A 57,671-nucleotide genomic window follows, 5' to 3' on the forward strand; every position below is an offset into this window, starting at 1 on the left:
ACCCCGCTCCGGGCTGCCCTCCGCGCCGGAACTGCGAGACTTGCCACCATGAGCTTCGGTACATCCCGCCCCACGCGCCCTCTGATCCTCGACGACATCCGTGGCGCGCAGAAGATGCTCTCCGGAGTGGCGCGGATGACCGCGATGGAGGGGAGCAGATACCTGACCGGGCTCGTCGGCTCCCCCGTCCACCTCAAGTGCGAGAACCTCCAGCGGACGGGCAGCTTCAAGCTGCGCGGCGCGTACGTGCGGATCGCGGGGCTCTCTCCCGAGGAGCGCGCCGCCGGGGTCGTGGCCGCCAGTGCCGGGAACCACGCACAGGGTGTCGCCCTCGCGTCGACCCTGCTCGGCGTGCGGTCCACGGTCTTCATGCCGGTCGGCGCGCCCCTGCCCAAGGTCGCCGCCACGCGCGACTACGGCGCCGACGTCCGGCTGCACGGCCAGGTCGTGGACGAGACCCTCGCCGCCGCGCAGGAGTACGCGCACGACACCGGCGCCGTCTTCATCCACCCCTTCGACCACCCGGACATCATCGCCGGACAGGGCACGGTCGGCCTGGAGATCCTGGAGCAGTGCCCGGAGGTGCGGACCGTGGTCGTCGGGGTCGGCGGCGGCGGGCTGATCGCGGGCCTCGCGCTGGCCGTCAAGGCCGTACGGCCCGACGTGCGGGTGGTCGGGGTGCAGGCGGAGGGCGCCGCCGCGTATCCGCCCTCACTGGCGGCGGGCCGGCCCCTCGTGGTCGCCGAGCCGCAGACCATGGCCGACGGGATCAAGGTGGGCCGCCCCGGGGACGTACCGTTCCAGCTGGTCCAGGAGCTGGTGGACGAGGTGCGCACGGTCACCGAGGACGAACTGTCCAGCGCCCTGCTGCTCTGCCTGGAACGGGCGAAACTGGTCGTGGAGCCGGCCGGGGCCAGCCCGGTGGCCGCGCTGCTGAGCGACCCCGGTGCCTTCAAGGGACCGGTGGTCGCGGTGCTGTCGGGCGGCAATGTGGACCCGGTGCTCATGCAGCGCATCCTGCGGCACGGTATGGCGGCGGGCGGGCGCTATCTGAGCCTGCGGCTGCGCCTGACCGACCGTCCCGGGGCGCTCGCGACGCTGCTCCAGGCGCTCTCGGCGGCCGACGCCAACGTCCTCGACATCAGTCACGTACGGACCGATCCGCGCCTCGGACTGACGGAGGCGGATGTCGAACTGCACCTGGAGACGAAGGGCCCCGCCCACTGCGCCCAGGTCGCGGCGGCGCTGCGCGAGGCGGGCTACACGATCCTGGGCTGACGCGGTGACGGCTCGCCGGAATCACTCCGGCGAGCATGACGAGAGGCCGGTCCGTGCGGCGGCGGACCGGCCTGTTCGATCGGGCGTTCGATGCTGGAGTGGTTCAGCCTTGGTACGGCTTGGCGTCGAGGATCTTCACGGTGGCCGTCCTGCCGTTCGGCAGTTCGTACTCCGCGTCCTCGCCGATCTTCTTGCCGTTCACCCCGTCGCCCAGCGGGGACTGAGGTGAGTACGTCTCGATGTCCGAGCTGGCGTACTCGCGCGAGGCGAGCAGGAATTCCAGGGTGTCGTCCTCGTCGCCGTCGAACGCGATCGTGACGACCATCCCGGGAGCCACCACGCCGTTCGCGCTGGGGGCCTCGCCGACCTTCGCGTTCTCCAGGAGCTGGGTGAGCTGGCGCACTCGGAGCTCTTGCTTGCCCTGCTCTTCCTTGGCCGCGTGGTATCCGCCGTTCTCGCGCAGGTCGCCCTCTTCGCGAGCGGCCGCGATCTTCAGAGAGATCTCCTGTCGCGCGGGACCAGACAGATACTCCAGCTCGGCCTTGAGCTGGTTGTACGCCTCCTGGGTGAGCCAGGTGACGTTGTCGCTGGTCTGGGTCACAGGTGCTCCTCGTAGGTACCGGGAATACAAAGCAACGCCCTACCCAGAAGGATGTTCCTTCTCGGGTGGGCGAAACCACGAGCCTAACAATTGTGCGGCGGAAGAGGGAGAACAAAACCGATCGACGGCGCGTCGCCGCAGGTCAGAAGCGTACGGGCCGAGGATTCCGCAGGTGTCGGCCGGGCGTCAGCCGGACGTGCAGCCCATCAGCTCGGTGCTGGTGGCGCTCTCCGTCGTCCGTACGGTCACGATCTGGTCGATTCGCGTCTCTCCCGGACCGAATCGGAAGTCCTTGCGGCCCACCTCCGCGCCGTTCTCGGCGAGGGAGCGCAGCGTGCAGCTGCCGCTCGCGTCCTGGTCCTTGCGGACCTCCAGATGGGCCTCGACCTCGGTCGCGGAAATCCGCTTGAACTTGATGAGCTCGCCGGAGACGCTCTGGGCGACCACGTAGTGATAGCCGAACCAGGCGATCAGGGCGATCAGCGCGGCACCGAGCACCGCTCCCAGGGCCTTCAGCTTCCGGTCCGCGTCCCGGTCCGCCGTGCGGCCGTAGCGGCCCGGGGGGAGCTGCTCGCGCATCACGGCCATGATCGTTCCCTTCGTCGGGCGGCCCTGTCGCCGGGCGGGACCCCTTCGAGCCGGGCCGGAACCGTGCGGCCTGTTTCGGGCGCCCGGAATTTCCGTCCCTCGGTATCCGTCACTATAGAAGCCGTTCGATGCGACACATCACTGAGGATCGAGTCTTGACTGAGCAGCTTCGACTCATGGCCGTGCACGCCCACCCCGACGACGAGTCGAGCAAGGGCGCGGCCACGATGGCCAAGTACGTGTCCGAGGGGGTGGACGTGCTGGTCGTGACCTGCACGGGGGGCGAGCGCGGCTCCATCCTCAACCCCAAGCTCCAGGGTGACCCCTATATCGAGGAGCACATCCACGAGGTCCGCAAGAAGGAGATGGACGAGGCCCGGGAGATCCTCGGCGTCAAGCAGGAGTGGCTGGGCTACGTCGACTCCGGGCTGCCCGAGGGCGATCCGCTGCCGCCGCTGCCGCAGGGCTGCTTCGCCCTGGAGGACATCGACGAGGCGGCGGGCCGGCTGGTCCGCTCCATTCGCTCGTTCCGGCCGCAGGTCATCACGACGTACGACGAGAACGGCGGCTACCCGCACCCCGACCACATCATGACCCACAAGATCTCGATGGTGGCGTTCGAGGGGGCGGGCGACAAGGAGAAGTACCCGGAGGACGAGTTCGGTCCGGTCTGGCAGCCGCAGAAGCTCTACTACAACCAGGGCTTCAACCGGCCCCGCACGGTCGCGCTCCACGAGGCCCTGCTCGCGCGCGGGCTGGAGTCCCCGTACGGGGAGTGGCTGGAGCGCTGGAAGGAGTTCGAGCGGGCGGAGCGGACGCTGACCACGCACGTGCCGTGCGCCGACTTCTACGAGATCCGTGACAAGGCGCTGATCGCGCACGCGACGCAGATCGACCCGGACGGCGGCTGGTTCCGGGTGCCGATGGAGATCCAGCAGGAGGTCTGGCCCACGGAGGAGTACGAGCTGGCGAAGTCGCTCGTCGATACCTCCCTCCCCGAGGACGACCTCTTCGCGGGCATCCGGGACAATGCCTGATATGTATGCGACTCAGGCCATGGCCCACGCACTGCCGCTCGCCCAGGAGCTGGACCCCGACAAGGTGACCCCGGGAGCTCTCGGGTTCGTCGTGTTCGCGGTGATGGCGGGAGGTGTGTGGCTGCTGATGAAGTCGATGAACCGCCACATGGGCAAGGTCGACTTCGAGGAGGCCCCGGCCCCGGCCGCCGCCCGGTCCTCGGCCTCGGCGGCCCCCTCGGCCAAGGCCGCCGGTCCCGCCCCGGGGCAGAGCGACACGGAGTGACGCCGCCCCCTCCTCCGCCGGAACCGGGACCGGAACCGGGACCGGAATCGGCAGATGAGGGCGGCAGGTGAGGCCGGCCGGCACGCCCGCGCCGTCACGCCACGGCGCGGGTGCGACCGGGTCGGTACGCGCTCACGCCCGTACCGGCGTCAGCCTCCGCGTGCCCGCGTACGCACGCGCCGCGCTCAGGCTCGCGCCGCGCTCGTACCATGCTCAGCCCGCGCCGCGCCCGCCTCGCGCTCACGCCCGCGCAGCCTCCACCGGCACGCCCAGCACGTCCCGGGCCTGTCGGTCGGGGACCATGCCCAGCTGCCACGCCTGCCAGCCGTCCTCCAGGCTGACCCCGCGCGCCAGCATCACCGACAGTGCCGCCGCGCTCTCGGACAGCTTGGGGTCGCGGGCCGCGTGCGCGGGGTCGCCGGTCTCCCGCCGGTCCACGGCCGGCGTGGCGAGCAGTTCAAGGAGTTCCTGCTCCGCCACCACCGTGCCCACCTCCGTACCGCCCGCCGACGCGTACGGCAGCAGCGTGCAGCGCAGGAAACGGGACCAGTCGGCGCCCCGGTCGTCCCCGTACGAGGTGAAGAGCGCCGTCGCCTCGTCGCAGAGCTGGAGCGCCTGGGCCGGGCGGTTGTTGCCCGCGTCGATGACGGCGAGCTCCAGGCAGGTCCACGCCTCGCCGTGCGCGACGCCGATGCGGCGGAAGTCCGCGCGCGCGTCCATCAGCAACTGGCGGGCGAAGCCCGAGTTGCGCAGGTTGCCGGTCCGTTCCGCGCGCTGGTCGCGGGTGACGCGGCCCGAGTGGTGCCGGGCGCAGGCCAGGCCGTACACGTCCCGCATCCGGGAGAACATGGTGCGCGCCCGCTCCAGCTCCCGTACCGCCTGGTCCAGGTCGCCGGTCTCCTCCAGCGACTGGCCCAGGTAGTACAGCGTCCACGCCTCGCCGCGCGCGTCCTCGTTGTCGCGGTGCCGCGCCAGCGCCTCACGCAGCTGCTCCGCCGCCTCGGCCGGCTCGCCGTCCATCAGCCGGGCCCGGGCCAGCTGGGTCGTCGCCCATGCCTCGCCCCGGCCGTCGCGCGTCCTGCCGTACAGCTCCAGCGCCGCGCTCAGCTCGCCCTCCGCCCGCGCCGCGTCCCCCGCCCGCAGGTACAGCTGGCCCAACTGGAAGTGCGTCCACGCCTCGCCGTGCACGGATTCGCTCTCCCGGTGCAGCTCCAGCGCCGACGACAGCAGCGACCGCGCCTCGGCGAGGGAGCCCCTGTCCCGTTCCACCGCCGCCAGCGCGTGCATCGTCCAGCCCCGGTCGCCCGCCAGCTCCTCCGGCGCCTGGAGCGCCAGCGCCTCGCGCAGCTTCGCCGACGCCTCGGTCAGGTTGCCCTGGTGGTGCAGGGTGATGCCCAGCGAACACAGCGCGCGGGCGGCGCCGGCGTTCTGCTGCGCCTCCCGGTAGAGGTCGACCACCGAGGTCAGCGTCGTACGGGCCTTGTCCAGCTCGCCGAGCTGGCGCGCCGCGATGCCCGTACGCCACTGCACCGAGCGCACCAGCAGGCCCTGGTCGACCGCCTGCGTCAACTCGCTGATCTCGCCCAGCCGGTACAGGTCGCCGCGCAGCAGGCAGTAGTCGCACAGCGCGCCCAGCAGGTTCAGGACGGTCTGCTGGTCGACGCCCTCCGCGTGCCGCAGCGCGGCCGTGATGAAGCTCGACTCCTCGTCCAGCCAGCGCAGTGCCGAGTCGAGCGAGGTGAAGCCGTGCGCGCCCGCCGCGCTCTTGAACAGGTCGGCGCGGGTGGAGGTCTTGCCGTCGACGAGCCGGATCACGGAGTCGGCCAGTTCGCCGTAGTTGCGGATCAGCCGTTCCTGCGCGGCCGTCCGCTCCGCCGCCTCCTCCTCGTCCCGCAACCGGGCCTGCGCGAAGGTCCGCACGACGTCGTGCAGCCGGTAGCGGCTGGCCCGTACGTGGTCGATCAGGCCCGCCCGCGAAAGCTCCGCGAGCAGCCGCCCGGCCGTCCGCTCGTCGGTCTCCAGCAGCGCCGCCGCCGCGGCCGCGCCGAGCGAGGCGCGGCCGGCGAGCGCCAGGCGGCGCAGCAGGCGGCGGGCCTGATCGCCCTGGTCGGTGTAGCGCAGCCACAGAGCGCGCTCGACGGGCTGGACCGGGCCGTACGCCGAGAGGTCCGTGGCGAGCTGGTGCGTGCTGCGCGCCCCGGGGGACGTGCCGAGCGACGATCCCGCGATGCGGAGCGCGAGCGGCAGGCCGCCGCACAGGTCCCGTACGAGGTCGGTGGACTGGGCGTCGTAGGGAACCTGGTCGGGCGACGGCCCGGGCTCCGGGGCCGTGGTGCCCGCCGGCCCCATCGGCGCGTCCGGCTCCGTCGCCGCGTCCGGCCTCGCCTCCGCGGGAGCCCCCTGAGCCGCGCCTGTCACCGCCCTGTCCGTCACCGCCCGCAGCAGTTCCTCCGCGCCCGCGCCGTCCAGTGCCTCCACGGGCAGCCGGTGCACCCACGCCGGCAGGTCCTCGGGCAGGTCGAGCGGCTCCCGCGCGGTCACCAGCACCAGGCTGTCCGACCGCTCCGGGAGCAGCGTCCGTACCTGCTCGGGGTCGGCGGCGTCGTCCAGGACGACCGTCACCGGAAGCCCCGTCAGGTGCTGGTGGTACAGCTCGCTCAGCCGCCGCACCTGCTGCTCGGGCGACGCGCCCTCGCGGAACAGCAGCTGCTCGCGCGGCGCGCCGAGGCGGTTCAGCAGGTGCAGCAGCGCCTCCCGTGTCGACAGCGGCACCTCGGCGGCGCCGCCCCCGCGCAGATCGACGACGCACGCGCCCCGGAACTGGTCCTTGAGCTGGTGCGCCGCCCGTACGGCCAGGGTCGTACGGCCCGAACCCGGGTCCCCGTGCAGCACCACGACCGTCGGCTTCGTCTCCGTCGACGCGCGGGCCGCGTGCACCCACTGGGCGATCCGGGCCAGTTCGGCGCGGCGGCCCGCGAACGGCCCGTGAGGTTCGGGGAGATGGCCGAACGACTGCTCCAGCACGGTACGCCGCCGGGCCGCCGCGCTGCGGTCGGCGCCCCGGAGCGGACGCACGGCCGACGGCTTCTTGGCCGGGCGCCGGGTCGCGGACGTCAGGAGCCGCTGCTGGTCGAGGAACGGTCGGATGCCCCGTACCTCCAGGGCCGTCAGCCACTGGAGCTTGAGCTGTTCCGTCCCGCCGGGCTGGCCTGCGGCGGCCGCCCGCTGGTGGGCGGCCGGCCAGTGGGACGCGGTCACCTTGGCGACGGTGGCCGCCGCTCCGGCGGCGGCGACCACCGCGCCCGCGCCGAACGCCACGCCGGTCGCCGTCCCGAGCGCCACATCGGCGCCGACGGCCGCCGCGGCGGCAACGGCCGTGACAACGGCCGGAGTTCCGAGCGACTGCCTGGTGAAGCGCTCGGACAGCGGACGGTCCTCGGCCTCGGCCGCGTCCACGGCCCGTACGTAGACGGCGTACTCCTCGCTCGCCCCGGCCGCCATCGAGTCCAGCGCGGCCCGCGCCCGCGTCAACAGCACGCTCCCGTCGGTCCGTCCGCCGGAGCGCCGTACCTCCTCGTCCACGGCGCGCGCCAACAGCCGCTCGGCCTCGGCCCGGTGGCTCTCCCGCATACGTCGCCCCTCCACGGTCGGTTCCGGGTGAGAGGACATTGTCCCGGTCCGGGCGCCTCCGCGCGAGGGGAGCGCGAGGGAAGCGGAAGGCGCGCTTCGCGCGCGGACGTGCGCCGTGCGCCGTGCGCCGTGCGGCGTCCGGCGGTTGCCTCCGGGATCCGGCCGGGCCGGGGCGTACGGCGTCCGCTGTGCCCCCGGGGGGCGGGACCACGCACTGGCCGGACCGCTCTCAGATGCTCGCCGTCGAACCAGACCGGGGACCGCCCGTGCTGAAGCGATCAGGGGTTCCGGATCCCGTACGGGGATCACGCGGGCCAGGCGGAGACCACATCGCGCGGCCCCCAGACGAGGTCGACCGCGTCGTCGCCGGTGAGGTCCTTCGTGCCGCTGAGCGTGGCGACGGCCAAGCCGCAGGTGGTCGCGTCGAAGCCCGGCACCTGCGGGGCGCCCTGCCGCAAAGAGGCCAGGTCATGACCGTCGAAGGGGGTGTTCAGCCATTTGACGGAGCCGACGAAGAAGAGGATGCGCGCCACCGGCGCGCGGTCGGCGCCGACGAGATCGACCTCCGGGCTGAACGCACGGTTCCACCAGCCTCCCACCGTCTCGGTCCCGGGCCACGGGAAATCATCGTCCATCGCGGCGAGTTCGAGCGATTCGCGGACCAGCGGTTCGACGGCCCGGCCGCGCCATGCCGGCCAGCGTCGTGCCACCAGACCGAACGCCGCGTCCGGCCGGCCACGCAGGGTCAGCTGCTGAGCCGAGCGCAGCGCGGCCAGGTACAGCCGCATATTGCTGTCGGCCACCCGGTGGAGGGCGGGTTTCCCCGCCCTCGTGGACAGCGGGCTGTCCACGGCGACCATCCGCTTCTCCTCGGAGAGCCGCCGGAGGAGCGGGGAGAGCACACCGGACGGCAGAGCCCCGTCCCGGCTGCCGGCGGTGGCGGCGATGTTGGCGTGGGTGCGGTCCCCGCTTCCGATCGCCTCCAGCACACGGCGGGACTGGTCGGGTGCCGGGAATTCGGCCATGAGGGCGGTTTCCGGCACACCGAAGAGAGGAGAGGCCGGGTCGGCGCACTCCGCGCGGATGAAGTCGAGAGGCGGGGTGGCGTGCGGCCAGGCTCGCAAAATGCCCGGCAGCCCCCCCGACACCAGGTGGGCGTCGATGGCGTCCGGGGCGTCCAGCCCCAGCGCGGCGCCGGTTTCCGCGGGGTTGAGCGGTCCGAGGACCAAACTGTCGGCGCGGCCGTAGAAGGGACGGTCGTACGCGGTGAGCCGTTCCATCATGTGCAGATCGCTGCCGAGCAGCAGGAGCAGCACGGGACGCCGGGACAGCAGCCGGTCCCACGCCGTCTGGAGTGCGCCGTCGAACACCGGGTCCTGCTCCGCGAGCCACGGCAGTTCGTCCAGTACGACGATGCTGGGGGTTTCCGGAAGCACCGTCGCGAGCAGCCGCAGGGCGTCGTGCCAACTGGTGGGGGCGCTCAGCGGGAGCAGCGACTCGTCGCGGGGGAGTCCCGACTCCCTCAGTTCGGTGTGGAACATGGCGAGCGCTTCGAGCGACGACGCGCCTTTCGTCGCGGTGAAGAAGAGGTAGGGAATCCGGACACGGTCGCAGAACTCCTGGACCAGACGTGACTTGCCCACCTGCCGTCGTCCTCTGATGGCGACGGCCCCGCCGGAGCCGGTGGCGTTGATCCGGTCCAGACGCTTGCGCAGCAGACCGAGCTCGACGCTGCGGCCCACGAAGGCTTCGACTGCCACGGCCGACTCCAGTTATGTAGTTCCCATCTACGTAGATACATTCTACACAGGGGGCGTGATCCTCGCTCCAGATCTCATGGGCGAGACGGGCCGAAGGCCGGTGTCCGCGAGGGGACCGGTCGACGGCGGGCGGTCCCCGATACGGATCGGGGACCGCGCGTCGTCAGGTCAGACGTTGTTTCCATCGCGTCCCGTGGCGAGCAACTGCGTCTCCCAGCTGAAGGCGACGCCGCTTGCGCCCCCGTGCTCCAGCAGTACGTCGGTGAGGCCCGGGAGGGTCTTCTCGCGGGCGTAGTCGCGCTGCCACTCACTGAGCACGGCCAGCCAGGTGATCGGTGTCACGCCCGCCTGGAGCATGCGCCGCACAGCCATGTCGTGGGTTTCCTTCGAGGCACCGCCCGAAGCGTCGGTGACGACGAAGACGTCGAAGCCCTCACCCGCCGCGTGTATCGCCGGCATCGCGACACAGACCTCCGTCCAAAGACCGGCGATGATCAGCTTCTTGCGGCCGGTCGCCTTGACGGCGTCGACGACGACCTGGTCCTCCCAGGTGTTGATGATCGTGCGGTTGATGGGCTTCTGCTCCGGAAACACGTCCTGCAGTTGCTTGATGAGGTAGCCGCCGCGCTCCTCCAGGACGGTCGTCAGGATGGTCGGTACATCGAACGCCTTGGCGGCCTTGGCGAGGCCGACGGAGTTGTTCACGATCATCGTGGGCTCGTGGCTGTGCAGGTTGGCGAACTGGAACGGCTGGTGGTCGATCAGGACGACGACGCTCTCCTCGGGCGTCAGCAGTGCCTGCAGTCCGGACTTCGCTTCCTTGCTCATGGGATCTCTTTCCTGGTGTCTGTGTCTGTGTCCGCGTGCTCGGGCGGGTCATCGTCGATACGGCCGTACACCGCTCCTCGGGCCGAGCCGGCAAGCCATCACGCTGAATGCTCCGCGAACCGGTTCGGTTCGGTCCCGTGCGGAGTGACGGCCCCGGCGTCAGTGGCAACCGGATCGGCCAAGTAGATGACGTGTCACCTATATTAGCGTTGGAAGTTGATACGTCAAGTAGTTGCGGGAGGGCGGGAGTTGGTGACGCCGGCCTGGGGGCGAAACCGGAGGTCGGCCGCGTACGCCGTTGTGTGGCCGGTGGCGGTCGCCGTCTCGGCGAGGGGAGCGCGCGGGGCGCCGTGTTCGGCCGTCGCGAGGCTGTACGACGCTCATCGGAACGTCTTCACAGCCAACGAGCTCGAGGTGATCGCCGAACTCGTGGCGGAGACGGGTGCGTTGTGCAAGAGCAACATCAGGCCGCGCTCGCCCCCCGTCACCTGCTCAGCCGAGCCGCGCCTCCAGCCGCCGCAGGGTGTCGGGCGTGACCGGGTCGGTGATGTCCGCGAACTCGTCGAGGCCTTCGTCGGCCAGGGACTGGGCGCGCAGTTGGTCCGCCGGGCACTCGTCGTTCCGGACCGGGGAGGTCCGGTCGACGAGCGGCACGAGTCATGTAAATGCCACCGCGGCGACGCTCACGCCGGCCACATGAGGCGCCCCGGGCCGCCCGTTCCGGTCAGGATGATTTCTCGTCCAGCTTCTCCACCACGCGCTCGGAGATCCGGGTCAGCAACCGCAGCTCCGACGGCGTGACGTTGTCGAGGAAGAGCTCACGCACCGCCTCCACATGGCGCGGGGCGGCGGCTTCGATCATCGCTCGCCCCTCATCCGTGATCACCACGAACGCGCCACGGCCGTCCTCGGCGCACTCGTCCCGCACCACCAGCCCACGCTTCACCATCCGGGAGATGTGATGGGACATCCGGCTCTTCTCCCACTCCAGCGCCCTGGCGATGTCCAGAATCCGCCGCCGCCCGTCCGGTACGTCCGTCAGCTCGACCAGTACGGCGTAGTCCGCGCGCGACACGTTGGACTCCGTCTGCAACAAGCGGGACAACCGGCCCATGAGCCTCTCGTGCATGCTGACGAAGCTTCGCCACGCAAGCTGCTCCTCCGCGGTCAGCCAACGCACTCCCTGTTCCATGAAGTGAGTTTAAACATGGTTGACAGTTCACTAAATAGGCGCGGGATGATGCCGATTTCGGTCATGGATTTCCTTGAGGGTGCGGATGGTTGTGCCGTCCTGAACGAGACTTCAGGACGTGTGAGGGAGGTGGGGTTTGCTTGGCATGTCAACTAATAAGGGCGTCCGGACCTCGGGAGGACGGCGGCCGTCTCACGGGCGGGGGATGTTCCGCAGGTTGGCGCGGGCCAGGTCGAGCATCTTGCCGACGCCCCCGTCGAGCACTGTCCGGCCCGCGGCGAAGGCGAATCCCCTGACCTGGGAGGCCGAGACGCGCGGTGGGATCGACAGCGCGTTGGGGTCGGTCACCAGGTCGACCAGGAACGGTCCGTCGTGGGCGAATGCCCGCTTGAGTCCCTCGGCGACATCTCCGGGGCGCTCGATGCGGATCGCCTCGACACCCGCGCCGCGGGCGATCGCCGCGTAGTCCACCGGCTCGTGATCGGTCTCGTGCTCGGGCAACCCCTCGACCAGCATCTCCAACTTCACCATGCCCAGTGAGGAGTTGTTGAAGACGATCGTCTTCACCGGAAGATCGTGCAGCTTCACTGTGAGCAGCTCGCCCATCAGCATGCCCAGTCCACCGTCGCCCGACATGGAGATCACCTGGCGGCCGGGGTAGGCGAACTGCGCGCCGATGGCGTGCGGCAGTGCGTTGGCCATCGTGCCGTGCACGAACGAACCGATCACCCGGCGCCGCCCGTTGGGGGTCAGATAACGCGCCGCCCACACGTTGGACATGCCGGTGTCCACGGTGAACACCGCGTCGTCGGCGGCGAGTTCATCCAGTACCGAGGCCGCGTACTCAGGGTGGATCGGGGTGTGCCGGTCGACGTCGTGGGTGTAGGCGGAGACCACCGTCTCCAGTGACTTGGCATGCTTGTGCAGCATCCGGTCCAGATAGGTACGGTCCCGCTTCGCCTCGACCAACGGCAGCACCGCCCGCAGTGTCTCCCGGACGTCACCGTGGACCCCGAGTTCCAGCACACTGCGACGGCCGAGGCGGCCCGCGTCGTGGTCGATCTGCACGGTCCGCGCCTGCGGCAGGAAGTCGTCGTACGGGAAGTCGGTGCCGAGCAGAACGACCAGGTCGGACTCGTGCATCGCGTCGAAGCAGGCGCCGTAGCCCAGCAGACCGCTCATACCGACGTCGTACGGGTTGTCGAACTGGATCCACTCCTTGCCCCGCAGGGTGTGCCCGACGGGGGCGGCGGCCTTCTCGGCGAGCGCCATGACTTCGGCGTGCGCGTCCCGTACCCCCGCACCACAGAACAGCATCACCTTCCGTGCCGCGTTCAGTTTCCCGGCCAGCGCCCGAACCTGTCTGTCCGGCGCGACGACCCGGCCGTGCTCGGTGACCAGGTCGCTGGTTCCCGTCGGGTGAGTCGCCCCGTCGTGCGCGACATCGCCGGGTATGACCAGGACCGACACCGCGCTGTTGCCGAGAGCGCGCTGCATGGCGATCCGCAGGACCCGGGGCATCTGCTCGGGGGTGCTGACCATCTCGCAGTAGTCGCTGCACTCGGTGAACAGCCGTTCCGGGTGGGTCTCCTGGAAGAAACCGGTGCCGATCTGATGGGACGGGATGTGCGAGGCGAGTGCCAGCACGGGCGCACCGGAGCGGTGCGCGTCGTACAGTCCCTGGATCAGATGCGTGTTTCCGGGGCCACAGCTTCCGGCGCACACCGCGAGCCTGCCGGTCAGCTGTGCCTCCGCTGCCGCGGCGAAGGCGGCGGCCTCCTCGTTCCGTACATGCACCCACTCGATGCCGTCGGTACGGCGCACCGCGTCGACCACCGAGTTCAGGCTGTCTCCCACCACGCCGTAGATCCGCTCCACGCCCGCCTGGCGCAGGATGTCCACCAGTTGCTGGGCCACGGTCAGATTCCGCATCGTCGTACTTCTCCCCTCGGGCTGCACACCTGTCTCGGGTGACTCTCGACAGCCTCAATATAGTTGATACGTCCACCATGAGTGTGTGGGTGTCACGATTGGCCGCGGGGTCGGGACGTGCGGCGGCGGGGGTCAACGGGATGACGCCGGACGCCGCCGCATACGTACTGCTTCAGGAGGTTCCGGCGCGGTCGTCATGGGTCCTGCGGCGGGCCGGGAGCCGTCTTCGGCGGGGTGAACCGCTGCTGCTCCGTCGAGGACCACCGCCGGGCCACGCGAAGCCGGGCCCGTGGGACCGGATCATGCGACGATGCACGTATGAACCGACTTGCCGATGAGCAGTCGCCGTACCTGCTGCAGCACGCCTCCAATCCGGTGGACTGGTGGCCGTGGGGGGAAGCGGCGTTCGCGGAGGCGGCCCAGCGTGACGTGCCCGTACTGTTGTCCGTCGGGTACTCCTCGTGCCACTGGTGCCAGTGAACTCGCGAACCCAGTAGTCGGCCGTGTTAGACGTCCCTGATGACCACGCGCTTCCCGCAGAGCTTCGACCAGTCGTCCCGGTCGGAGGTCAGAACGATCACGGGACCCGGGACGCGGAGCGCGAGTGCGGCGACGAGGGCGTCGATCGCGTACTTGTGCCCGTGCAGCCCGCCCGCGTCCTGAAGCAGTTCCACCGCGGTCAGGGAGTCCTCCTGGCTGACTGGTTCCACGCGCAGCCGGGAGAGCACCCGCTTCAGGCGCGCCAGGTCGGTTTTCCCGTGTACGGCTTCGACGATGGTCAGCGCAGACACGAGAACAGGTACCCCGGCCTGTCGGGATGCCTCGATGCGAGCCGCCATGGCGCGGTCATTGCGCAGGAGCAGAGAGAGCGCCTCGGAGTCGAGCACCAGCGAGCGGGCCGGCTGCTCCTTCATGCGGCGCCCCGTTCGACGCCGTCGGCATTTGCTTCTCCGAACAGCTCGCGACGAGCGGCCTCGACCTCCTGCTCCGTGAGTGCGCCGTGCTCTGCTTCATGGGCCGCGACGATCTCGGCGAGCCCGTCCATGGCGAGCTGATGTCTGACAGCCTCGGTGATGTAGCTGGACAGACCTCGGCGGCCAGTTCGAGAGCGGAGCTCGCTGACCAGCTCGGTGGGCATGGACACGGAAATGTTCTCGGTGGTCCCGGCTCGTGTCGTCTTCATGCTCAGAGTGTAGGACAATCTCTATTACATGGAGAGGGTTTTGCTGCTTCCCGTTGAACTGGTCGAGGGCCAGGGCCGCGCGCCGCCTGGAAGGGGCTACCCGGGCTTGAGTAGACACCCACCGAGGGGCGAGAAGTGATGGCCCCGATGGTCGCGGTCCATCCCCGGGCCCTATAAAGCGTTGAAAATTTAAATGACGCGACTGTGAAAGTGTCAGGTGCGGTCTGTGAGCTTGGTTCCCAGTGCTTCTCTATGTGGTCGTGATGGGGCTCTTCAGTGAGTCAGGAGCGTCCAGTGGACGTGAGAGGTCCGGGAGCGCTGGGCCCTCCGGTGGGTCTGGCTGGGGCAGCGGCGGGCCTGGATCGAGGAGCTCCCTGTCTCTCTGCCGACGCTTCCGGTGTTGCGATCAGCCGCTCTGGGCCCGATGGCCCAGAGCGTGCGACGATGCCGGTATGAATCGACTGGCAAACTCCCAGTCGCCCTATCTCCTCCAGCACGCCTCCAATCCTGTGGACTGGTGGCCATGGGGAGAGGAGGCGATGCAAGAGGCCAAGCGGCGCGACGTTCCCATCCTTCTCTCGGTGGGCTATTCGTCGTGCCACTTAGCCTGATGATCATTGGTGCCACGTCATGGCGCACGAGTCCTTCGAGGACGACGAGACCGCCGCGTTCATGAACGAGCACTTCGTCAACATCAAGGTCGACCGCGAGGAGCGGCCCGATGTCGACGCCGTCTACATGGAGGCCGTGCAGGCCGCCACCGGGCAGGGCGGCTGGCCCATGACCGTGTTCCTGACGCCGGACGCGAAGCCCTTCTACTTCGGCACCTATTTCCCTCCCGAACCCCGGCACGGCATGGCCTCCTTCCCGCAGGTACTGGAGGGCGTGAGCACCGCCTGGGCCGGGCGGCGCACGGAGGTGACCGAGGTCGCGGGGCGGATCGTACGGGACCTGGCCGGGCGGTCGCTCGCCCTGGCGGGGGACGGGGTGCCCGGCGAGGAGGAACTGGCGGAGGCGCTGCTCGGGCTGACGCGGGAGTACGACGACCGGCGCGGCGGGTTCGGGGGAGCGCCCAAGTTCCCGCCGTCGATGGTCCTGGAGTTCCTGCTGCGCCACCATGCCCGCACGGGCTCCGAGGGCGCGCTCCAGATGGCCGCCGACACCTGCGAGGCGATGGCCAGGGGCGGGATCTACGACCAGCTCGGCGGCGGATTCGCACGGTACTCGGTCGACCGCGAGTGGGTCGTGCCCCACTTCGAGAAGATGCTGTACGACAACGCGCTGCTGTGCCGTGTGTACGCGCACCTGTGGCGGGCGACCGGTTCCGGCCTGGCCCGCCGGGTCGCGCTGGAGACCGCCGACTTCATGGTCCGCGAACTGCGCACCGCCGAGGGCGGCTTCGCCTCCGCCCTGGACGCGGACAGCGACGACGGCACCGGCCGCCATGTCGAGGGCGCCTACTACGTCTGGACCCCGGAGCGGCTGCGCGAGGTGCTGGGCGAGGCGGACGGCGAGTTCGCCGAGCACTACTTCGGTGTGACGCGGGAGGGGACGTTCGAAGAGGGCGCCTCCGTGCTCCAACTGCCGCAGGGCAACGGGGTCGTGGACGCCGAGCGGGTCGCCTCCGTACGCCGGCGCCTGCTCGCCGCGCGCGAGGAACGGCCCCGGCCCGGCCGGGACGACAAGGTCGTGGCCGCCTGGAACGGACTGGCGATCGCCGCGCTGGCCGAGACGGGCGCGTACTTCGACCGGCCCGACCTGGTCGAGCGCGCCACCGAGGCCGCCGACCAGCTCGTGCGGCTGCACATGGACGAGGCGGCACGCCTGGCCCGTACCTCGAAGGACGGACGCGCGGGCGCGCACGCCGGAGTGCTGGAGGACTACGGCGATGTCGCCGAGGGGTTCCTCGCGCTCGCGGCCGTCACCGGCGAGGGCGCCTGGCTGGAGTTCGCCGGCTTCCTGCTGGACATCGTGCTGGACCGGTTCGTCGGGGAGGGCGGTGAGCTGTTCGACACCGCTCATGACGCCGAACGGCTGATCCGCCGCCCGCAGGACCCGACGGACAACGCCACGCCGTCGGGCTGGACGGCGGCGGCCGGGGCGCTGCTCTCGTACGCCGCGCACACCGGGTCCGAGGCCCACCGGGTCGCCGCGGAGGGGGCGCTGGGCGTGGTCAAGGCGCTGGGGCCGCGGGCGCCACGCTTCGTGGGGTGGGGGCTCGCGGTGGCCGAGGCGCTGCTGGACGGGCCGCGCGAGATCGCGGTCGTCGGTCCGGCCTGCGCGGGCGGGGGCGGCGCGGCGACCCCGCACCGTACCGCCCTGCACCGCGCGGCCCTCCTCGCCACCGCACCCGGAGCCGTGGTCGCCACCGGGGAGGCGGGTGGCGAGGAGTTCCCGCTGCTGGCCGACCGTCCGCTGGTGGACGGCCGGGCCGCCGCCTATGTGTGCCGGCGGTTCGTGTGCGCGGCGCCGACCACCGACCCGGCCGTGCTGAAGGCCGAGGTGGGCGTGCGCGCCGAGTGAGGCGTGCACGCGACGTGGGGTGCGCACGCCTGCCGCCGGCAGTGTGCGCACCCCACGTCGCGTGGTCCCTCTTCGGTTCTCGTGCCGCGCGGGGCACACCAGGATCCGTCACGCATGTCACCCCGCGCCGGTGGCCTCAGATCGTGGCGGTGTCGATCACGAACCGGTAGCGGACGTCACTCGACAGCACCCGCTCGTACGCCTCGTTGATCTGGTCGGCGCGGATCAGCTCGATCTCGGCCCCGAACCCGTGCTCCGCGCAGAAGTCCAGCATCTCCTGGGTCTCCGCGATACCGCCGATCATCGATCCGGCGAGGGTCTTGCGGCCCCCGAGCAGGGCGAAGAGGTTCAGCGACACCGGCTCCTCGGGCGCGCCGACGTTCACCAGCGCGCCGTCCGTCTTCAGCAGCGACAGGTACGCGGCGAAGTCCAGCGGGGCGGAGACGGTGGACAGGATGATGTCGAACGTGCCGGCCAGTTCCTCGAAGGTCTTCGGGTCGCTGGTGGCGTAGTAGTGGTCGGCGCCGAGCTTGAGCCCGTCCTCGCGCTTGCGCAGCGACTGGCTGAGGACGGTCACCTCCGCGCCCATCGCGTGCGCGATCTTCACGCCCATGTGGCCCAGGCCGCCCATGCCGACGACGGCGACCTTCTTGCCCGGCCCGGCGTTCCAGTGCCGCAGCGGGGAGTACGTGGTGATACCCGCGCACAGCAGCGGCGCGGCCACGTCCAGCGACAGGCTGTCGGGGATGCGGACGGCGTAGTTCTCGTCGACGACGACGTGCGTGGAGTAGCCGCCGTAGGTGGGCTCGCCGTTCTTGTCGAGGGCGTTGTACGTCGCGGTGTTGCCCTTGGCGCAGTACTGCTCAAGGCCCTGCCGGCAGTACTCGCACTCGCGGCAGGAGTCGACGAAACAGCCCACGCCCACCCGGTCACCGACCGTGTACTTGGTGACACCCGCGCCGACCTCGGTGACGACGCCGGCGATCTCGTGGCCCGGCACCATGGGGAAGATCGCCTCTCCCCAGCCCTCACGGGCCTGGTGGATGTCCGAGTGGCAGATCCCGGCGAACTTGATGTCGATCAGGATGTCGGACTCGCCGACCGGGCGGCGTTCGATCGTGGTGCGCTCCAGCGGAGCCTTGGCGGCGGGAGCGGCGTATGCGGCAACGGTACTCATCGGGAAAAGTGCTCCTCAGACGTGGTTTCCGTGTGCGGCCGACTGCTTTTCCGCCCGCACACTGTCCCCCAGCGTGCCTCCGTCGTACGCGGCCAGCCAGGGCCCCGTTCTGCGTACGCCTGCGGGTCCTACCACTGACCGGGTCAGGCTCGGGTGCCCACCGCGCGGAATACTGGACACCATGAGCGACCAGTCTGATGCCGGGAACGCGGTGAATCATCCTGCGAGTGCCGCGGCGGCGGAGGGGACCACGGAGCAGGGGACCACGGGGCAGGGGGCCGCGGCGCAGGCGGCCACGGGGCAGGGTGCCTCGGAGCAGGGGCTCGACAGTCGGGTCGAACTCAGCGAGTACCTGCGCAGCCGGCGGGCCCGGCTCAAGCCGGAGGACGTCGGCCTGTCCGGGGCCGGGCGGCGCCGACGGGTGCCGGGGCTGCGCCGCGAGGAGCTGGCCCAGCTCGCCGGGGTGTCGGTCGCGTACTACACGCGCCTGGAACAGGGCAACGGACGCGGTGTGTCGGCGGAGGTGCTGGACGCGGTCGCGCGCGCCCTGCGGCTGACGGACACCGAACACGCCCACCTGGTGCACCTCGCCAGGCCGAAACGCCACGCGAGAAAGCCGGCGGCCAGGCAGCAGAAGGTGCGGGTGGCCCTGCGGCAGCTCCTCGACACCCTGGACGGCGTCCCCGCCTACATCGTGGGGCGGCGTTCGGACATCCTCGTCTGGAACCGGATGGCCGCGGCCGTCTTCGGCGACTGGGGCCGGCTGCCGCCCCAGGAGCGCAACTGGGCCCGGCTGGTCTTCCTGGAGTCCGACTCCAGGAAGCTGTTCGTGGAGTGGGAGACCAAGGCCGCCGACATCGTCAGTTACTTGCGGATGGACGCCGGGCGCCACCCCGAGGATCCGCAACTGTCCGCGTTGGTCGGCGAGCTCTCCGTGAAGAGCGAGGAGTTCCGTCAGCTGTGGGCCACGCACGACGTCAAGGAGAAGGGGCACGGCGTCAAGCGGCTGCGGAACCCGCTGGTGGGGGAGCTGAGCCTCTCCTTCGAGACGTTCACGCTCCCCGACGACCCGGAGCAGTCCCTGATCGTGTACCACGCGGAGCCCGGCTCGGCGTCGCAGGAGAGCCTGCGCCTGCTGGCGAGCTGGGGCGCGGACGCGACCCACGCGGGGGCCGGCCGCCGCGCCGGGAACTGACCCGGACGGGGGCCGGCCGGCGCGGGACGGGGGCGGACCCGGGCGGCGGCCGGCCCGACCTTCCGCCCGGTCAGCCGACCGCCTGGCGGGTCTTCCACCAGGTGGCCGCCCCGACGACCTCCGTGCCGTTGCCGGAGAGCGCGGTCCGGCTTCCGGCGTGGAAGCGTACGGAGCCGCCCGCCTGGACGGCCCACAGGTCGGGGACGGAGTCGCCGTTGGCGTCGGGAGTGCCCAGGATGAACGGGACGGCGCCGCTGGACCAGCCGGACGCCCCGTACTGGGTGTCGCCCCCGTCCGCCGAGCCCCCGGCGGTGGCGAGGGACGCGAAGTCGACTCCGCCGGACGCCGCCTTGATCCCGCCGCGCAACAGCAGGCGTCCCGTCTCGTCGGTCCGGTAGAGCAGGTCGGTGACACCGTCGCCGGTGATGTCCTGGACGGTCACGACGTCGCGGTTCGCCCATGAGGCGGCCGACAGCCGCGTGGCCCGGTCGACCGTCGCGCCGTTGTAGCCGGTGAGAACCCACAGCGCGTCGCCGACGGTGACGAAGAAGTCGGCCTGCCCGTCCCCCGTGGCGTCGCCGGCGGAGACGATCTGGGTGAACGTACCGGGGTCGGGTGCCCCGTCCGGGAGCAGGATCTCGCGGCGCCGGTCGATGTTCACGGCGCCGTAGCCGTCGCCCGGGTAGACCCACAGCTTCCCGCCGACGCGGGCGACCAGGTCCTGGAGGCCGTCGCCGCCGTAGATGTCCCCGTTGTGGGTGATCAGGGCGCCGTCGAAGTGCCCCGGGGGCGAGGCGGCGAAGCTCGGGAGATCATCCCCGTTGGGATCCTTGTCCGGGTTGTCGCGGTAGGCGCCGGACATGGAGTAGTCCAGGTCACCGCTGCCCTTGGCGAGGTCGTTGGTCGCCTGCGAGGGATAGACGGCGAGCCCGCCGCCCTCGGTGACGGTCAGGAGGTCGGGCAGCCTGTCGCCGGTGAAGTCGCCGGGACTGTCCGCCTGGTCGCGTGGTGTGACGTAGAAGAAGTACTTGGTCGGGTCGGAGACGTTGCCGGCGCCGTCGACGGTCCGTACGTACAGCACGTTGGGGCCCGCCGTCGGGGGTTTGGCGTTCGGGATCGTCGCGCCGGCCGTGGTGGGCGTGCCGGCGGTACGGGACAGGGAGAACGGGTAGTTCGCGGAGTTGAAGCCGTACTCGTACCGCACCACGTCGGCGTTCAGCGCGCGCACGGTGAAGGAGCCGGGCGTGCCGAACTTCTTGACGCTCCAGACCGCGTCCTCGGGCTGGGTGCTGAAGCCGTTCTCGCTGCCGTCGGCGTTGGGGAAGTCGGTGGAGGAGACCTTGGGCGGCTTGGGCGCGGCGGTGTCCAGGACGAACCGGCAGGGTGTGTTCTTGGGGGAGTAGGGGGAGGTGGCACCGGCGTCGTCGACGGCTCGCACGCGCCAGGAGTAGACCGTGTTGTTGGTCAGTTTGCCGGTGGAGAAGCCGGGAGTGGTGCGGCGGGCGCTGTCGGTGTCACCGCCCACGGAGACCTTCCCGGTGGCCTTGAGCAGGTCGCCGGTCGTCTCCCACTTTCCGGTCGGCCAGAGGTCGAAGTCCAGGTGGTCGAGGTTCTTGTCCTTGTCGGTGGCCGAGGCGGTGAAGGTGACCTCGCCGGCCCCCATCCGGACGTACGGCTGTGTGGTGGTGCACTTGGCGTCGGGCCCGAGGTCGAGGGAGGTCGGGGCGCCGGGGCGGCGGTTGTAGACGAGGGTGAGAACGGGCGCGTTCTCACCGTTGGCGGCGAACTTCTTCCAGGCGTACTGGGAGCTTTCGGTCGCCGCGCGCATGCCGAAGGTGATGGAGTCCCAGCCCTTGTCCGCGGCCTTCTGCGCGGACTTGCGGACGTCGAAGGTCTCGTACGCGTCCCGGCAGCCGGACTTGTAGCCGTGCGCGAAGCTCTTCGTCGCGATCTTGTTGCCGTTGTTGAGCTTGGGGGCGTTGTTCCAGTTGGTCTTGGAGTTGATGTCTCCGGTGAGGTGCACACTCATGGCGCGTTCGCTGCACGACCAGGAGTACGTCTCCAGGACGCGCAGCGTGGCCTTGGTGATGACCGTGCCCTTGAGGGACTTGTCGAAGTCGATGTTGAAGAAGGAACGTGAGGTGCCCCAGGTGTCGGATTCGAAGCCGACCCGAGCCTCGTGGGTGCCACCCTTGTTGAAGCCCTTGCCGTTGTAGAAGGTTGCCTTCGGGTAGCGGTTGTAGACGGTCGTCCAGTTCTGGGTGTGTTTCTTGACCGAAGGGTCGATGAACACCGGGAAGACCGTGGAGGGATCGGACAGGAGATCGGGGTCCGGAGTGATGACCCAGTTCGTCCCGGAGAGGTCGGCCTCCACCAGCGCGCCGTGGGAGTCGGGCGACGGGCCGTCGAGCCCCGGCAGCGAAAGAGTGGCGGCGTCCCCGGGCTGTGAGGGCGCGGGGGTCGGCTCCGCGGGGGCCGGGGGTGGGGGCGATTCCGGTTCGGCCGGGACGGCCTCGTCGCTCGCGGACGGCAGGGCCTCGTCGTACGGATCGTCCTGCTCGTCCGCCTCGGGCGCGTCCTCCACGTCGGCGGGCGCGGAGGGCGTCTCGCCTGGGGGCGCGGGGTCGGAGGGGACGGCCTCGGGGGCGGTCGGCTGCGCGGTCGCTCCCACTCCGCCGTCGGTGACGGCCGGGGCGCCGGCGTTGTCCCACATCACCGGGGACGGCGACATCGCGACCTCGTCGCCGTAGGGATCCTCCGCGCTGACGATGTCGGACACCGGGTCGAGCCGGAAGGTGAGGGTGGGCGAGGTCAGTCCGTACGAGAGCCGGGCGACACGGGGGTCGGCGGCCGCGGCACGGTTCTTCACCACGAGGAGCTGGGCGAATCCTTCGTCGTCCGCGGTGAGCACCAGATCGGCGCCGGGGAGAATCTCGGGGTACAGCGCCCGGTTGGCGTCGATGATCGGCGCCGGGACGGGGCCGGGCCAGGTGAGCTGGATCGCGTGACCGTCGGAGTACAGGGTCACCAGCGGGTTCGAGACGTCGTCGGCCGTTTTCGTTGCCGCGGTTGCCGTTGCCGTCCCTGTTTTCGTGGTCGCTTTCGTCGCCTCGGCTTCCAGCCGCGATGCCGCGCCCCCGAGTAACGAGACCCGGCGCGGCGCCGTGCGCGATGCGCGCTCCTCCTCGTTTTCGGCCTCGCCGCCCTGTCGGTCGTCCGCCGAACCGGGGGAGAACACGACACGGGTGTTGGTCGCTTTCGGCTCCCAGCCCCGGCTCGTACGGTGCAGCGACCTGTCTATGGGCTTCCAGGCGCCGCCGACCTTCGCGCGGACCGGCGTGGAGTGGATCTCCCGGGACATCAGGCCGTCGGGACGGGCCCAGGTGGTGGAGTCGGACGTACGCAGCGCGGCCACCTCCACCGGCTCGCCGGTCTTCGCGGCCCGGCTGATCGCCTCGCTCTCGCTCACCGCCGAGGTACTGGACCGAGGGGCCGGCGCTGCGCCCGGTTCCGGCTCGGCGAGCCGGAACCCCACGAAGGTCAGTCCCGTCGCGGCGACGGCGGTGGCACACGCCACGGCGACGGCACGCCGGCCCGGCAGGCGGTATCGGCCTTGCGACATGAGTGAGACCTCTCCCCCTCGGCCCCGGCGCACGGCGGACCGCCGACCGGAGATACGAAGCCGTCCGCACACCTGAGCGCGCCGGACGAGCGAGCAGATCATGACCCATGAGTGAGCGGTCGTCACCCTCCGAGAGTTCCGAAGATCCCCGGCGCGTACTGCGGCCCGCGTGTCCCTGGCGGCCTCCTGCCTCGTTCATGTGACTTCATCACTTTGCGCGAAGCGGTGGAAAGGTGGACCAACTCGACTGGGTGGAAGGTGATTCGGTGGGGGAGTGTGCGTGATCAAGCGATAGATGTGATTACTCGCGAAGGCGGGAGTGTGAGCTCTTCCGTGCGACTGGGTGGCAATTCTCCGAATCGAACTGTGATTGATCCGATACGCGGTGTGATCATTATCACTTGGTCACAGTCTCTCTAGTATTCGGTCACAACTCCCCCACAGAATCGGCGCGTTCTGCACGACGTCGTCCTGTGTGGCCCCATCCCGGTGCCGCGCCGAGTGGTCCGGGGGGATCCTGGCGTGTCTCGTCTGTCCGAAACTCGCCGTCGCCGACGCCGTGTGCGCCGTGTCGTGGTGCCCACGCTGAGCCTCGCGCTGCTGGTGACCCTGCTGCCTTCGCAGGCATTCGCCATCCCGCCCGACCCCGGCAAGTCCGGGCGCGAGGAACTGGCCCTGGAGGAACTGGCGCAGGACGAGCCGGTGCCGGGCAAGGTCGCCAACAGGAGTCTCGACAGCCTCAAGACCGAGACACCGGAAGACCTGGAGCAGGCCCCGCCGGGCACGACCACCACCCCGCCCGCCGACACCGGCACGATCACCTTCGGTTCCGCCGCGGCGGCCGGAGCCGTCCGCGACGGGTCCGCCCGCGCCGGTTCCGCCGTGGCCACGGCGGCGACTCCCGTGGAAGATCTGCCCGTCAGCCTGGGCCAGGCACAGGGGCAGCCGGCACCCACCGGAACCTGGCAGGTCTCCGTCGCGGGCCGTACGGAGACGGCGGCGCGCGGCCTGGACGGCGCGATGGTCACCGTGCGGGCCCCGGCCGCCGGAGCCGTGCCGGTGTCGGTGCGGTTCGACTACGAGACGTTCAAGAACCTCTACGGCGCCGACTGGACCTCCCGCTTACGCTTCGTCCAGTTCCCCGCCTGCTCCCTGACCACGCCCGATGCCGAGGAGTGCCAGGAGTACGAGGAACTGGAGACGGTCAACGACACCGACCGCGGGACCGTCACCGCCACGGTGGACACGGCCGCGAGCGACACGGACACGGCCACAGCGCGAGCGACGACGAACAGCACACCGACAGCGAAGAACACACCGACGACGAACAGCACACCGACGGCGAAGGACCCGGAATCAGCGAAGGGCCCGGCATCGGCGAAGGCGACGGCCGGGACCGCTGCCGCCGGCGGCACCGCCGTCCTGGGCCTCACCGACTCGGGCGCCGGAGCCGGTGGTTCGTTCAAGGCGACGCCCCTGGCGTCCAGCGGGACCTGGGCGGCCGGTGGCTCGTCCGGTTCCTTCTCCTGGTCGTATCCGCTGACCGTCCCCCCGGCACCGGCCGGCCCGTCCCCCAACGTCTCGTTCGAGTACGACTCGCAGGAGGTGGACGGCAGGACCGCCGTCTCCTCTCCGCAGGCGTCCTGGATCGGCGAGGGATGGCGCTACGAGCCCGGCCACATCGAGCGCCGCTACCGCGCGTGCAAGGACGACACCAAGACCCTCGACGCCGGTACGCCCAACAACACCGCGAAGAAGAACAAGACGTCCGACCTGTGCTGGGTCTCGTACAACGCGGTGATGTCCCTCAACGGCCGGACCGCCGAGCTGGTCCGCGTGGGCGACACCAACACCTACCGTCCGCAGAACGACGACGGCACCCGCGTCGAGCTGAAGACCGGCGCCGACAACGCCGACAACGACGGCGAACACTGGGTGGTCACCACCCCCGACGGCACGCGCTACTTCTACGGCCTGAACGCCGTCGGCGGCGGCCACGCCGACACCGCGTCGGTCTCGACCGTGCCCGTGTACGGCAACCACCCGGGCGAGCCCTGCCACGCCACCTCCTTCGCCGACTCCCGCTGCGGCGCCGGCAAGCAGCAGGCGTGGCGATGGGGCATGGACAAGGTCGTCGACGTCCACGGCAACGCGATGGTCGTCAACTGGAAGCAGGAGACCAACCACTACGCCGTCAACAAGAAGTTCAAGTCGCCGGAGCGCTACGACCGGGCCGCCCACCCCGTCTCCATCGAGTACGGGATGCGCACTTCCGACCTGACCACTCCGTCGGCCACCGTCGAGTTCGGTGTCGCGCAGCGCTGCCTCAAGCAGGGCACGGCCTGCGACCCGGCGAACTTCGCCAAGACCGACGACCCGGGCGCGTACCGGCCCTGGTGGGACACCCCCGGCAATCTCAACTGCAAGTCCACCTCCAAGCTGTGCCCGCCCTTCCCGTCCTTCTGGACCCAACTGCGCCTGGACACGGTGACGACGAAGGCCGCCCGCGCCGGCCGGACCGGGCTGGGCAAGGTCGACACCTACACCCTCCACCAGTCCTTCCCCGCCGACTGGTACGACACCTCACCCGGCCTCTGGCTCAACTCCATCACCCGCAGGGGCTTCGCCCCCGGCGACACCACGGGCACCCTCCAGTCGAAGGACGGTGTCAGCTTCGCCCAGTACACCGTGGGCTCCTCGTCCCCGCTGCGAGCGCGGCTGCGGGACCGGCAGCTCCCCAACCTCGTCCCGTCCGGCCCCGCCGACCAGCGCCCCGGCTTCACCCGCCCGCGCATCGGCACCGTCGCCACCGAGAACGGCGGCGACATCGAGGTCGAGTACACCGGCGGCTGCGCCACCGAGCCCGCCTCCGACAAGGGGAAGTCCAACGGCACCTGCTACCCGGTGCGCTGGTCCCCGGACGGAGAGGAGAGGACCCCGGCCAAGGCGTGGTTCAACAAGTACGTCGTCGCCTCGGTCGTCGAGACCGACAAGGTCACCGCTCACAGCAAGCCGGTCGTGACCGCGTACACCTACTCCTCCCCCGCCTGGGCCAAGTCCGACGACGAGTTCGCGCGTCCCTCGCTGCGCACCCACAGCGTGTGGCGCGGCTACCGGCAGGTCGCCATCACCAAGGGCAGCAAGACCTCCTCCCAGCAGGGCGATCCGGAAGCGCAGTCGTACACCGTCACCCGCTTCTTCCAGGGCACGGGCGGCGCGGTCAAGGACTCCAAGAACGCGGTGGAGCTCCTGGCCGACGACGCACCGCAGTTCGCGGGCATGGCGGCCGAGACCCTCACGTACGAGCACTCCGAGGGCAAGCTCCTCAAGCGGGCCCTGACCTTCCCCACGTCGAAGCAGACCGCCTCCCGCGCCCGCCAGGCCGAGGACGGCACCGCCCTCGACCCGCTGCTCGCCCACCGCACCTGGGTGGCGCGCGCCGACGCGATCCAGACCGTCGACACCGGCTGGCAGGCGATCCGCACCGAGACGACGGTGGACGACACCTACGGCCTGCCCACGCAGCTCCAGATGTCGGTGGTCAAACCCAACGGCACCGGCGAAACCCTCAGCGACCAGGTCTGCATGCGGACCGCGTACGTGCACAACACCGCCGACTGGATCATCGGCAGGGCGAAGGAGACGCGTTCCACCGCGACGCCCTGCTCCGGCTTCGACACCGCCGACGCGAAGACCCAGCTGCTGACCTCGACGCGTACGTCGTACGACAACCAGGACTGGGGCGCAGCCCCGACCAAGGGCCTGGAGACCTCGGTCGCGGAGATCAACGGCGCGGGCACCGCCCACTCGGTGGTGACCACCACGACGTACGACCCGCTGGGCCGGGTCCGGAAGGTCACCGCGCCGCTGACCGGCACCACCGAGACCGTCTACACCCCCGGTGACGGCGGCGGCCCGGTCACGTCCGTCAAGACCGTCAACCCCAAGGGCCACACCGCCACCACCACGTACGACCCCGGCCGGGCCCTGCCGCTGACCTCGACCGACACCAACGGCCGGGTCACCCGCACCGAGTACGACGCGCTCGGACGCCTGGTCAAGGGCTGGTCGCCGTCCCGTTCGTCCGGCGGGAAGTCCCCCGACACCGAGATCTCCTACCAGCCGGCCGCCGCCACGGGCGACGAGACCAGACCCGCCGCCGTCACCGTCAGGACGCTCCAGGACGACGGCGGTTACGACCGGGCGGTCACCCTCTACGACGGCCTGGCGCGCCAGGTGCAGACGCAGAGCGAGGCCCATGGCGCGGGCCGGATCATCACCGACACCAAATACGACGACCACGGCCTGGTGTGGGAGCAGACCAGCGGCTATCTCGCCAAGGGCGAGCCGGAGACCACACTCTTCGCCCGCAGGTCGGAATCGCTGGTGCCGAGCAAGACGAAGACGCGGTACGACGGCCTGGAGCGCGTGGTCCGCTCATCGGTCTACCACGGCGCCGACTACCAGTACGCCACGTACACCTGGTACACCGACACCTCCGTCTACGTCGACCCGCCCGGCACGACCGCCCCGTCCACCAAGAGCTTCACCGACGCGCTGGGCCGGGTCACCTCGATCCGGCACTACACCGAGGCCGGGGGCACCACGTCCTTCCGGACGACGAACTACCGCTACGACGCGCGGGGCAACCGCACCGAGGTCACCGACCCGGCCGGCAACACCTGGACCTATGCCTACGACGTCCGCGGCCGGCTGACGAGCTCCACCGATCCCGACACGGGCGAGTCCTCCTCGGCGTACGACGACGCCGACCGCAGGACGCGGACCACCGACGGGCGCGGCAAGAGCCTGTACACCGACTACGACCAACTGGACCGCCCCACCGCGGTCCGGGAGGGCTCGGCCACCGCGGCGCCGGTCAAGGAGTTCACGTACGACAGCCTGCCCGGAGCGGTCGGGCAGCCCGTCGCGTCGATCCGCCACGACGCGTCCGGCGACTACATCAACCGGATCACCGGCTACGACACCGATTACCGGGTCACCGGCCGCGAGACCGTCGTCCCCGCCAATGCCATGACCACCGGCCTGTCCGGCACGTACGCCTACTCCTACGCGTACACACCGACGGGCAAGCCGCTGTCGGTCACGCTGCCCGCCAAGGGCGGCCTCGCGGCCGAGAAGGTCGTCACGCGTTATGACGAGGACGGCCTGGCGGAGTCGACCTCCGGCATCGACTGGTACACCTCCGGCGTCACGTACTCCCCGTACGGCGAACCCCTGCGCACCGTCAGCGGGGCGCAGCCGGCGCGGGTATGGACCACCAACTTCGTCGACCAGCACTCGGGCCGGCTCCAGCGCACGGTCGCCGACCGGGAGACGGCGGGCAGCCACCGGATCTCCGACAGCTACTACTCCTACGACACCTCGGGCACCATCACCTCCAACGCCCGCAAGCTCACCGACGCCACCGGCTCCACCTGGGACAACCAGTGCTACACGTACGACGCGCTGGGGGAACTGGTCCACGCCTGGACGTCGAACATCGCCCCGGGAACCTCGGGCACCGGCTGCCGCTCGTCGGGCGGTACGAACTGGGGCTACCGGGCCGACGGCAAGCCCTCCGGCGGGCCGGTCGCCGACGCGGCCGATGTCGCCACGGACACGACCGCGCCCGACACGGCCCTGGCCGACTCGCTGACGGCGGCGGCCCCGGCCACGGCCACGGTGTCCACCGGCGCCACCGCCTACCGCCAGTCCTTCACCTTCGACTGGATCGGCAACCGGGCCTCCCTCACGGAACACGACACCGCGGACCCGGCCAAGAACGTCACCTACACCTACGGGTACGGCCGCCGGGAGACCGGAAACGGCGTCATCGAGCCGGTCACGGTCCAGCCGCACGTCCTGAGCACGGTCTCCTCCACCCCGGCCGGGAAGGGCAGCGTCTACACCAACGACGTGGTGGGCAACGCCACCGTCCGCGACCTGCCCGCCACCACGCAGACGCTCGACTGGACCACGGAGAACAAGCTCGACACCATCACGGACGACGGTGTCACGACGCGGTACGTCTACGACGCCGACGGCAACCGCATCCTGGAGAACTCACCGACCGGCTCCACCCTGTACCTGGGCGAGACGGAACTGACCACCGACTCCGTAGGCAAGATCACCCGGGCGTCCCGCGCCTACGGCCATGACGGTGCCCCCACCGTGGTGCGTACGACCACGAATGGTGCGAGTACGGGGCATCAGCTCAATGTCCTGATCGCGGATCATCTCGGTACGGCCGACTCCACGGTGGGGCTGGGTGGCGCGCAGATGGTGACGCGTCGGGCGTTCAAGCCGTACGGCGAGGCTCGTGGTCCGAAGCCGGCGAGTTGGCCGAACAAGCGGGGCTACCTGGGTGTTGGCATCGATGACGCCGCGACGGGTCTGACGCATCTGGGTGCCCGGGAGTACGACCAGGCGGCGGGCCGTTTCCTGTCGGCCGACCCGGTCATCGACATCGCCGACCCGCTGCAGATGAACGGGTACGCGTACAGCAACAACAGTCCGGTGAGCACGAGTGACCCGACGGGTCTGTGCCCGGCCGAGATCTGCGGTACGGGTACGGCGAACCCGAGCACCGTCGCGTCCCAGCAGGCCGCAAGCGGCGGCGGGGGCGGCGGCGGTGGCGGTGGCGGGAGTTCGGGCGCCTCGTCCACGTACACGGGGACGACCACGGTCACCTACACGATCACCAAGACGGTCACGGTCACCAAACCTGCGCCGTGCGACTGGTGGTGCGAGGCCAAGGGCTGGCTGAAGAACCACTCCACTGTCGTCACTGTCTTCACCGAGGTCGTCGTCAGTGTCGGGTGCGGCGCCGTCGCAGTCGGGGCCGGTGCGGCCACCGCGGGAGTCGGCGCCGTGGCGGTCGGATCCGCTTGTGGTGCCGTTGCCGGAGCCGCTGGCGGAGTCGTGGGCAACGCGCTCGATGACAAGGCCGACCACAGCCTGGGCGGTTACACGGCTGCCGCGGGCAAGGGCCTGGCCATCGGCGGCGTCAGCTCCCTGGTCGGTGGTCCGGTGGCCAAGGCGGTTGCCAAGGGTGCGAAGGCGGTTGCCAAGGGCGCCAAGGCGGCCGTGTCCAAAGGGGCGAGCAAGGCGGGCGGCGGTGCGAAAACCGCTAAGTCATCTGGAGGCGCGGGTGGTACGACCACCAGCTGTCCCATCCCCCCGTCCAACAGCTTCCTCCCCTCCACCAACGTGCTGCTGGCCGACGGCACACGCAAGAAGATCGCTGACGTCAAGGTCGGCGACAAGGTGCTCGCGACCGACCCCCGGACAGGGAAGACGGCTGCGAAGACGGTGACCGCCGAGATCATCGGCAAGGGCCTCAAGAACCTTGTCAGGGTCACCATCGACCTGGACGGCAAGAAGGGCGACAAGACCGCCTCCGTCACGGCCACCGACCAACACCCCTTCTGGGTCCCGGAACTCAACGAGTGGATCGACGCGACAGACCTCCGCGCGGGCAAGTGGCTCCGCACCAGCGCCGGCACCCGCGTCCAGATCACCGCACTCAACCGCTGGACCCAGTCCGCCATGGTCCACAACCTCACCGTCGCCGACATCCCCACGTACTATGTGCTGGCAGGCGAGACGCCGGTCCTCGTACATAACGTCAATTCTCCGATTGGCTGCGGACCAAACGGTGCACCGATCTATGACATCCCTGCCGGTTCGAGCGGCGGCGTTGGGGCTGGGAAAAGGATTCCGGCGCATCTTCTCAGAGATTATGATGTCGGAAGGAATGCAGCTCCGGGAACGATAACGCCCTTATGCTCGTACTGTCGGACCAATCAGGCAACGGCGATTGATCACGTTGAGCCGAGGATAGGTGGTGGTGATCTGACTGATGCAAATACCACGCCCGCTTGCACATTCTGTAATAGCTCGAAGAGAGATCGAGTGGCTCCGTTGAATCCGCCCCCCAGTTACACTGGCGCGTGGCCGCCACCGTGGTGGCCTTCGCGGATGACGCCACCGTAGAACAAAGGATTGGTGAGAGCTGGCCTGTGTTGACTGGCATTTCTTCGAGTCAACACAGGCCAACTGGCTGGTAGGGATGCTACCCGACTCGCTGGACCACCTAGACTGCTTGAATCCGCAGCACCCCTCGTCCAGTCGTTCCCTGGAGCGCAAACATGAAATTCATCGTCCACGATAACCCGGTTCATCGCGGCAAAAGTAACTACATTGCTCGGGTTGACCTGACGCCGTTCGGTCTGGATGGGGAGGTGGAACAGCTTTGGCTTCAGCAACTCGAAGACGGTTCATTTGAAGTATGCTGCATTCCTTTTCGCGTCTACGGCATGTCTCTTGGTGATATCGTCTCTCTTTCTCCTGATGGTGTTATGGTTGCCCGGCTAGTTCGCAAGTCGGGACGAAGAGCGTTGCGTGTTCTATTGATGCCGACAGCGGACTCTTCGAATGTGGCGAGTGGTATTGAAGCCGAGGTTTCGAGGCTGGATCTGTTGAGTGAATGGAGTGGTGATAGGCATGTTGCAATCGACGTTCCAATTGGCTCCGACGTCGCCACTCTGATCAGCCTTCTCGAACGAGAAGAGGCTGAGTCCCGGGTCTTTTGGGAGTGGGGTGATGCTGTTTCATTTTTGCAGAAGGGGGTGTGATTAATTATTGGGTAAATCGTTTCGTTCGTGAGTGTTTTCGCGGGTCTTCGAATTTATTGATCCGAAACGGTAGCTGTTCTGGGTCGTTGATTCCTGTTGTGAGTGAACTGTGGGGGATGCACGGCAGTTGTCGCCGTCGGCGCAGGAGGCTCTTCGGCTGCGGGCGGTGGCCGCGTTGGTGGCGGGCCGGACCCGCGAGGATGTCGCGGCGGTGTTCCAGGTTTCGCTCAAAGCGGTGGACAACTGGTGGGCGAAGTAGCTGGCCGGCGGGCGCGACGCGCTTGTGGCCCGGCCACGCGGGCGGCAGGTCGGCGAACACCAGGTTCTCGGTGCGGTCGAGCAGCGGGCGGTCCGGCAGGCTGTACTGGATCACCGTCCCTGCGACCTGGGGCTGGCCGGGCAGCTGTGGACGCGCGCCGGGGTGGGGGATCTGATCGCGAAGCTGTGCCGGGTGCGGCTGACCGAACAGGGCGTGGGTGAGTACCTGCGCCGGTGGGGCCTGTCCTTCCAGCGTCCGGACAAGCGGGCCGTGGAGCAGGACGCGGAAGCGGTCCGCGTCTGGCGGGAGGAGACCTGGCCCGCGATCCGCTCGCGGGCGAAGGCGGAGCGCGGCGAGGTGCTCTTCGCCGACCTGGTCGGCATCCGCTCCGACCAGGTCACCGGCCGCACCTGGGGCGCCAAGGGGTGCACGCCCGTCGTGCGCCGTACGGGCAACCGGTTCTCGGTCAACGCGATGTCCGCGATCAGCACAAAGGGCCGGATGCACTTCATGGTGTTCGCCGAGACCTTCGACGCCGACGTGATGTGCCGCTTCCTGGATCGCCTCGCGGGCCACTTCACCCACAAGGTCCATCTCGTCCTGGACGGCCAGTCCGCGCACCGCTCCCGCAAGGTCCGCGCCTGGCTCGCTGATCACCCCGGCCGGATCGAGCTGCACTTCCTGCCCCTACTCGCCCGAGCTGAACCCCGACGAGCTTGTCAACGCCGACCTCAAACGGAGCCTTCCCATGCACAGCCGGGCCCGCGACCAAGCCCAGCTCGCCGCCGAAACCCGCAGGTTCTTCCACCGCCGCCAAAGCCAGCCACACGTCGTCCGCGGCTACTTTGGCGGCCCACACGTCCGCTACACCCTCGAATAGAACCCTTTGAGTTTCGGATCAATATGACGAAGCGGGTGAACGGTAGGCCTTTCTGCCCAGGGGCAACGTTGCCCTGTGGGATGCAGTCCCGGGATGGGAATATTTCACTGGATCGTGGATCCACGAGGTGTTCTTGTGCATGAGGCATTCGAGCCTCGTCGGTGAGTTGAGGTGGTATTGCATGCGTGAGGTTTGGCCCAGGTTCGAGGTAGAAATCTTCCTGGATCCTGGATTCCCCTATCCCGGAGAATTGGCGTACGGTTATCGCAATGGGCTTATTGATGCATCGCTTCTGTGTAAAGTGATTGATGGGTTGGTCCGTGACGGGGTGCCTCTCGTTCCGGAGGAGTTGGAGATGGCTTCGCTTCTTTCGGACGAGGTGGATCAAGTTCGAGATCTTGCGCTTGAGATATCCAGGTATGAGCGCGAAGACTCGGGCGAAGTCTGGCAGTATTATTTCACGCTTGTCGTGGCGAATGGAATTTGCGACCCAGTGGAGAAATTCGAGATCCTCGACTCGATCTGGGCGGATCTAGGCTACCCGGACGGAATGACTCGGATGGTATATCCGCAAGAAGGGTTGCCGGCCCATTTGTATCCAGAGCTAGGTGAAAAAGTTCTCTCGGATTTTCTTGCGAAATGGAGTAGTGTTCTCGCTCAAAGGGATCCTGGAAGTCGTTCGCTCGCCAGGGCGTGATTCCTCGACTTCTTGCGAGGGGTGATTGCTGAGAAACCCGCAGGGTCTGAATGCCTGAGGTTTACTTCTCAAAGGGCTGATTGTGTGTTCTGAGGAATGCCGTCCACTCGAGTGTGGTGCTGTTGAGCGGTCGGAGTATGGCAAGGGGCCGTCGTGGTGGTGTGCCGAGTGCCGAAAGCCACCCGCCGCGTGCTGCTGAGGGTTGGGGTGGACATACCAGCTGGGACGCGCGGAATGATCGCTCTTCGGAGAACTCTAAAGTGAGGATCGCTGTGACCTGGCAGACTGAACATCATAATGCCGTATTGGCTGAAATCCTGTTGAGCCGGAAGGTTGGCGTCGCGCATGTTCGGCATATCGGCGATCTGATCTCGGTCAGGGCGCAGTTGAGCATGGGGATGCAGGGCGCGGTCGGACTTTCCTTCGATCGGCGCGCGGATATCGCGGAAGCAGTGTTGGAGTTTGAAGAGGCTTACCAGCAAGCCTGGAGAGCGGTGGCTGGCGAACCGAATATTGATCGACGCGCCTCGAAGTTGACATGCTTGGAACAGGCATTGGAGAGCGCCGTTGCGGGCATAAGAGGAATCGCCCACCAGAATGGAATCAGGTGCGACGCTGCCCGCCTGGATGGATGAGGTGGGCAGCGTCGCTACTATCGTGGGAAAGGCCTTGCCGTCCAGGTCGATGTCTTCCCAGGGAGGTGAAGTAGATCTGCGCAGTCTTGCCAGCGCCTTGTCTCTTGCGAGGATGCTGCCCGTTCTTGAGGTTGCGAGAATCACTTCATTGAACCAGATTGGCCGCATCGTTACTGAGTGCAGTGATCGAGAATTCGCCGACTGTACGGAGGAGTTCACTTCGCTGCGGATGCAGCGAAGTGAACTCGGTATGCTAGAAGACTCAAGCCGGTGTGGTCGGTGTGCGCGATTGCTGGACAACCTCGATGTCGGTTAGCCGTCGTGATCAGCTTTGACTCGCTGCGCCCTGATCTGGTTCAAGCTCTTCGGGATGCGGGCTGGTACTCCCAGAGGAGAGTGAACGCCGCCCCCTGGCTCGAATCTTTGCGGCAAGAAGGATACGTTCCGAATTCGAAAGCTGAAGAAATTCTTGCCTCGCTGGGAGGGTTGGTGATTGAGCAGATAGCTAAGTGCGGCCCAAATTTCAGCAATGATGAGCCTTTCAATTTTGACCCCATTTCGGCGGGGGCTGGTCAGCGAGGCCTGGCGCTGGAAATCGAAGCTGCTCTGGGTGGGCATTTTTTCCGATCGGTGAATGGCTCAGTTATTCAAGTGTCTTCGTGGAGGCCAGTGGGAGGGTGGTTGCCGCTGGTCTCGGGTGGGTTTGGGGTATGGGTTCCACGTTCGAAGATGCTTTGGAGTTGGCGATTTTCTCAGATCGGCCACTGGTGTGTCTGTACTCTGACCCGGGGCTAGATGCGTGGCCTCGTGAATCGCGCCAGTAAAATGACGCACTGTTAGGCGCGTCCTGGCGGCGCTTCTGCGTGGTGTGCGTTCAGATGCTGCGCCTGGCGGGTGGCCATAGCAGGCGTCGGGGTTCCGCTGGAACTGTGGGGCAGCCCTTTTTCGGGTGGGGTGGCGGACGCGGCGTCAGGTGTTGTCCGCGTTCGCCACCTGAACTATCCGTCGGGACGTCCTTGATTTTGGGCTACTCGCTCCCGGTCGGTGGGGTCGGGGAGTTCCATTCGGCCCAGACCAGTTTTCCAGGACCGGTCCGGTGGCTGATGCCCCAGGTGTCGGCGAGTGCGGCGACGAGAATGAGGCCTCGTCCCTCGCATGCGTCAGGCTCGGGTGTGCGCTGGACGGGCTGTCGTTCTGAGGTGTCGTGGACCTCGATGCGCAGCCCGCCGGGTTTCCGGGCGAGGTAGCGGGTTTCGATCTCCCGCCCCGGGATGCCCGCGTGTCGGCCTGCGTTGGTCAGTAGTTCAGACAGGACCAGGGTCGCGGCGTCCTCCAGCGTGGACAGTTCCCATTTACGCAACAGCGCACGCAATTCCTGGCGGGCGAGTGCGACGCAGTGCGGGTGCCTGGTCCACCGCAGCACGACGGTGTCGCTGTCGGCGCTGGTGTTACTCACCGGCCCGCCTCCGCGCATAGTTGCCTTCGGTGAGCCATGTTTCCTTGAGCCACCACCGTCGAAGCCGTTGGTCGGACCGTTCCCAGCGTTCGAACTCGGTTCGTGGCCAGGGCAGGAGCAGTGCGACGTGCCGCTCGCGTTGTGCGAGGTGGCAGGTGTGTACGAACACCACGGATGGGCGGTGTCGGTATGGGTCGGGGTGTCGGCGGAAGGCTGACGGTGGTGGCGGAGTCACTGCCACCGTCCGTCCTCGGCTTCGTTGGGCCGGAAATAAGCCTGTCCGCAGTGAGTTGAGGAGGCGGGCGATACGATCAACCACTGTTGACGCTCCTTCGCAAGCGCGTTGACCACGCCCCCGGACCGCCCTTCACGCGGTTGCGGGGGTCTTTCTGTTTGGTCTCGACAGACGCACAGGTGAACCCATAGTCACCACCTGTGTACGCATGGCGATGACGGTGCCCAGGATGCCCGCATCACACCTCTAAGTGCAACCTGCCTGGCGTCAAGTGCACGTGCACTTGCAAGGCGCTGTGCCCCCCCGCGGGGCGCCATACTGTGGCCAGCCAGGTTGCGCAGGAGGTACATCAGTTGGCCGCGATTCCGACCATGCGTCGCCGAATGCTGGGCGCTCAGCTCCGCAGGATCCGCGAACGTCAGCAGCTCACCGCTGATGAAGTGGCCACACGAATGAAGTGGCACCCGTCGAAGATGAGCCGCATCGAAGCAGGCCGGAGCGGGTTACGAGCGCATGAGGTGGGCGGGCTTCTGGACCTCTACGAAGTGCGGGACCCCTCAACGCGTGATGCCCTCGAAGTGCTGGCGAAGGAGGGTAAACGCCGAGTCTGGTGGCAGCCGTACAACGACGTATTGACTCCCCGCTACCTCGACTACATCTGTTTGGAAGCCGACGCTTCAGCGGCCCTCAGCTTCGAGACCACCCTGATCCCCGGTCTGTTGCAGACCCCCGACTACGCACGCGCGGTCATCCGGGCCCTGAAGCCCGAACGCGAGACCGACGAGGTGAACGCCCTCGTAGAGGTACGCCTCGCCCGGCAGAATGCCGCCCTGAACAGGGAGGAGCCTTTGCAACTCTGGGTCATTGTCGACGAGTCGGCTCTTCACCGTGAGGTAGGCGGTGCGTCGGCCTTCAACAGACAGCTCAAACGTCTCAGGGACGCGGCGGAGCAACCCAACATCACGCTGCAAATACTGCCGTTCGGCGCCGGTGCCCATGCCGGGATGCTCGGTCCGTTCGTCATCTTCGAGTTCCCTGTGCAGGCCGACCTGGACGTGGTGTATTCGGAAGGGTTGGCGAGTAGCGTCTATCTCGAACGGGATGCCGACCGGATCGCCTACCGCCGAACCTTCGATCTGTTGCGAGCGGCTGCCCTGGACGTAGGCCCTTCGCATGACATGATCGAGCGCCGAATTGGGGAACAGACATGATTCACTCCACCGGCCACCACCACACAGGTCTCAGCCGCGCGGACTGGCGCAGGAGCAGTTACAGCGGTGACCAGGGCAACTGCATAGAGGTGTCGGACGACCTGCCCGGGCGGGTGCCCGTGCGGGACAGCAAGGTGCCGGCGGGCCCGGTTCTGGTCTTCGGGCGGCGTGCCTGGGCTGCCTTCACCGCGCAGGCCAAGCGCTTGGGCTGAACGCGGTAAGCCAGGACGGCGCTGCCGCGAGTTCGTGACGGCGCCCCCACCGTGGTGCGTACGACCACGAACGGCGCGAGCACGGGTCACCAGCTCAACGTCCTGATCGCCGATCATCTCGGTACGGCCAACACCACGGTGGGGCTGGGTGGCGCGCAGACGGTGACGCGGCGGGCGTTCAAGCCGTACGGCGAGGCTCGTGGTCCGAAGCCGGCGAGTTGGCCGAACAAGCGGGGCTATCTGGGTGTCGGTATCGACGACGCCGCGACGGGCCTGACGCATCTGGGTGCCCGGGAGTACGACCAGGCGGCGGGCCGTTTCCTGTCGGCCGACCCGGTCATCGACATCGCCGACCCGTTGCAGATGAACGGGTACGCCTACAGCAACAACAGTCCGGTGAGCACGAGTGACCCGACGGGCCTGTGCCCGGCCGAGATCTGCGGTACGGGTACGGCGAACCCGAGCACCGTCGCGTCCCAGCAGGCCGCAAGCGGCGGCGGGGGCGGCGGTGGAGGCGGAGGCGGTGGCGGCTCCAGTGCCCCGCCCCCCAGCACCTACAGCGGTACCACGACGACGGTCACGTACACCGTCACCAAGACGGTCACGATCACCAAGCCCGCGCCGTGCGACTGGTTCTGCAAGGCGAAGGGCTGGTTCAAGAAGCACGTCACCGTCGTCACGGTCGTCACCGAGGTCGTGGTCGGCGTCACGTGCGGCGCAGTCGCGGTCGGCGCGGGAGCGGCCACCGCGGGAGTCGGTGCCGTGGCGGTGGGGGCGGCTTGCGGGGCTGTCGCGGGGGCCGCGGCGGGAGTCGTGGGCAACGCGCTCGACGACAAAGCAGACCACAGCCTGGGCGGTTACACGGCCGCCGCAGGCAAGGGCCTGGCCATCGGGGGAGTCAGTTCCCTGGTCGGTGGTCCGGTGGCCAAGGCGGTCGCCAAGGGTGCGAAGGCGGTCGCCAAGGGCGCCAAGGCGGCCGTGTCCAAGTCCGCAGGAAAGGCGGGAGGCGCGGCCAAGACTGCCAAATCGAGCGGCGGTACGGGCACAACGAAATCCAGCTGTCCGACTCCCAACAGCTTCCTCCCCGCCACCGAGGTGCTGCTGGCCGACGGCAGCCGTAAGAAGATCGCCGACGTCAAGGTCGGTGACAAGGTGCTCGCGACCGATCCCCGGACCGGGAAGACGGCCGCGAAGACGGTGACCGCCGAGATCATCGGCAAGGGCCTCAAGAATCTTGTCAGGGTCACCATCGACCTGGACGGCAAGAAGGGCGACAAGACGGCCTCGGTCACGGCCACGGACCAACACCCCTTCTGGGTCCCGGAACTCAACGAGTGGATCGACGCCACAGACCTGCACGCAGGCCAGTGGCTCCGCACCAGCGCCGGCACCCGCGTCCAGATCACCGCACTCAACCGCTGGACCCAATCCGCCACAGTCCACAACCTCACCGTCACCGACATCCCCACGTACTATGTGCTCGCGGGGGCTACGCCGGTACTCGTTCACAATTGCAACACCACCACCGTGGGTCGATGGATGTCGGAAGACGAGTATCAAGCGATGAGCGACACGGGAAAGGTGCAAGCGGGAAGTGGCGGTACTTCAACGTATGTAGCGCATCCCGCTAACTCTGATGCCTACCGGAAGCAAGCTGCGCCAGGGTCGATCTACGCGGAGTTCGATGTGCCGTGTTCCTGTCTGAAGCCTGCTGGTGAACCCGGGTGGGCCCAGATACCCGGTCCGCAGCATCCGATTTACTCAAAACTCAATGCCAAGCGTGGCCTTCCGCCGCCGGAAATGCCTTCATTCGAGAACCTCAGGACTGTAGACAGAAAATGAATGAATCTCTGCCCGGCCTGCTCAGGGTGAGAATTAATGAGTCGGGTCCCTGGCTTGAAGGAGCAGGATTTACGCTTCAGGTGTTCGACGCCACGGTGCGTACGGAGAAGAAGTCCTTCGGGATCTATGTTGAGAAAGAGGGGAGGGGGTTCTACCTGACGGTCTGGAATTCAGGCGAGGTTCAGGTGTCGACTATCGACTACGAGGTCGACCCCTCTCCCTCCGAGAAGCACTTGTCCAACGTGCATGCCGACCAGTTGAGGACAGAGTTCGAGGACCTAGTTGATTGGGTCTCTGGGAGCAGTGGCCAGAGTTGAAGCAGTTCGGTCTCGATCACAACTGAGCGTGTGATGGCATACGCGAAGCCCGCCGGGATCGGCGAGGCTTCTGTGTGGTGGTGACGGCAGTAGTTGACGGCAACGTCAGCGGACGCGGGCTGCGCAGGGTGGCGGTTCATCGCCGTCGGATCGCGCCGTCTCTGTGTTCTCCGGGCTGCCCAGCACGGTGCCGAGGGTGTCGACGGCCTGACGCTGGAGGCGGAGCCGGACGTGGGCGTAGACGGTGGCGGTGACGCCGATGTGGGCGTGGCCGAGGACCTCCTTGATGACGACGAGTTCGACGTCCTGTTCCAGGAGCAACGTGACGGTGGAGTGCCTGAGACCGTGGAAGCGGATGCGGCGGAGGCCAGCCTTGCAGAGGAGCGTGGTGAAGGTGCAGGTGAGGTTGGTCGGGTCGATCGGTCCGCCCTGAGGAGTGGTGAAAACGTGCCGCTGTGCTGCCACGTCGTGCCTGCGCCCTCACGTTCGCGCTGCTGCTGGTGAAGCTTGAGCGAGTGGAGGCAGCGGGTGGGGAGGGCGATGCGGCGTTCGGAGGCCCGCGTCTTGGTGGGCAGCGTGGTCAGCCTGCCTGCGCTGGTCCGCTGAAGGGGCGGCGGATGGCGGCGGTGCCTGCATCAAGGTCGAGGTCTTGCCAGTACAGGCCCAGAAGTTCGCCCTTGCGGAGCCCGGTGTGGAGAGCAAGTGTGAACAGGGCGGACAGTCGGTGGTCCTCGGTGGTGGTGAGGAGTCGGCGGGCTTCGTCGGCGGTGAGGGGTTCGAAGCGTCGGGGCCGTGGGGTGCCGGTGCGGACGTTGCGGGCGACGTTGCGCGGGATTTCCTCTTCGCGGACGGCGTGCTCCAGGGCGGTCAGTGGGATACGCGAGTTGCCGTTGAGCGTTATCGAAGGGACCTGACCATGTTTGATGACTTTGATGGCGGTGGAGGTGGCGGTCAGACCATGGATGACCTGTGGAACAGTCTGGACTGGTGAGTAGGGTATGCCTGCCCAGGCTCCGTCGGGTGATTATGGTGTGATGGTCGCTTCATACGCGGAACTCATCGAAATTCGCGATGACCGAAAGAGTGTCCATTTGAATGCCCGGTTGGATTCTTTGGTCGACAGTGGGCGCTTGGATAGGCGCGGGCTGCACATCTTCGTGCCCATGCTTGAAAACGGGTGCCGTGAAGCCGTGGGGGAGAGGTCGTTTCGGTGCTACCTCTGGTTTCTTGAATCGGGGAAGAACGCACGCTCTTGTGCGTTGATTGATGTTCCTGAGAGTCGTCTTTTGGCTCTCAGGCGACTTGGTCAAGGTGCATTGGAGAAGGTAGTTTTAAATCTTCTCGGAGAGTTGCCCATTGAGAGTCTGCCCTGAGGGGCAGGGGTGTCAGTGACCGGGCCAGTTTCGGCGCTGCCTGCCTTTGGTGGACGTGGGAGGGGATTTCACTATGAAGGGCGAGATGGAGATCAGGTGAGGGGGGAATCACCCTCGCCTGATGCCCATCGGTGCGTCACGGACCGGCTTTGCATTCTCGTCATGTCCTGTGTATCGGGCGCGATAAGCGGTCGACCGCGTGCTGTTGGGGTCGGGGCGGTGGACGCGGCGTCAGGTGTTGTCCGCGTTCGCCGCCCGAACCATCTGTCGGGACGTTCTTTGTTTTGGGCTACTCTTCTGCGGTCGCTGGGGTCGGTGAGTTCCATTCGGCCCAGACCAGTTTGCCGGGGCCGGTACGGTTGCTGATGCCCCAGGTGTCGGCGAGTGCGGCGACGAGAATGAGGCCTCGTCCCTCGCATGCGTCCGGCTCGGGTGTGCGTTGGACAGGATGTCGTTCTGAGGCGTCATGGACCTCGATGCGCAGCCCGCCGGGTTTCCGTGCGAGGTAGCGGGTTTCGATCTCCCGCCCCGGGATGGCCGCGTGCCGGCCCGCGTTGGTCAGGAGTTCCGACAGGACCAGTGTCGCGGCGTCCTCCAGCGTGGACAGTTCCCATTTACGCAACAGCGCACGCAATTCCTGGCGGGCGAGTGCGACGCAGCGTGGGTGCTTGCTCCATCGCAGCACGACGGTGTCGCTGTCGTCGCTGGTGTCACCCATCGGCCCGTCCCCACGCGCGGACACTGGCCGTGAGCCATGTTTCCTTGATCCACCACCGTCGAAGCCGTTGGTCGGACCGTTCCCAGCGTTCGAACTCGGTTCGCGGCCAGGGTAGGAGCAGTGCGACGTGCCGCCCGCGCTGTGCGAGGTGGCAGGTGTGTACGAACACCACGGACGGGCGGTATCGGTATGGGTCGGTGTGTCGGCGGAAGGCTGACGGTGGTGGCGGAGCCACTGCCACCGTGCGTCCTCGGCTTCGTTGGGCCGGAAATAAGCCTGTCCGCAGTGTCAACCTCATCGCCCAGGTGTGGCAGGAGTTGTAGCGACGTGTGGTACGGAGAGGAAGCGGCAGACATGAGAAACCTGGAGAACGCCACCTGGCGCAGGAGCAGCTACAGCGGTCAGGGGGGCGACTGTATAGAGGTGTTCGACGACCTGCCCGGGGGTGTGCCCGTGCGGGACAGTAAGGTGCCGGCAGGGCCGGTTCTGGTCTTCGGGCGGCGTGCCTGGGTCGCCTTCACCGCGCAGGCGAAGCGCTCGGCCTGAACGCGGTAAGCCAGGGCGGCGCCGCCGCGTGGTTCGTGACGGGGTCTCCCTGTCGTGGTGCGAGTCAGCAGGCCAGGCGTGGCGCACTATTGCGTCAGGTGTTGCGTTCAGCGCTACGGAAGTGGGGGCTATCGGTTCTGGGGGGCTTGGTGGTGTGGCCGACGCCGGGCGGCACGCGCGGGGTCGGGGGTCGGGGCGGGTTCGGGGCTCGTGAGGCGTGCCGGGCCGGCCCGCAACTCCACCCCGTACGCCGCACGTTCAGCTCGTTCACATCTGGGCGTCGTATTTCGCGTCCCCGGTGTTCCGGGACGGGGCTTACGATGCGATCGTGTTCGGCAGCGCGAGGGGGGCGTTGATGGGGGATCGGGGAGCGAGACCGTGGGCGGGGCCGGGCGGGGGTGGCGGCGTCGTCCGTGACGGGTACCGGGCGGTTGCCCGTGCTCGGGGTGGTGTCGGGTGGCGCCGTCGAGATCGGGGGGTCGGCTGCGCGCTCGTTCCCCGTTTCGTACGGGAACGCCTCGCCGCTGCGCCGCGACCGGCCGCCTCCGTGCTGGAGGGCCCGCGATGATATGCCCGCACTGCTCCCAGTCGCTGCTCTACAAGGAACGCACCGGCCAGGTCTGCTCCAAGTGCAAGCGCGCCTACGCCTTCGAGCCGAAGACCCACCCCCTCGGCCTGCACGATCTCCGGATCCGCCGTCTCGTTCAGAAGCTCGGCGACGACGGGAAGATCAAGATCACGGTCGACCAGCTGTGGTTCGCGGTGACGCGCAAGACACGGAAGGCGCGCAAGAGCGGCGGCGACGCCGCGACCGCCGCCGGGTGTGCCGGGTGCGGGGTGCCGGTCGGGCTGCTCATGCTGGTCGCCGGCCTCAACATGGGCGGGGGCGCGGGCGTACTCGCCTTCTTCGGTTCCTTCCTTCTGGTAGCCGTCGTCATCACCGTCGTCTCCACGTGGAGGTCAGGACGGCGCACCACGGCCGCCCTCCCGCGCGAACGCTTCCGGAGCGAGGACGTGCGGCGGTGGAAGCACATCTACGGCTCGCTCCCGGACGGGGTCGTGGAGGGGACGGACGCCGCCGCGTTCCGGTCCGCGGAGCCGAACGCCGTACGGGCCGCCCTGCTCTGCCAGGACCCCAGCATCGCCGTCTTCCTCGCCGCCAACGGCATCCCCCAGCGGTACGGAGTCGTCCTCGTCCCCGATGTCCGGCAGGTGCCCGACTCGCTGCCCGTTGTCGTCCTGCACGACGCCGACCCGGCCGGCTGCCTGCTGGCCGGGCAGACCCGGCACGCGCTTCCCGGCCGACGGGTCGTCGACGCGGGCCTGCCGCCCCGGGCCGTGATGAAGGCGGAGAACGCGCTGCCGCTGCAAGGCCCGGAACTCGAGGCCGAGGTGGTGGAGCAGTTGCGCGCGGACACCTCGCTGACCCGCGACGAGGTCGACTGGCTGGCCAAGGGCTGGTCCACCCCGCTGGTCGGCGTGCCACCCGCGAGGCTGCTGGCCGTCGTCACCAAGGTCTTGGAACGCGTCACCGCACACACCGGTGCCGGTGCCGACGCCGACGTGGCCTCCGACGTCGACCCCGACCGCCGCAAGGCCGCGTCGATCGGCTTCCTCACCTGGCCCGGCGAGGCCGCCCGGTGAGCGCGCTCCACGGCGTCGGGGCTGCCCGGACCCCCCGGACCGTCGGGGACCTGCTCCTCGACCGCGCGCTCGCCAAGGCGGTCGTCCGGGTGGCCGCGCCCGGCGGAATCCGGTTCACCGACCGGCAGCTGTACTACGAGGCGTGCCGCGTGCTGCGCCCGCTCGGGGCCCTCCCGCGCCGGGTCCCGCTCTCGCCGGCCCCGCCCGTACGGTACGAGAGCTTCGCGCGCGCCCTGCGCCGGTACGAGGAGCGGTACGGGAAGGTGCCGGGGCTGCTCGGGCCCGTACCCGTACCGGAACCCGTACCCCCGCTCCCGCCCGCGCCCCGGCAGTCCGCGCCCCGGCAGCCCGCGCCCGCACCCGACCTCTACGACTACGGGCTGCCCCGGCTGCTCGTCTGCCAGAACCGTGCCGTGGCCCGGATGCTCCTCGCGAACGACGTGCACCTGGAGGCCGCCTGCCCGGTGCTCGCCGCCGACGATCTCCCGCTCGACCCCCGGCTGGTGGCGGGCCTCGTCCGCGCGGGCGAGGGCTCTGGATCCGGCACCGGCACCGGCACGGGCGAGGGCTCCGGCTCCGGCACGGGCACCGTGTACGTACTGCACGACGCCGACGCGTCCGGCCTCGCGCTGGCCGCGCGCATACGCGGCGAACTCCGTCAGGACGCCGCGCGCGACGGCGGCCCCGCCGTCCGGGTCTCCTCCCTCGGCCTCGCGCCCCGGCACGCCCTGGCGCTGCACCTGTTCTCCCCGCGCGGTCCCCGGCGACAGCTCGGGGCCGACGACCGGCTGCCCGCCGCGTTGACCCCCCGTGAGCGGGGCCGGCTCGCCCGGGGCCGGACCGCCGAGGTGGAGGCCGTGCCCCCGGACCGGTTGCTGCGCACGGTCCTGCGCCTGGTGCGCGGGCCCAGGACACCGCTCCCCTCCGCATGGACCTGGCCCGGCCTCCGGGACCTGCGCACGGCGGGCTTCATGACCTGGCCGGACGACGAACCGGCCGGACGAACCGAGGACAAGGTCACGTCACGATGAACCGGCCACGCGAGATTTCCTACCGCGACGAACTGCTCGCCGACGGCAGCGTCCACCGCACCTACGAGGACGGCGAAGGACGCGAGGAGTGGCGCACGCGCGTGCCGGGCACCGCCGGCGTGCGCTGGCGCGACAACCGGGGCGCCGGCGGTACCGACGAACTGCTCGGCAACCGGATCATCAAGCGCAGCCACGCGGACGGGACCGTGACCTACGGCCGCGACATCGGCTACGGCCGTACGGTCTGGGGCCAGGGCGAGTCGGTCATGCTCAACAGGACCTCGTACGGCGCCCGCATGGGAGTGCTCCTGGGCACACTGGGCCTGGCGACCCTCGCCGTCACCGCTGCCCACTACCCGCCGGTCAGCCTCACGCCCGAAGAGGAGGAGGAACTGCGGCAGCAGGCGGCGGCGCAGAGTTCGGGCGGGGGAGGGGACTACCAGTACGGCGATGACGACGACGGCAGCGGCAGCGGCAGCGACGCGGGCAGCGGAGCGGGCGGTGACGACGACTGGGACTCCGGTGACTCCTGGGACTCCGACGGCGGTGGCGACTGGGGCGACGACGACTTCGGCTGACCCGTTCGTCCCATGCGTCCCGCGCATCCCGTGGGTCCTGCTCATCCCCCGCGTCCCGTGAGAGGACAACCGCCATGGCGCGCTTCTGTGCCTGCCTCGCCCCCGCCCCCGGCCGCGCCGACGACCACCTCGCCGCGATGGGCGCCACCGTACGCCCGCATACCCCCGGCCTCGCGCTGGTCGAGAGGGAACCGGGCCACGCCACCGGCCCGTTCACCGCGTACGGCCGTACCGCCGTCGGCGAGGTCACCCTGCACAACCGGCCCGAGCTGTTCGCCGCCCTGGCCGCCGCCGGCGCGCCCGCGCCGCCCGGCTGCCCCGACGGCGAACTGCTGCTGCGCTGCTGGGCCCGGCTCGGCACGGCCGGGATCCGTGCGGCGGACGGCATGTTCGCCCTCGCCGTACGCGACGGCGCGGAACTGGTCCTGATCCGGGACCACGTGGGCGCCCGCACCCTCTTCTACGCCCGTGCCGACGGCTGCTGGGCCGCGTCCACCTCGCTGCGCGCGCTGCGGCGCTGGCCCGCGCTCGGCACGGGGCTGGAACTGGCCGCCGTACGGTCGTTCCTCACGTTCGCGTACCTCCCGGGCGAGGAGACGCTGCTGCGCGGGGTGCGCGAGGTGCTGCCCGGTCGGGTGCTGCGGCTCCGGGCGGACGAGTCCCCGGCGGACGGGGCGCGGACGCCGGTGGAGCCGGTGGAGGAGACGTACTGGGAGCCGGAGGAACGGCTCGACGCCGGGCCGGCCGGCGACGGCGGAGCGGTGCGGGGGCCCGGGGGAGGACCCGGCCCGTACGCCGCGCGTCTGCGCGAGCTGCTGGAGGAGGCCACGGCGCGCCGGTTGCCGCCGGCCGAGGCCGCGGGCGTCCTGCTCTCCGGTGGTGTGGACAGCTCACTGGTGACCGCGCTCGCGGCGAAGCTGCACCCCCACCCCGTCCACACGTACTCCATCAGCTTCGGTACCGGACTCCCCAACGAACTGGGCTACTCGGGCCTTGTCGCCGCCCACTGCCACACCCGCCACCGAATCCTCACCGTCTCGGGCGCCGCCGTCGCCGCGCGCCTCGCGGAGGCCGCCGCGCTGCTCGACAGCCCGGTCGGCGACCCGCTGACCGTGCCCAATCTGATGCTCGCGGAGGCCGTGGCGGGCGACGGGCTGAGCGTGGTCCTGAACGGGGAGGGCGGCGACCCGGTCTTCGGCGGGCCGAAGAACCTGCCCATGCTGGTGTACGAGATGCACCGCGACGACCCGTACGCGAGCGGGGTCGCGGACGACACGCGCGAGACGGCGTACCTGCGCTCGTACCGCAAGTGCTACACCGACCTTCCCCGCCTGCTCACCGCGGACGCGCTCGACGCGCTGGCCACGGCGCCGCGCCCGGAACGGTTCGTCGCGCCCTACCTCAGCCCCGGGGCCCGGGACGGGCGGATGAACCACCTGCTCAACCAGCTCCTGCACTGCAATCTCCGCACCAAGGGCGCCCACCACATCCTCACCAAGGTCGAACGCCTCACCGCCTCCCAGGGCATCGAGGGCCGCGCCCCGCTCTTCGACCGCCAGGTGGTGGACCACGCCTTCGCCACCCCGCCGCGCTGGAAGCTGTCCGGCACGGTCGAGAAGTGGGTGCTCAAGGAGGCCGTACGGGACCTGTTGCCGGGCACGGTGGTGGACCGGCCGAAGAGCGGGATGCGCGTACCGGTGCAGCAGTGGCTCGGGGGGCCGCTGCGGGAACTGGCGGAGGACCTGCTGCTGGGGCGGGCGGCGCGGGAGCGTGGGCTGTTCCGGCAGGACACCGTACGGGAGTGGCTGCGGGGCGGGGGCGCGCTGCTGCCCCGGCAGGGCGGGAAGCTGTGGCTGGTGCTGACGCTGGAGCTGTGGCTGCGGGCGTACGACGTCACGTGAGCCGGGCCGGCGGCCGGGCCGGCCGCCGGCACCTGTCCGATTCCTTGCGCAGGGCAGGCCCTGGCGTCTGTCCTGCTCGGTCGCCTGCTCGGTCGCCTGCCCGGCTCCGGCGCCCGCCCGGCCCGGACCTGTTTCCGTCAGGAGTGCTGGTACGCCACCAGCGAGATCCCGACGAAGTGCACGACGAACGCGGCCAGCGTGAGGGAGTGGAACACCTCGTGGAAGCCGAACCACCGCGGTGACGGGTTCGGCCGCTTCAGCCCGTAGATCACGCCGCCCGCGCTGTAGAGCACCCCGCCGACGATGACCAGGACGAGCACGGCGATCCCGCCGGTCCGCAGGAAATCGGGCAGGAAGAAGACCGCGGCCCAGCCCATGGCGATGTAGCAGGGCGTGTAGAGCCAGCGCGGCGCGCCGACCCAGAAGACCCGGAAGGTGATACCGGCCACGGCGGCGGCCCACACCGCCCAGAGCAGGATCCGGCCGGACGACTCGGGGAGCAGCAGCATGGTCAACGGGGTGTAGGTGCCCGCGATGATCAGGAAGATGTTCGCGTGGTCGAGCCGGCGCAGCACGGCCTCGCCGCGCGGGCCCCAGGTGCCCCGGTGGTACAGCGCGCTGACGCCGAAGAGCAGGCACGCCGTCAGGACGTAGATGCCGCACGCGATCCGGGCCCGGGTGGAGTCCGTGAGCGCGATCAGGGCGAGGCCCGCTATCACCACGGCGGGGAACATGCCGGCGTGCAGCCAGCCGCGCAGCTTCGGCTTGACCGGGCTTGGCAACTCGATCTCGACCGGGCCTTCTCGGCCTTCTGAGGTGTTCGCGATCGGCTCGGGCACGGCGGCAGGAGTCATGAAAGTCATGCTACCTACGGGTGCGTAGGTTCCGCCTGGGAGTGTGCCGTACGAGCGCCACACGTGACGTACAGGTGCCGTCCATGTGCCGTCCGCGTTCCTTATGCGTGTATCGCGAGTGGCGATGCTCACGTGTGCGGCCCTCTGGACAGATGGGCGGAAGCGTCGGATGATCAAATGAGTGCGGTCGGCACCGGATGAGCGGCTACGAAGCATCCGGGTCGCAGCCCCCAAGGGGCACAAACCTCAAAACCCTCACCAAGGAGCAATCGTGGCGCGCGACATCGCGGCTCCCACCACCGTCCCCACCCCTGCCCCCACCCGTCACCAGGAGCTGATCTCCTGGGTGGACGAGATCGCGAGCATCACCGAACCGGACAGCGTGGTCTGGTGCGACGGATCCGAGAGTGAGTACGAGCGCCTGTGCGGGGAGCTCGTCGCCAAGGGCACGTTCACGAAACTCGACCCGGTCAAGCGGCCGAACTCCTACTACGCCGCGTCCGACCCCACCGATGTGGCCCGGGTCGAGGACCGTACGTTCATCTGCTCCGAGAAGGAGGAGGACGCCGGGCCGACGAACCACTGGAAGGACCCCGCCGAGATGCGGGAGATCTTCACGGGTGAGCAGGGCCTGTTCCGCGGCTCGATGCGCGGGCGCACGATGTACGTCGTGCCGTTCTGCATGGGCCCGCTCGGCTCGCCGCTCTCCGCGCTCGGCGTCGAGATCACGGACTCCGCGTACGTCGCCGTCTCCATGCGCACGATGACGCGCATGGGCAGCGCCGTGCTGGCGGAACTCGGCGAGGACGGCACCTTCGTCAAGGCCGTGCACTCGCTGGGCGCGCCGCTGGAGCCGGGTCAGGCTGACGTCCCCTGGCCCTGCAACTCGACCAAGTACATCTCGCACTTCCCCGAGGCCCGCGAGATCTGGTCGTACGGCTCCGGGTACGGCGGCAACGCGCTGCTGGGCAAGAAGTGCTACGCGCTGCGCATCGCCTCCGTCATGGCGCGCGACGAGGGCTGGCTCGCGGAGCACATGCTGGTCCTCAAGCTCACCCCGCCCCAGGGGGAGCCGAAGTACGTGGCGGCGGCCTTCCCGTCGGCGTGCGGCAAGACGAACCTCGCCATGCTCGAACCCACCATCTCCGGCTGGACGGTGGAGACCATCGGTGACGACATCGCCTGGATGCGGTTCGGGGAGGACGGCCGGCTCTACGCGATCAACCCGGAGGCCGGTTTCTTCGGTGTCGCGCCCGGGACCGGCGAGCACACCAACGCCAACGCGATGAAGACCCTGTGGGGCAACTCCGTCTTCACCAACGTCGCGCTCACCGAGGACGGCGGCGACGTCTGGTGGGAGGGGATGACCGAGGAGCCGCCGGCGCGGCTGATCGACTGGAAGGGCAACGACTGGACGCCGGAGTCCGGCACGCCCGCCGCGCACCCCAACGCCCGGTTCACCGTCCCGGCCGGGCAGTGCCCCATCATCGCGCCCGAGTGGGAGGACCCCAAGGGCGTCCCGATCTCGGCGATCCTCTTCGGCGGGCGCCGCGCCTCCGCCGTTCCGCTGGTCACGGAGTCCTTCGACTGGCAGCACGGCGTCTTCCTCGGCGCCAACGTCGCGTCCGAGAAGACGGCGGCGGCCGAGGGCAAGGTCGGCGAGCTGCGCCGCGACCCGTTCGCCATGCTGCCCTTCTGCGGCTACAACATGGGCGACTACATGGCCCACTGGGTCAAGGTCGGACAGGACGCCGCGCGGGACGGGGACCGGAGCGGACTGCCGAAGATCTACTACGTGAACTGGTTCCGCAAGGACGAGGACGGCACGTTCGTCTGGCCCGGCTTCGGCGAGAACAGCCGCGTCCTGAAGTGGATCGTGGAGCGCCTGGACGGTACGGCCGAGGGCGTCGAGACGCCGATCGGCGTGCTGCCGACCAAGGAGTCGCTGGACACGGAGGGGCTGAAGCTGTCCGAGGCCGAGCTGGACTTCCTGCTCTCGGTGGACAAGGAGGTCTGGCGCGAGGAGGCGGCGCTCGTGCCCGGGCACCTGAACACCTTCGGGGATCACGCGCCGAAGGAGATGTGGGACGAGTACCACGCGCTGGTCCAGCGCCTGGGCTGATCCCGCGCGGCGGTACGAAGACGCCCTCGGCCGGGGTCGGCCGGCCGAGGGACCCGCCGCCCGGCCGCCCCGGTGCGGGCGAGCGGGGGCGGTGGCGACGGCGGTCCCGCTCCGGAGTACGTCCACGTCTCCAGCGGGGCCGCCGCTCCGTCCGGGGCCCGGATCGGCCCGGTCGGACGGTGGCCGGGCCCCGGACCCGTGCCGGTCGGGCGGCGTTGACGGTGCGGGCGTGCGGGCACCCGTACCCCCCGGGCACCCGGGCGAAGAACGCCCGTGCTCAGTCGAGGACCGCGACGGCCTCGATCTCCACCAGGTGCTCGGGGATGTCCAGCGCGGCGACGCCCAGCAGTGACGCCGGCGCGAGCGGGGTGGTCCCCAGCTTCGCGGCGGCCCGGGCGATGCCCTCCAGGAACAGGGGCATCTTGTCGGGGGTCCAGTCGACGACGTAGGCGGTGAGTTTCGCGACGTCGTCGAAGGAGCCGCCGGCCTCGGCCAGCGCGGTGCCGACGTTGAGGTAGCACCGTTCCACCTGGGCGGCGAGGTCGCCCTCGCCGACCGTGACCCCCTCGGCGTCCCAGGCGACCTGCCCGGCGACGAAGACCAGCTTCGACCCGGTCGCGATCGACACCTGCCGGTAGACGTCGATCTTCGGCAATCCGGTGGGGTTCACCAGGGTGACGGCCATGCTGCCTGCCTTCTTGTCGTGAGCGATCGTGCTCTCTCGTGGTTACCCGGAAACCGTAAGAGAGTGGCCGCTGACATGGAAGAACGCACTTTTCGGTGACTGGGGAACCCGAAGGTGACCAAGCAGCTCAGTAGCCCAGCGGCTCGCCCGAGGGTGCGGACCTGACGCGCTACGCCGCTTCGTCGCCGCCATCTTGGTGGACCGTGATCCCGGTCGGGGCGCGTACGCCTGCGGCGCGCAGAGAGTCGACGACGACCTCGGCGATCCAGGCCGCGGCGTCCGGCGTCCACTCGGGGGCGCTGACCGTGAACACCATGTCCGGTGCTCGCGGCACGTCATCGAGGCCGAGGGGGCTCGCGGACGGGGCGACGCCTCCGGAGTCCGGTGAATGGCGGTGCGTCTGCTCGATGTGCAGGAGCCCATGGCCCCGTTGAGCGACCAGATCACGGACGAGTGTCTCCGTGACGTTCGACCCGGTCGAGATCGCCACCGTGACGTTCGCCTTGGCATCCGGTGAGGCGAGCGAAAACCAGTCGGCGTCCGCCCTGAGATCGAAGCTCGCGTCAGGTGCCAGTCGCACGGGTGCCTGGACGCGCAGCCCCGTGAAGTGCAGTACACCCATCCGGTGCAGGGCGTCGGTCAGGACCTGGGTCATGGGCCGGACCGGGAGGTGCTGCGCCCGGAGCCCGACCGTGGGATAGACGGTCAGCCAGGCGAGTTGACGTACCCGCCCGTCCTGCGACCAGTCGCCCCCCGCGTCGGCGTGGCCCCAGCGTTGGCCGCTCAATTCCTGGCCGACGCCCAGGAGAGCGGAGCTCCAGCCGTAAGTGGCGGCCCGTTTCACGGCAAGGCTGAAGAGATCTTCATCAAGGTCGTAGTCCGCGCTGACCCGTCCGATCCACGGATGCAGTCGCAAGACGCCGTGGATCTCGGCGGTCATCGTGGGACTGTCCTCGTCCTCCGCCGGGTTCTCGTCCAAGACCGCCCCTCTCCTCTGCCGTCAGCTGTCAGTCCCCCATCGTGGCTGAACATCCAGGGAGGGGCAGTTTCAGGCTTTTCCGCGGGGCGGCGATCCGAATGGTCGCGGACAAGGCCCGGAACCGGCCGGTGGGCCGGTTCCGGGCCCCGCCCTTCGGTGACCGGCCGGGAGGTCAGGCCGCCGGGGTGTGGAAGACGTACGTGGCGCTGTACGGGACGGCGGTCTGGGCGCCGTCGGCGCAGGTGCCGGCGGGGGCCACGCCGCCGCGCGTCTCCAGGCGCTGTATGTAGGAGACGTCTGAGAACACGCCGGTACCCCGGTGGTCCGCGGCCTTCAGCAGGAGTTCGGGGACGGCCCCCTCGCGCGGGGAGTTCGCGACCGCCGTAGCGGTGACGGCGCTGCCGTCCGTGGTCGAGACCCACACCGGACCGCGCGAATGCAGCGCCACCGGTGTCTTCGCGCGGTCGCCCTCGCGCCAGAGGGTGGCGGCGGGCTCCAGCAGGGTCCAGCCGCCGCCCGCGCAGGTGTAGACCTGTACCCCGCGCGCGGAGAGCACCGGCCCACGCTGGTGGCCGTCCGGGACGCGCAGCGTGTCCGGAACGTCCCGGACATGCGCCCGCGCCGCACCGGAGGTGGCCACGGAGGCCCCGTCGGCGGTGGCGCCTGCGTCGGTGGTGCTGACGGTCGCCGAGCTCGTGCTCGCCCCCGCCAACAGCAGTCCGCTTGCCAGCGCGAGACCGCCCGCGACCCGGGAGAGACGTTTGCCGAGCTTCATCTGGTTCTCCAACACTGTTGGTACGTAAGGGACTTGGCGTAGACCGCCCGCCCCGCGCAAGAGTATGGCCCCGATCCGTACCACGGGCCTCACCGGCCTCACCGGCCTCACCGGCCTCACCGGCCCCGGCGTGCGGGCCCGGTCGCGGTGGTCCGGGGCGGCCGCCGGTGGCGTACGCCCGGTTCGTCCGTCCCGCTGATCGTCGGCCAGTTGCAACCGGACGCCCATTTGCCGCATCTTTACGTTCCGGGGGTTTCAAGCGGACGAGCGTACGGCCATGGCGCGTGCGCACGAGATGTGGGGCGCGATGAACAAGCCGTTGAGACATATAGCCGTCTTCTGCGGGGTGCTGGTCCTGGCCCTGCTGATCAGGTCGAACTGGCTCCAGTTCGTCAAGGGGGAGGAGCTGGCCACGCACGAGAACAACTACCGCGTGCGCATCGAGCAGTTCGCCCAGCCCCGCGGCGACATCATCGTGGACGGACGCCCCGTCACCGGCTCGTCGAAGGACGAGAAGGCGGACCTCAAGTACAAGCGGACCTTCAAGGACGGTCCGATGTACGCCCCGGTCACCGGCTACGCCTCCCAGGCCCAGGGCATGTCCCTGCTGGAGAACACGTACGACGACATCCTCAGCGGCCGTGACGACCGGCTCGCCTTCAACCGGGCCATGGACATCCTCACCGGCGAGGACCCGCGTGGCGGCGATGTGATCACCACCATCGACCCGGCGGCCCAGAAAGCGGCCTACAAGAGCCTGACCGACCTCAAGGCCCGGGGCGCCGTCGTCGCGCTCGACCCGAAGACCGGCAAGGTCCTCGCGCTCGTGTCCACACCGTCGTACGACCCGTCCGTCTTCGCCGGCATGTCCTTCAAGGAGGGCGACAAGTTCCAGGCGATGAACAAGGACAAGAGCAAGCCGCTGGCCAACCGCGCGCTGCGCGAGACCTATCCGCCCGGCTCCACCTTCAAGATCCTGACCGCCGCCGCGGCCCTGGAGAACGGTGTCGTCACGGATGTCGACGCCAACACCGACGCGGTCTCCCCGTACCCCCTGCCCCTGTCCACCAACAAGATCGGCAGCGAGGCGGGCGACGCGGTGTGCGGCAAGGCGTCGATGAAGACGGCCATGCAGCACTCCTGCAACAACGTCTTCCTGGACGCCGCGTCCAAGGTGGGCGAGGAGAAGATGCGGGAGACGGCCGAGAAGTTCGGCTTCAACGCCGATGTCTACGACGAGGACTTCGGCGACATGCTCGCCACGAAGAGCCTCTACCCCGCCGAGCTGGACAAGCCCGGTACCGCCCTGACCGGCATGGGCCAGGGCAGCCTGACCAGCACGCCGATGCAGATGGCCATGGTCACGGCCGCGCTCGCCAACGACGGCAAGCTGATGCAGCCGTACATCGTCGACGAACTGCGCGGGCCGGACCTGTCCACCCTGGAGAAGAGCGAGCCCAAGCTCAAGAGCCAGGCGGTCTCGGAGGAGACGGCGCGCAAGGTCCAGGAAATGATGGAGTTCACGGCCGCGGAGGGCAGCGCGAAGCGGGCGCTGATCGACGGCATCACGGTCGGCGGCAAGACGGGCACGGCACAGCGGGGCGTGAACGTGCGGGACGAGGTGCCGTACGGCTGGTTCGTCTCGTACGGCAAGAAGGCGGACGGCCAGTCGGTCGCCGTCTCGGTGTTCATCGACCCGACGGACATGGACATCTCGCGGTCGGACATCTCCGGCGGCAAGCTCGGCGCGCCGATCGCGAAGAAGGTGATGGAGGCGGTCCTGAAGCCGTGAGCGCCGGGCGGGCCGGGGCCCGGCGGGACGCCGCCGGTCCGGGTCCGCGGTGTGGCCGACCACACCGCGAACCCGGGGCAGCGCGCACTGTCGTTCGTGACCCTTGGGAGGAGCCGCGCCGCCTGCCGGGGAGCCGTGCCCCCGCCGGGACGGTCGCGCGCGGGTGACCGCGCCGCCCGCCGGGGGAACCGCGTGGGCCCTGGCCGTGCGCACGGCCAGTCGTGCGCTTCGTGGCCCTCGACGCAACGGCTGACGCACGATATGGCGGCGGGGTGTAGCGGCAGGCCGTGCGGCCCGGCGGGGAGCGTCTGTCCGGAGCGAGCTCCCGGTGTCACACCTCCGTGGCGCCGGGGGTCGGCCGTTCCTCGTTCACGCAGGCCCGGGCTCAAGCCCTGGCGCCGCCGGCCGGCGACCTGTCCGCACGTACGGCCCAGGGTGTGCGGCCGTGCCCCTCGGCGGGAGGGGCTACGCCTCGACCAGTTCCGCGGTCGCCAGCGCCGCCGTGTGCGCGTCCATCCGCTCCGCGGTCAGGATCGCCGCCGCCGTGTCCGCGCGGGACGCGGCCACCACCAGGGCGCGCCCCGCGAGGTCCAGGGCGCGGTGGTGCAGCTCCGCCGTGGAGGCGCCGGTCAGGCCGGCGTGCCGGGCGGGCGGGGCGCCGCGCAGCCGGGCGATCTGGGTCGCTATGGCCTCCGCGGCGTCGTCCAGACCCAGTTCGTCGGTCACCGCGAGCAGCGCGGCCAAATGTCCGGCGAGCTGGATCCGGAGCTCTTCCTCGCGACTGCGGTGCGGGATGTCGGTGGGGGCGTCGGCCATCGCGTGGACCGACTTGCCGCGGATCGACTCGTACATGAGATGGCCTCCTGGCATCGTCAGGAGGCCATCTTACATTGGATCGAGTCTAAAGTTGAGTGAAGTCGAGTAGAGTCCGGTGATTACTGGTTTGATTACTGGGCGTAGCGCTCCAGGAAGGTCCCGATCCGCGTCACCGCGTCCTCCAGGTCCGTCACCGAGGGCAGCGTCACGATCCGGAAGTGGTCCGTGTCCGGCCAGTTGAAGCCCGTCCCGTGCACCACCATGATCTTCTCGGACCGCAGCAGGTCCAGCACCAGTTGCCGGTCGTCCTCGATCTTGTAGACGTTCGGGTCGAGCCGGGGGAAGAGGTACAGCGCCCCCTTCGGCTTCACACAGGTCACGCCCGGGATCCGGGTGAGCAGCTCGTACGCCACGTTCCGCTGCTCCAGGATCCGGCCGCCCGGCAGCACCAGGTCCTGGATCGACTGCCGGCCGCCCAGCGCCGTGGCCACCGCGTGCTGCGAGGGCATGTTCGCGCACAGCCGCATGTTGGCCAGGATCGTCAGGCCCTCGATGTACGAGGCGGCGTGCGCCTTCGGGCCGCAGACCGCGAGCCAGCCCGAGCGGAAGCCGGCCACCCGGTAGTTCTTGGAGAGCCCGTTGAAGGTGAGGGTGAGCAGATCGGGCGCGACGGCGGCGGTCGGGGTGTGGGTCGCGCCGTCGTAGAGGATCCGGTCGTAGATCTCGTCCGAGCAGACGACCAGGTTGTGGCGCCGGGCGATCTCGGTGAGGGAGCGCAGCATCGGCTCGTCGTACACCGCGCCCGTCGGGTTGTTCGGGTTGATGATCACGATCGCCTTGGTGCGGTCGGTGATCTTGCGCTCGATGTCCGACAGGTCCGGCATCCAGTCGGCCTGCTCGTCGCAGCGGTAGTGCACCGCCGTGCCGCCCGCGAGGGAGACGGACGCCGTCCACAGCGGATAGTCGGGCGCCGGTACGAGCACCTCGTCGCCGTCGTCCAGCAGCGCCTGCATCGACATCTGGATCAGCTCGGAGACGCCGTTGCCGAGGTAGATGTCCTCGACGCCGAGGTCGATGCCCTTGGTCTGGTAGTGCTGCATCACCGCGCGCCGGGCCGAGAGGAGCCCCTTCGCGTCCCCGTAGCCGTGCGCCCCGGAGAGGTTGCGGAGCATGTCCTCGAGGATCTCCGGCGGGCACTCGAAGCCGAACGCGGCCGGGTTGCCGGTGTTCAGCTTGAGGATGCGATGGCCCGCCGCCTCCAGCCGCATCGCCTCGTCGAGGACCGGGCCCCGGATTTCGTAGCAGACGCCTGAGAGCTTGGCCGACTGGGTGACTTGCATGTCCGCGAGCTTACGACCGCGTGACGCGGAGTGCTCAGTGTTTTCGGACACGTCGGGCCATCCGGGCGGCCGTCTCCGCCGGTGGGGTGAGACGGGAGGCGCGCATGGGCGGGCGACCGGCACCGGCTCCGACGGCCGTCCGCCCGGCAGGGTTGCCGCCGAGGCGCCAGGCGTTCTGCGCTCTGACGGGCCGGGTGTGGCGGTTTACGCACCGCACGGCACAAGAGCGCGTTCCGCGCCTGCGAACGGGCCGTCCCGGCTCGGTGGCGGACCGGGCCGGGACGATCCGCTACCGAGCCCCGGACCGCGTTCCCGGCCCCCGTACCGACCTGCCCGCCAGGACATCCGTGCGCCGGCCGTCCTCGATGACGAAGCGGCCGTCGATCAGCACGTACGGGATGCCCACCGGTGGGGTGCGCGGGGCGTCGAAGGTGGCGCCCGACGCCACCGTGGCCGGGTCGAAGAGGACCAGGTCCGCGCGGTGGCCCTCGCGGACCAGGCCCCGGTCGCGCAGGCCGAGGCGGGCGGCGGGGCGCGAGGTCAGGTGGGCCACGCACTCCTCCAGCGTGAGGACGCCCAGGTCACGGGCGTACCGGCCCAGATAGTGCGGGAAGGTGCCGTACGCGCGCGGGTGCGGCTTCGCGCCCTGGAGGATGCCGTCGCTGCCGCCGGTGTGGACGCGGTGCCGCATGATCAGGCGGACGTTCTCCTCGTGACCGACATGCTGGAGGATCGTCGGGCCGAGCCCGTCCTCGATCAGCAGCCGGCGCGCGGTCGTCCACGGTGCCTCGCCCGCCCGCGCCGCCGAGTCCGCGACCGTACGCCCCACGTGGTCCGTCAGGTGCGGGGCCGTCACTCCCGAGATCTCGATCGTGTCCCACTCGATGGGCACGCCGTGGCAGCCGTCCGCGCCCACCTCCTCCAGGTGGTGCCGGATCCGCTCCGCCGTCCCCTCGTCCCGCAGCCGGCCCAGGACCGCCTCGGGGCCGCCCTCGCTCGCCCAGCTCGGCAACATCGCGACCAGCGTCGTACAGCCCGGCGTGTACGGATAGGTGTCCAGCGAGATGTCCGCGCCCGCCGCCAGCGCCCGGTCGAGCAGCGCGAGCAGCTCGGGCGCGCGGCCCTCGTTCACGCCGAAGTTCATGGTGGCGTGGGCCAGGTGCAGGGCGCAGCCCGCCCGGCGCGTGAGCGTCACCATCTCCTCGTACGCCTGGAGCGCCCCCGCCCCGTAACTGCGGTGGTGCGGGCAGTAATAGCCGCCGTGGCGCGCCACCACCCGGCACAGCTCGGTCAGTTCGGCGTCGTCCGCGTACATCCCGGGGG

42 protein-coding genes and 4 pseudogenes (1 of these 46 cut by a window edge) are annotated in these 57,671 nt (G+C 69.3%); 23 read left to right on the forward strand and 23 right to left on the reverse strand.

Going from position 1 to position 57,671, the window contains the following annotated elements; translation table 11 throughout:
- Positions 1-48: 48 nt before the first annotated feature.
- On the forward strand, positions 49-1,278 hold the full coding sequence (gene ilvA, locus ACU6P3_RS21790; RefSeq protein ID WP_447193738.1) for a threonine ammonia-lyase: 1,230 nt from the start codon (positions 49-51) through the stop codon (positions 1,276-1,278).
- A gap of 103 nt (positions 1,279-1,381) precedes the next feature.
- Here the strand turns inward: ilvA and greA are convergent, their stop codons facing one another.
- Together greA and ACU6P3_RS21800 are read right to left on the reverse strand one after the other, a co-directional pair.
- Complete coding sequence (gene greA, locus ACU6P3_RS21795; RefSeq protein ID WP_030750073.1) at positions 1,382-1,879, reverse strand: transcription elongation factor GreA; 498 nt, start codon at positions 1,877-1,879, stop codon at positions 1,382-1,384.
- A 186-nt stretch (positions 1,880-2,065) separates the two neighbouring features.
- Positions 2,066-2,467: a DUF4307 domain-containing protein gene (locus tag ACU6P3_RS21800; RefSeq protein ID WP_447193739.1), complete on the reverse strand. Its 402-nt coding sequence runs from the start codon at positions 2,465-2,467 to the stop codon at positions 2,066-2,068.
- A gap of 155 nt (positions 2,468-2,622) precedes the next feature.
- Here ACU6P3_RS21800 and mca point away from each other — a divergent pair, with 155 nt between their 5' ends.
- Together mca and ACU6P3_RS21810 are read left to right on the forward strand one after the other, a co-directional pair.
- Positions 2,623-3,504 (forward strand): mycothiol conjugate amidase Mca, encoded by an 882-nt coding sequence (mca, locus tag ACU6P3_RS21805; RefSeq protein ID WP_037803615.1) that lies wholly within the window; start codon positions 2,623-2,625, stop codon positions 3,502-3,504.
- Between the two features lies 1 nt (position 3,505).
- A complete protein-coding gene (locus tag ACU6P3_RS21810) occupies positions 3,506-3,769 on the forward strand; it encodes a hypothetical protein (protein WP_447193740.1) in 264 nt (87 codons plus the stop codon).
- A 240-nt stretch (positions 3,770-4,009) separates the two neighbouring features.
- On the opposite strand, the gene ACU6P3_RS21815 is transcribed toward ACU6P3_RS21810, so the two are convergent.
- The 6 genes from ACU6P3_RS21815 to ACU6P3_RS21840 all read right to left on the reverse strand — a co-directional run bounded on the left by ACU6P3_RS21815 (position 4,010) and on the right by ACU6P3_RS21840 (position 13,111).
- The gene (locus tag ACU6P3_RS21815; protein WP_447193741.1) at positions 4,010-7,399 is read right to left on the reverse strand and encodes a tetratricopeptide repeat protein; all 3,390 of its coding nucleotides are present in this window, start codon (positions 7,397-7,399) and stop codon (positions 4,010-4,012) included.
- Positions 7,400-7,704: 305 nt separating this feature from the next.
- The gene (locus ACU6P3_RS21820; protein WP_447193742.1) at positions 7,705-9,159 is read right to left on the reverse strand and encodes an AAA family ATPase; all 1,455 of its coding nucleotides are present in this window, start codon (positions 9,157-9,159) and stop codon (positions 7,705-7,707) included.
- A 168-nt stretch (positions 9,160-9,327) separates the two neighbouring features.
- A complete protein-coding gene (locus tag ACU6P3_RS21825) occupies positions 9,328-9,987 on the reverse strand; it encodes a hydrolase (protein ID WP_447193743.1) in 660 nt (219 codons plus the stop codon).
- Between the two features lie 492 nt (positions 9,988-10,479).
- Positions 10,480-10,641 (reverse strand): hypothetical protein, encoded by a 162-nt coding sequence (locus tag ACU6P3_RS21830; RefSeq protein WP_447193744.1) that lies wholly within the window; start codon positions 10,639-10,641, stop codon positions 10,480-10,482.
- A gap of 70 nt (positions 10,642-10,711) precedes the next feature.
- Positions 10,712-11,179, reverse strand: coding sequence for a MarR family winged helix-turn-helix transcriptional regulator (locus ACU6P3_RS21835; RefSeq protein WP_447193745.1), 468 nt, complete (start codon positions 11,177-11,179; stop codon positions 10,712-10,714).
- A gap of 192 nt (positions 11,180-11,371) precedes the next feature.
- The gene (locus ACU6P3_RS21840) at positions 11,372-13,111 is read right to left on the reverse strand and encodes a pyruvate dehydrogenase (RefSeq protein WP_447193746.1); all 1,740 of its coding nucleotides are present in this window, start codon (positions 13,109-13,111) and stop codon (positions 11,372-11,374) included.
- A gap of 318 nt (positions 13,112-13,429) precedes the next feature.
- Between ACU6P3_RS21840 and ACU6P3_RS21845 the strand changes: the two are divergent.
- Positions 13,430-13,585, forward strand: a pseudogene (locus ACU6P3_RS21845) (DUF255 domain-containing protein); the annotation flags it as partial.
- Positions 13,586-13,617: 32 nt separating this feature from the next.
- Here the strand turns inward: ACU6P3_RS21845 and ACU6P3_RS21850 are convergent.
- Positions 13,618-14,025 (reverse strand): type II toxin-antitoxin system VapC family toxin, encoded by a 408-nt coding sequence (locus ACU6P3_RS21850; RefSeq protein ID WP_447193747.1) that lies wholly within the window; start codon positions 14,023-14,025, stop codon positions 13,618-13,620.
- On the reverse strand, positions 14,022-14,294 hold the full coding sequence (locus tag ACU6P3_RS21855; RefSeq protein WP_447193748.1) for a hypothetical protein: 273 nt from the start codon (positions 14,292-14,294) through the stop codon (positions 14,022-14,024). The genes ACU6P3_RS21850 and ACU6P3_RS21855 overlap by 4 nt, the downstream gene beginning before the upstream one ends.
- A 452-nt stretch (positions 14,295-14,746) precedes the next feature.
- On the opposite strand from ACU6P3_RS21855, the pseudogene ACU6P3_RS21860 reads away from it, so the two are divergent.
- Positions 14,747-16,817: pseudogene (locus ACU6P3_RS21860) on the forward strand (thioredoxin domain-containing protein).
- Between the two features lie 136 nt (positions 16,818-16,953).
- On the opposite strand, the gene ACU6P3_RS21865 reads toward ACU6P3_RS21860, so the two are convergent.
- Positions 16,954-17,994, reverse strand: coding sequence for an NAD(P)-dependent alcohol dehydrogenase (locus tag ACU6P3_RS21865; protein ID WP_447193749.1), 1,041 nt, complete (start codon positions 17,992-17,994; stop codon positions 16,954-16,956).
- 181 nt (positions 17,995-18,175) lie between these two features.
- On the opposite strand from ACU6P3_RS21865, the gene ACU6P3_RS21870 reads away from it, so the two are divergent.
- Positions 18,176-19,189, forward strand: coding sequence for a helix-turn-helix transcriptional regulator (locus ACU6P3_RS21870; RefSeq protein WP_447193750.1), 1,014 nt, complete (start codon positions 18,176-18,178; stop codon positions 19,187-19,189).
- Between the two features lie 70 nt (positions 19,190-19,259).
- Here ACU6P3_RS21870 and ACU6P3_RS21875 read toward each other — a convergent pair whose 3' ends face one another.
- Positions 19,260-22,811 (reverse strand): DNRLRE domain-containing protein, encoded by a 3,552-nt coding sequence (locus ACU6P3_RS21875; protein ID WP_447193751.1) that lies wholly within the window; start codon positions 22,809-22,811, stop codon positions 19,260-19,262.
- 576 nt (positions 22,812-23,387) lie between these two features.
- Between ACU6P3_RS21875 and ACU6P3_RS21880 the strand changes: the two genes are divergently transcribed.
- From ACU6P3_RS21880 to ACU6P3_RS21900, 5 genes are all read left to right on the forward strand, one after another.
- Positions 23,388-30,809 carry a polymorphic toxin-type HINT domain-containing protein gene (locus tag ACU6P3_RS21880; RefSeq protein ID WP_447193752.1) on the forward strand — a complete coding sequence of 2,474 codons (7,422 nt, stop codon included), beginning with the start codon at positions 23,388-23,390 and terminating at the stop codon, positions 30,807-30,809.
- 155 nt (positions 30,810-30,964) lie between these two features.
- A complete protein-coding gene (locus ACU6P3_RS21885; RefSeq protein ID WP_447193753.1) occupies positions 30,965-31,450 on the forward strand; it encodes a DUF4265 domain-containing protein in 486 nt (161 codons plus the stop codon).
- A gap of 109 nt (positions 31,451-31,559) precedes the next feature.
- Complete coding sequence (locus ACU6P3_RS21890) at positions 31,560-31,709, forward strand: hypothetical protein (protein WP_447193754.1); 150 nt, start codon at positions 31,560-31,562, stop codon at positions 31,707-31,709.
- Positions 31,710-31,733: 24 nt separating this feature from the next.
- On the forward strand, positions 31,734-32,732 hold the full coding sequence (locus ACU6P3_RS21895; RefSeq protein WP_447193755.1) for an IS630 family transposase: 999 nt from the start codon (positions 31,734-31,736) through the stop codon (positions 32,730-32,732).
- Positions 32,729-33,286, forward strand: a complete 558-nt coding sequence (locus tag ACU6P3_RS21900) for a DUF2247 family protein (protein ID WP_447193756.1) — start codon at positions 32,729-32,731, stop codon at positions 33,284-33,286. The genes ACU6P3_RS21895 and ACU6P3_RS21900 overlap by 4 nt, the downstream gene beginning before the upstream one ends.
- Positions 33,287-33,354: 68 nt before the next feature.
- Here the strand turns inward: ACU6P3_RS21900 and ACU6P3_RS21905 are convergent, their stop codons facing one another.
- Positions 33,355-34,089: a hypothetical protein gene (locus tag ACU6P3_RS21905; protein ID WP_447193757.1), complete on the reverse strand. Its 735-nt coding sequence runs from the start codon at positions 34,087-34,089 to the stop codon at positions 33,355-33,357.
- Between the two features lie 153 nt (positions 34,090-34,242).
- Between ACU6P3_RS21905 and ACU6P3_RS21910 the strand changes: the two genes are divergently transcribed.
- Positions 34,243-34,716 (forward strand): SUKH-3 domain-containing protein, encoded by a 474-nt coding sequence (locus ACU6P3_RS21910; protein ID WP_447193758.1) that lies wholly within the window; start codon positions 34,243-34,245, stop codon positions 34,714-34,716.
- Between the two features lie 232 nt (positions 34,717-34,948).
- On the opposite strand, the gene ACU6P3_RS21915 is transcribed toward ACU6P3_RS21910, so the two are convergent.
- Entirely contained in the window at positions 34,949-35,377 is a 429-nt protein-coding gene (locus tag ACU6P3_RS21915) for an ATP-binding protein (protein ID WP_447193759.1), read from the reverse strand.
- Between the two features lie 555 nt (positions 35,378-35,932).
- Between ACU6P3_RS21915 and ACU6P3_RS21920 the strand changes: the two genes are divergently transcribed.
- The 4 genes and pseudogenes from ACU6P3_RS21920 (at position 35,933) to ACU6P3_RS21935 (ending at position 39,194) form a co-directional block, all read left to right on the forward strand.
- The gene (locus ACU6P3_RS21920; protein ID WP_447193760.1) at positions 35,933-36,823 is read left to right on the forward strand and encodes a helix-turn-helix domain-containing protein; all 891 of its coding nucleotides are present in this window, start codon (positions 35,933-35,935) and stop codon (positions 36,821-36,823) included.
- A complete protein-coding gene (locus ACU6P3_RS21925) occupies positions 36,820-37,035 on the forward strand; it encodes a DUF397 domain-containing protein (RefSeq protein ID WP_447193761.1) in 216 nt (71 codons plus the stop codon). Before ACU6P3_RS21920 ends, ACU6P3_RS21925 begins: the two co-directional genes overlap by 4 nt.
- Before the next feature lie 39 nt (positions 37,036-37,074).
- Positions 37,075-38,877: pseudogene (locus tag ACU6P3_RS21930) on the forward strand (TreTu family toxin); the annotation flags it as partial.
- Positions 38,874-39,194, forward strand: coding sequence for a hypothetical protein (locus tag ACU6P3_RS21935; RefSeq protein WP_344274463.1), 321 nt, complete (start codon positions 38,874-38,876; stop codon positions 39,192-39,194). The pseudogene ACU6P3_RS21930 and the gene ACU6P3_RS21935, both read left to right, overlap by 4 nt.
- Positions 39,195-39,299: 105 nt before the next feature.
- Here the strand turns inward: ACU6P3_RS21935 and ACU6P3_RS21940 are convergent.
- Both ACU6P3_RS21940 and ACU6P3_RS21945 read right to left on the reverse strand, forming a co-directional pair.
- Positions 39,300-40,062, reverse strand: a pseudogene (locus ACU6P3_RS21940) (tyrosine-type recombinase/integrase); the annotation flags it as partial.
- A gap of 794 nt (positions 40,063-40,856) precedes the next feature.
- Positions 40,857-41,285, reverse strand: coding sequence for an ATP-binding protein (locus tag ACU6P3_RS21945; RefSeq protein WP_447193762.1), 429 nt, complete (start codon positions 41,283-41,285; stop codon positions 40,857-40,859).
- Positions 41,286-41,639: 354 nt separating this feature from the next.
- Here ACU6P3_RS21945 and ACU6P3_RS21950 point away from each other — a divergent pair, with 354 nt between their 5' ends.
- From ACU6P3_RS21950 to ACU6P3_RS21970, 5 genes are all read left to right on the forward strand, one after another.
- On the forward strand, positions 41,640-41,831 hold the full coding sequence (locus ACU6P3_RS21950; RefSeq protein WP_447193763.1) for a DUF397 domain-containing protein: 192 nt from the start codon (positions 41,640-41,642) through the stop codon (positions 41,829-41,831).
- 564 nt (positions 41,832-42,395) lie between these two features.
- Positions 42,396-43,475, forward strand: a complete 1,080-nt coding sequence (locus tag ACU6P3_RS21955; protein ID WP_447193764.1) for a hypothetical protein — start codon at positions 42,396-42,398, stop codon at positions 43,473-43,475.
- Positions 43,472-44,506, forward strand: a complete 1,035-nt coding sequence (locus ACU6P3_RS21960) for a hypothetical protein (protein WP_447193765.1) — start codon at positions 43,472-43,474, stop codon at positions 44,504-44,506. The genes ACU6P3_RS21955 and ACU6P3_RS21960 overlap by 4 nt, the downstream gene beginning before the upstream one ends.
- Complete coding sequence (locus tag ACU6P3_RS21965; RefSeq protein WP_447193766.1) at positions 44,503-45,084, forward strand: hypothetical protein; 582 nt, start codon at positions 44,503-44,505, stop codon at positions 45,082-45,084. Before ACU6P3_RS21960 ends, ACU6P3_RS21965 begins: the two co-directional genes overlap by 4 nt.
- Before the next feature lie 74 nt (positions 45,085-45,158).
- Positions 45,159-46,985, forward strand: coding sequence for an asparagine synthetase B family protein (locus ACU6P3_RS21970; protein ID WP_447193767.1), 1,827 nt, complete (start codon positions 45,159-45,161; stop codon positions 46,983-46,985).
- 137 nt (positions 46,986-47,122) lie between these two features.
- Here ACU6P3_RS21970 and trhA read toward each other — a convergent pair whose 3' ends face one another.
- Complete coding sequence (gene trhA / locus ACU6P3_RS21975) at positions 47,123-47,848, reverse strand: PAQR family membrane homeostasis protein TrhA (protein WP_447193768.1); 726 nt, start codon at positions 47,846-47,848, stop codon at positions 47,123-47,125.
- 262 nt (positions 47,849-48,110) lie between these two features.
- Between trhA and ACU6P3_RS21980 the strand changes: the two genes are divergently transcribed.
- The gene (locus ACU6P3_RS21980; RefSeq protein WP_447193769.1) at positions 48,111-49,961 is read left to right on the forward strand and encodes a phosphoenolpyruvate carboxykinase (GTP); all 1,851 of its coding nucleotides are present in this window, start codon (positions 48,111-48,113) and stop codon (positions 49,959-49,961) included.
- Between the two features lie 277 nt (positions 49,962-50,238).
- Here ACU6P3_RS21980 and ACU6P3_RS21985 read toward each other — a convergent pair whose 3' ends face one another.
- The 3 genes from ACU6P3_RS21985 to ACU6P3_RS21995 all read right to left on the reverse strand — a co-directional run bounded on the left by ACU6P3_RS21985 (position 50,239) and on the right by ACU6P3_RS21995 (position 52,400).
- Entirely contained in the window at positions 50,239-50,646 is a 408-nt protein-coding gene (locus tag ACU6P3_RS21985) for a RidA family protein (protein ID WP_030750012.1), read from the reverse strand.
- 169 nt (positions 50,647-50,815) lie between these two features.
- A complete protein-coding gene (locus tag ACU6P3_RS21990; protein WP_447193770.1) occupies positions 50,816-51,625 on the reverse strand; it encodes a hypothetical protein in 810 nt (269 codons plus the stop codon).
- A 172-nt stretch (positions 51,626-51,797) separates the two neighbouring features.
- Positions 51,798-52,400, reverse strand: coding sequence for a DUF3455 domain-containing protein (locus ACU6P3_RS21995; protein WP_447193771.1), 603 nt, complete (start codon positions 52,398-52,400; stop codon positions 51,798-51,800).
- 307 nt (positions 52,401-52,707) lie between these two features.
- On the opposite strand from ACU6P3_RS21995, the gene ACU6P3_RS22000 reads away from it, so the two are divergent.
- Positions 52,708-54,192 (forward strand): peptidoglycan D,D-transpeptidase FtsI family protein, encoded by a 1,485-nt coding sequence (locus ACU6P3_RS22000; RefSeq protein ID WP_447198013.1) that lies wholly within the window; start codon positions 52,708-52,710, stop codon positions 54,190-54,192.
- A 465-nt stretch (positions 54,193-54,657) separates the two neighbouring features.
- Here ACU6P3_RS22000 and ACU6P3_RS22005 read toward each other — a convergent pair whose 3' ends face one another.
- From ACU6P3_RS22005 to ACU6P3_RS22015, 3 genes are all read right to left on the reverse strand, one after another.
- On the reverse strand, positions 54,658-55,044 hold the full coding sequence (locus tag ACU6P3_RS22005; protein ID WP_447193772.1) for an SCO4983 family protein: 387 nt from the start codon (positions 55,042-55,044) through the stop codon (positions 54,658-54,660).
- Between the two features lie 95 nt (positions 55,045-55,139).
- A complete protein-coding gene (locus tag ACU6P3_RS22010; RefSeq protein WP_447193773.1) occupies positions 55,140-56,348 on the reverse strand; it encodes a pyridoxal phosphate-dependent aminotransferase in 1,209 nt (402 codons plus the stop codon).
- A 289-nt stretch (positions 56,349-56,637) separates the two neighbouring features.
- A protein-coding gene (locus ACU6P3_RS22015) for an N-acyl-D-amino-acid deacylase family protein (protein WP_447193774.1) crosses the window boundary here: on the reverse strand, positions 56,638-57,671 show its 3' portion. It continues 613 nt past the right edge of the window; only the last 1,034 of its 1,647 coding nucleotides appear in the window; the start codon falls outside the window, past its right edge; the stop codon is at positions 56,638-56,640.

It is taken from the genome of Streptomyces hebeiensis (genome assembly GCF_052983195.1).

Excerpts from the sequence above, each read along its gene's own strand:
- ilvA (WP_447193738.1), top strand. The coding sequence starts at position 49 with ATGAGCTTCGGTACATCCCGCCCCACGCGCCCTCTGATCCTCGACGAC.
- ACU6P3_RS21800 (WP_447193739.1), bottom strand. The coding sequence starts at position 2,467 with ATGGCCGTGATGCGCGAGCAGCTCCCCCCGGGCCGCTACGGCCGCACG.
- ACU6P3_RS21810 (WP_447193740.1), top strand. The coding sequence starts at position 3,506 with ATGTATGCGACTCAGGCCATGGCCCACGCACTGCCGCTCGCCCAGGAG.
- ACU6P3_RS21815 (WP_447193741.1), bottom strand. The coding sequence starts at position 7,399 with ATGCGGGAGAGCCACCGGGCCGAGGCCGAGCGGCTGTTGGCGCGCGCC.
- ACU6P3_RS21825 (WP_447193743.1), bottom strand. The coding sequence starts at position 9,987 with ATGAGCAAGGAAGCGAAGTCCGGACTGCAGGCACTGCTGACGCCCGAG.
- ACU6P3_RS21835 (WP_447193745.1), bottom strand. The coding sequence starts at position 11,179 with ATGGAACAGGGAGTGCGTTGGCTGACCGCGGAGGAGCAGCTTGCGTGG.
- ACU6P3_RS21840 (WP_447193746.1), bottom strand. The coding sequence starts at position 13,111 with ATGCGGAATCTGACCGTGGCCCAGCAACTGGTGGACATCCTGCGCCAG.
- ACU6P3_RS21850 (WP_447193747.1), bottom strand. The coding sequence starts at position 14,025 with ATGAAGGAGCAGCCGGCCCGCTCGCTGGTGCTCGACTCCGAGGCGCTC.
- ACU6P3_RS21855 (WP_447193748.1), bottom strand. The coding sequence starts at position 14,294 with ATGAAGACGACACGAGCCGGGACCACCGAGAACATTTCCGTGTCCATG.
- ACU6P3_RS21865 (WP_447193749.1), bottom strand. The coding sequence starts at position 17,994 with ATGAGTACCGTTGCCGCATACGCCGCTCCCGCCGCCAAGGCTCCGCTG.
- ACU6P3_RS21870 (WP_447193750.1), top strand. The coding sequence starts at position 18,176 with ATGAGCGACCAGTCTGATGCCGGGAACGCGGTGAATCATCCTGCGAGT.
- ACU6P3_RS21875 (WP_447193751.1), bottom strand. The coding sequence starts at position 22,811 with ATGTCGCAAGGCCGATACCGCCTGCCGGGCCGGCGTGCCGTCGCCGTG.
- ACU6P3_RS21885 (WP_447193753.1), top strand. The coding sequence starts at position 30,965 with ATGAAATTCATCGTCCACGATAACCCGGTTCATCGCGGCAAAAGTAAC.
- ACU6P3_RS21900 (WP_447193756.1), top strand. The coding sequence starts at position 32,729 with ATGAGGCATTCGAGCCTCGTCGGTGAGTTGAGGTGGTATTGCATGCGT.
- ACU6P3_RS21905 (WP_447193757.1), bottom strand. The coding sequence starts at position 34,089 with ATGCGGCCAATCTGGTTCAATGAAGTGATTCTCGCAACCTCAAGAACG.
- ACU6P3_RS21925 (WP_447193761.1), top strand. The coding sequence starts at position 36,820 with ATGATTCACTCCACCGGCCACCACCACACAGGTCTCAGCCGCGCGGAC.
- ACU6P3_RS21935 (WP_344274463.1), top strand. The coding sequence starts at position 38,874 with ATGAATGAATCTCTGCCCGGCCTGCTCAGGGTGAGAATTAATGAGTCG.
- ACU6P3_RS21945 (WP_447193762.1), bottom strand. The coding sequence starts at position 41,285 with ATGGGTGACACCAGCGACGACAGCGACACCGTCGTGCTGCGATGGAGC.
- ACU6P3_RS21950 (WP_447193763.1), top strand. The coding sequence starts at position 41,640 with ATGAGAAACCTGGAGAACGCCACCTGGCGCAGGAGCAGCTACAGCGGT.
- ACU6P3_RS21955 (WP_447193764.1), top strand. The coding sequence starts at position 42,396 with ATGATATGCCCGCACTGCTCCCAGTCGCTGCTCTACAAGGAACGCACC.
- ACU6P3_RS21965 (WP_447193766.1), top strand. The coding sequence starts at position 44,503 with ATGAACCGGCCACGCGAGATTTCCTACCGCGACGAACTGCTCGCCGAC.
- ACU6P3_RS21970 (WP_447193767.1), top strand. The coding sequence starts at position 45,159 with ATGGCGCGCTTCTGTGCCTGCCTCGCCCCCGCCCCCGGCCGCGCCGAC.
- trhA (WP_447193768.1), bottom strand. The coding sequence starts at position 47,848 with ATGACTTTCATGACTCCTGCCGCCGTGCCCGAGCCGATCGCGAACACC.
- ACU6P3_RS21985 (WP_030750012.1), bottom strand. The coding sequence starts at position 50,646 with ATGGCCGTCACCCTGGTGAACCCCACCGGATTGCCGAAGATCGACGTC.
- ACU6P3_RS21995 (WP_447193771.1), bottom strand. The coding sequence starts at position 52,400 with ATGAAGCTCGGCAAACGTCTCTCCCGGGTCGCGGGCGGTCTCGCGCTG.
- ACU6P3_RS22000 (WP_447198013.1), top strand. The coding sequence starts at position 52,708 with ATGAACAAGCCGTTGAGACATATAGCCGTCTTCTGCGGGGTGCTGGTC.
- ACU6P3_RS22005 (WP_447193772.1), bottom strand. The coding sequence starts at position 55,044 with ATGTACGAGTCGATCCGCGGCAAGTCGGTCCACGCGATGGCCGACGCC.
- ACU6P3_RS22010 (WP_447193773.1), bottom strand. The coding sequence starts at position 56,348 with ATGCAAGTCACCCAGTCGGCCAAGCTCTCAGGCGTCTGCTACGAAATC.